Source organism: Thermodesulfobacteriota bacterium, assembly GCA_030583865.1.
GTDB lineage: Bacteria > Desulfobacterota > GWC2-55-46 > GWC2-55-46 > GWC2-55-46 > UBA5799.
The window spans coordinates 2648148-2705818 of the sequence record CP129479.1; the positions used below are offsets into that span (position 1 = coordinate 2648148).

Annotated in this window: 54 protein-coding genes and 1 tRNA gene (2 of these 55 cut by a window edge); 9 read left to right on the top strand and 46 right to left on the bottom strand. The window is 57.9% G+C overall.

Annotation, left to right across the window (positions count from 1 at the left end; all coding sequences use genetic code 11):
* The 11 genes from uvrA to QY316_12665 all read right to left on the bottom strand — a co-directional run.
* A protein-coding gene (gene uvrA, locus QY316_12615) for an excinuclease ABC subunit UvrA (protein ID WKZ32733.1) crosses the window boundary here: on the bottom strand, positions 1-42 show its 5' end (the start). The gene continues 2802 nt to the left of window position 1, outside the view; only the first 42 of its 2844 coding nucleotides appear in the window; it begins with the start codon at positions 40-42; the stop codon falls past the left edge of the window.
* 31 nt (positions 43-73) lie between these two features.
* The gene (gene pdxA, locus QY316_12620; protein ID WKZ32734.1) at positions 74-1039 is read right to left on the bottom strand and encodes a 4-hydroxythreonine-4-phosphate dehydrogenase PdxA; all 966 of its coding nucleotides are present in this window, start codon (positions 1037-1039) and stop codon (positions 74-76) included.
* Between the two features lie 281 nt (positions 1040-1320).
* On the bottom strand, positions 1321-2268 hold the full coding sequence (locus QY316_12625; GenBank protein WKZ32735.1) for a peptidyl-prolyl cis-trans isomerase: 948 nt from the start codon (positions 2266-2268) through the stop codon (positions 1321-1323).
* Positions 2265-3170 (bottom strand): peptidyl-prolyl cis-trans isomerase, encoded by a 906-nt coding sequence (locus tag QY316_12630; protein WKZ32736.1) that lies wholly within the window; start codon positions 3168-3170, stop codon positions 2265-2267. The genes QY316_12625 and QY316_12630 overlap by 4 nt, the downstream gene beginning before the upstream one ends.
* A gap of 60 nt (positions 3171-3230) precedes the next feature.
* Entirely contained in the window at positions 3231-6704 is a 3474-nt protein-coding gene (gene mfd / locus QY316_12635) for a transcription-repair coupling factor (protein WKZ32737.1), read from the bottom strand.
* 127 nt (positions 6705-6831) lie between these two features.
* A complete protein-coding gene (locus QY316_12640; GenBank protein WKZ32738.1) occupies positions 6832-7179 on the bottom strand; it encodes a hypothetical protein in 348 nt (115 codons plus the stop codon).
* 226 nt (positions 7180-7405) lie between these two features.
* On the bottom strand, positions 7406-8224 hold the full coding sequence (locus QY316_12645) for a radical SAM protein (protein WKZ32739.1): 819 nt from the start codon (positions 8222-8224) through the stop codon (positions 7406-7408).
* On the bottom strand, positions 8214-8966 hold the full coding sequence (gene rnc, locus QY316_12650; GenBank protein ID WKZ32740.1) for a ribonuclease III: 753 nt from the start codon (positions 8964-8966) through the stop codon (positions 8214-8216). Before rnc ends, QY316_12645 begins: the two co-directional genes overlap by 11 nt.
* Positions 8967-9283: 317 nt before the next feature.
* The gene (mtaB, locus tag QY316_12655; protein ID WKZ32741.1) at positions 9284-10621 is read right to left on the bottom strand and encodes a tRNA (N(6)-L-threonylcarbamoyladenosine(37)-C(2))-methylthiotransferase MtaB; all 1338 of its coding nucleotides are present in this window, start codon (positions 10619-10621) and stop codon (positions 9284-9286) included.
* Positions 10597-11703, bottom strand: a complete 1107-nt coding sequence (gene mnmA / locus QY316_12660) for a tRNA 2-thiouridine(34) synthase MnmA (protein WKZ32742.1) — start codon at positions 11701-11703, stop codon at positions 10597-10599. The genes mtaB and mnmA overlap by 25 nt, the downstream gene beginning before the upstream one ends.
* Before the next feature lie 187 nt (positions 11704-11890).
* Positions 11891-12106 (bottom strand): type II toxin-antitoxin system HicB family antitoxin, encoded by a 216-nt coding sequence (locus tag QY316_12665; protein ID WKZ32743.1) that lies wholly within the window; start codon positions 12104-12106, stop codon positions 11891-11893.
* A 243-nt stretch (positions 12107-12349) separates the two neighbouring features.
* Here QY316_12665 and QY316_12670 point away from each other — a divergent pair, with 243 nt between their 5' ends.
* The gene (locus QY316_12670; protein WKZ32744.1) at positions 12350-13105 is read left to right on the top strand and encodes a hypothetical protein; all 756 of its coding nucleotides are present in this window, start codon (positions 12350-12352) and stop codon (positions 13103-13105) included.
* A gap of 192 nt (positions 13106-13297) precedes the next feature.
* Here the strand turns inward: QY316_12670 and nifU are convergent, their stop codons facing one another.
* From nifU to QY316_12685, 3 genes are all read right to left on the bottom strand, one after another.
* Positions 13298-13678: a Fe-S cluster assembly scaffold protein NifU gene (gene nifU, locus QY316_12675; protein ID WKZ32745.1), complete on the bottom strand. Its 381-nt coding sequence runs from the start codon at positions 13676-13678 to the stop codon at positions 13298-13300.
* A gap of 377 nt (positions 13679-14055) precedes the next feature.
* Positions 14056-15228, bottom strand: coding sequence for a cysteine desulfurase NifS (nifS, locus tag QY316_12680; protein WKZ32746.1), 1173 nt, complete (start codon positions 15226-15228; stop codon positions 14056-14058).
* Between the two features lie 205 nt (positions 15229-15433).
* Positions 15434-15910, bottom strand: a complete 477-nt coding sequence (locus QY316_12685) for an Rrf2 family transcriptional regulator (protein ID WKZ32747.1) — start codon at positions 15908-15910, stop codon at positions 15434-15436.
* A gap of 178 nt (positions 15911-16088) precedes the next feature.
* Between QY316_12685 and QY316_12690 the strand changes: the two genes are divergently transcribed.
* Entirely contained in the window at positions 16089-17129 is a 1041-nt protein-coding gene (locus tag QY316_12690) for a 4Fe-4S dicluster domain-containing protein (GenBank protein ID WKZ32748.1), read from the top strand.
* A complete protein-coding gene (locus QY316_12695) occupies positions 17116-17964 on the top strand; it encodes an FAD/NAD(P)-binding protein (GenBank protein WKZ32749.1) in 849 nt (282 codons plus the stop codon). The genes QY316_12690 and QY316_12695 overlap by 14 nt, the downstream gene beginning before the upstream one ends.
* Before the next feature lie 488 nt (positions 17965-18452).
* Here the strand turns inward: QY316_12695 and QY316_12700 are convergent, their stop codons facing one another.
* From QY316_12700 to QY316_12810, 23 genes are all read right to left on the bottom strand, one after another.
* On the bottom strand, positions 18453-19490 hold the full coding sequence (locus QY316_12700) for a phosphatidylserine/phosphatidylglycerophosphate/cardiolipin synthase family protein (GenBank protein ID WKZ32750.1): 1038 nt from the start codon (positions 19488-19490) through the stop codon (positions 18453-18455).
* 69 nt (positions 19491-19559) lie between these two features.
* A complete protein-coding gene (locus tag QY316_12705; GenBank protein WKZ32751.1) occupies positions 19560-20084 on the bottom strand; it encodes a CDP-alcohol phosphatidyltransferase family protein in 525 nt (174 codons plus the stop codon).
* A gap of 36 nt (positions 20085-20120) precedes the next feature.
* A complete protein-coding gene (locus QY316_12710) occupies positions 20121-20726 on the bottom strand; it encodes a hypothetical protein (protein ID WKZ32752.1) in 606 nt (201 codons plus the stop codon).
* Positions 20723-21439, bottom strand: coding sequence for a hypothetical protein (locus tag QY316_12715; protein ID WKZ32753.1), 717 nt, complete (start codon positions 21437-21439; stop codon positions 20723-20725). The genes QY316_12710 and QY316_12715 overlap by 4 nt, the downstream gene beginning before the upstream one ends.
* Positions 21436-22356 (bottom strand): tRNA (adenosine(37)-N6)-dimethylallyltransferase MiaA, encoded by a 921-nt coding sequence (gene miaA / locus QY316_12720; protein ID WKZ34126.1) that lies wholly within the window; start codon positions 22354-22356, stop codon positions 21436-21438. Before miaA ends, QY316_12715 begins: the two co-directional genes overlap by 4 nt.
* An 18-nt stretch (positions 22357-22374) precedes the next feature.
* Positions 22375-23196, bottom strand: coding sequence for a metallophosphoesterase (locus QY316_12725; protein ID WKZ32754.1), 822 nt, complete (start codon positions 23194-23196; stop codon positions 22375-22377).
* A 4-nt stretch (positions 23197-23200) separates the two neighbouring features.
* Positions 23201-24958, bottom strand: a complete 1758-nt coding sequence (gene mutL / locus QY316_12730; GenBank protein WKZ32755.1) for a DNA mismatch repair endonuclease MutL — start codon at positions 24956-24958, stop codon at positions 23201-23203.
* Between the two features lie 54 nt (positions 24959-25012).
* Complete coding sequence (locus tag QY316_12735; protein WKZ34127.1) at positions 25013-25672, bottom strand: endonuclease III domain-containing protein; 660 nt, start codon at positions 25670-25672, stop codon at positions 25013-25015.
* A 156-nt stretch (positions 25673-25828) separates the two neighbouring features.
* Positions 25829-26476: a pseudouridine synthase gene (locus QY316_12740; protein ID WKZ32756.1), complete on the bottom strand. Its 648-nt coding sequence runs from the start codon at positions 26474-26476 to the stop codon at positions 25829-25831.
* On the bottom strand, positions 26430-27356 hold the full coding sequence (gene scpB / locus QY316_12745) for an SMC-Scp complex subunit ScpB (GenBank protein ID WKZ32757.1): 927 nt from the start codon (positions 27354-27356) through the stop codon (positions 26430-26432). The genes QY316_12740 and scpB overlap by 47 nt, the downstream gene beginning before the upstream one ends.
* Before the next feature lie 5 nt (positions 27357-27361).
* Positions 27362-28168, bottom strand: coding sequence for a segregation/condensation protein A (locus QY316_12750; protein WKZ32758.1), 807 nt, complete (start codon positions 28166-28168; stop codon positions 27362-27364).
* A 7-nt stretch (positions 28169-28175) separates the two neighbouring features.
* The gene (gene trpS / locus QY316_12755; GenBank protein WKZ32759.1) at positions 28176-29162 is read right to left on the bottom strand and encodes a tryptophan--tRNA ligase; all 987 of its coding nucleotides are present in this window, start codon (positions 29160-29162) and stop codon (positions 28176-28178) included.
* A gap of 1 nt (position 29163) precedes the next feature.
* A complete protein-coding gene (locus tag QY316_12760) occupies positions 29164-29769 on the bottom strand; it encodes a site-2 protease family protein (protein WKZ32760.1) in 606 nt (201 codons plus the stop codon).
* A 176-nt stretch (positions 29770-29945) separates the two neighbouring features.
* Positions 29946-32576, bottom strand: coding sequence for a CBS domain-containing protein (locus tag QY316_12765; GenBank protein WKZ32761.1), 2631 nt, complete (start codon positions 32574-32576; stop codon positions 29946-29948).
* Between the two features lie 89 nt (positions 32577-32665).
* On the bottom strand, positions 32666-33526 hold the full coding sequence (locus tag QY316_12770; GenBank protein ID WKZ32762.1) for a cytochrome c3 family protein: 861 nt from the start codon (positions 33524-33526) through the stop codon (positions 32666-32668).
* A gap of 28 nt (positions 33527-33554) precedes the next feature.
* Positions 33555-33977: a cytochrome c3 family protein gene (locus QY316_12775; GenBank protein ID WKZ32763.1), complete on the bottom strand. Its 423-nt coding sequence runs from the start codon at positions 33975-33977 to the stop codon at positions 33555-33557.
* Positions 33978-34013: 36 nt separating this feature from the next.
* Complete coding sequence (locus tag QY316_12780) at positions 34014-36218, bottom strand: cytochrome c3 family protein (protein ID WKZ32764.1); 2205 nt, start codon at positions 36216-36218, stop codon at positions 34014-34016.
* 28 nt (positions 36219-36246) lie between these two features.
* Positions 36247-37320, bottom strand: coding sequence for a 6-bladed beta-propeller (locus tag QY316_12785; GenBank protein ID WKZ32765.1), 1074 nt, complete (start codon positions 37318-37320; stop codon positions 36247-36249).
* Positions 37321-37332: 12 nt separating this feature from the next.
* Positions 37333-37929 (bottom strand): cytochrome c3 family protein, encoded by a 597-nt coding sequence (locus QY316_12790; GenBank protein WKZ32766.1) that lies wholly within the window; start codon positions 37927-37929, stop codon positions 37333-37335.
* 48 nt (positions 37930-37977) lie between these two features.
* The gene (locus QY316_12795; protein ID WKZ32767.1) at positions 37978-39114 is read right to left on the bottom strand and encodes a PQQ-binding-like beta-propeller repeat protein; all 1137 of its coding nucleotides are present in this window, start codon (positions 39112-39114) and stop codon (positions 37978-37980) included.
* Between the two features lie 8 nt (positions 39115-39122).
* Positions 39123-39710 carry a methyl-accepting chemotaxis protein gene (locus QY316_12800; GenBank protein WKZ32768.1) on the bottom strand — a complete coding sequence of 196 codons (588 nt, stop codon included), beginning with the start codon at positions 39708-39710 and terminating at the stop codon, positions 39123-39125.
* Positions 39711-39812: 102 nt separating this feature from the next.
* Positions 39813-40625, bottom strand: a complete 813-nt coding sequence (locus tag QY316_12805; GenBank protein WKZ32769.1) for a cytochrome c3 family protein — start codon at positions 40623-40625, stop codon at positions 39813-39815.
* Complete coding sequence (locus QY316_12810) at positions 40612-41238, bottom strand: HAMP domain-containing protein (GenBank protein WKZ32770.1); 627 nt, start codon at positions 41236-41238, stop codon at positions 40612-40614. The genes QY316_12805 and QY316_12810 overlap by 14 nt, the downstream gene beginning before the upstream one ends.
* A gap of 335 nt (positions 41239-41573) precedes the next feature.
* Here QY316_12810 and hemE point away from each other — a divergent pair, with 335 nt between their 5' ends.
* The 5 genes from hemE to QY316_12835 all read left to right on the top strand — a co-directional run bounded on the left by hemE (position 41574) and on the right by QY316_12835 (position 48395).
* Complete coding sequence (hemE, locus tag QY316_12815) at positions 41574-42617, top strand: uroporphyrinogen decarboxylase (GenBank protein ID WKZ32771.1); 1044 nt, start codon at positions 41574-41576, stop codon at positions 42615-42617.
* 24 nt (positions 42618-42641) lie between these two features.
* The gene (gene hemH, locus QY316_12820; protein ID WKZ32772.1) at positions 42642-43574 is read left to right on the top strand and encodes a ferrochelatase; all 933 of its coding nucleotides are present in this window, start codon (positions 42642-42644) and stop codon (positions 43572-43574) included.
* Positions 43574-45034, top strand: a complete 1461-nt coding sequence (hemG, locus tag QY316_12825; protein WKZ32773.1) for a protoporphyrinogen oxidase — start codon at positions 43574-43576, stop codon at positions 45032-45034. The genes hemH and hemG overlap by 1 nt, the downstream gene beginning before the upstream one ends.
* A 320-nt stretch (positions 45035-45354) precedes the next feature.
* Positions 45355-47517: a diguanylate cyclase gene (locus QY316_12830; GenBank protein ID WKZ32774.1), complete on the top strand. Its 2163-nt coding sequence runs from the start codon at positions 45355-45357 to the stop codon at positions 47515-47517.
* Between the two features lie 158 nt (positions 47518-47675).
* Positions 47676-48395, top strand: coding sequence for an SEC-C domain-containing protein (locus tag QY316_12835; GenBank protein ID WKZ32775.1), 720 nt, complete (start codon positions 47676-47678; stop codon positions 48393-48395).
* Positions 48396-48424: 29 nt separating this feature from the next.
* On the opposite strand, the gene QY316_12840 is transcribed toward QY316_12835, so the two are convergent.
* From QY316_12840 to QY316_12865, 6 genes are all read right to left on the bottom strand, one after another.
* Entirely contained in the window at positions 48425-49177 is a 753-nt protein-coding gene (locus QY316_12840; protein ID WKZ32776.1) for a hypothetical protein, read from the bottom strand.
* A gap of 180 nt (positions 49178-49357) precedes the next feature.
* Complete coding sequence (locus QY316_12845) at positions 49358-50701, bottom strand: sigma-54 dependent transcriptional regulator (protein WKZ34128.1); 1344 nt, start codon at positions 50699-50701, stop codon at positions 49358-49360.
* A gap of 133 nt (positions 50702-50834) precedes the next feature.
* Positions 50835-51473, bottom strand: coding sequence for a PAS domain-containing protein (locus QY316_12850; GenBank protein WKZ32777.1), 639 nt, complete (start codon positions 51471-51473; stop codon positions 50835-50837).
* Positions 51474-51570: 97 nt separating this feature from the next.
* Positions 51571-51861 (bottom strand): hypothetical protein, encoded by a 291-nt coding sequence (locus tag QY316_12855; GenBank protein ID WKZ32778.1) that lies wholly within the window; start codon positions 51859-51861, stop codon positions 51571-51573.
* 22 nt (positions 51862-51883) lie between these two features.
* Positions 51884-53242, bottom strand: a complete 1359-nt coding sequence (locus QY316_12860; GenBank protein WKZ32779.1) for a TrpB-like pyridoxal phosphate-dependent enzyme — start codon at positions 53240-53242, stop codon at positions 51884-51886.
* Between the two features lie 184 nt (positions 53243-53426).
* Entirely contained in the window at positions 53427-54086 is a 660-nt protein-coding gene (locus tag QY316_12865; protein WKZ32780.1) for a pseudouridine synthase, read from the bottom strand.
* A gap of 353 nt (positions 54087-54439) precedes the next feature.
* Between QY316_12865 and QY316_12870 the strand changes: the two genes are divergently transcribed.
* Positions 54440-54515: transfer RNA gene (locus tag QY316_12870), tRNA-Asn, on the top strand.
* 6 nt (positions 54516-54521) lie between these two features.
* On the opposite strand, the gene QY316_12875 is transcribed toward QY316_12870, so the two are convergent.
* The 3 genes from QY316_12875 to QY316_12885 form a co-directional block, all read right to left on the bottom strand.
* Complete coding sequence (locus QY316_12875; GenBank protein ID WKZ32781.1) at positions 54522-55634, bottom strand: tyrosine-type recombinase/integrase; 1113 nt, start codon at positions 55632-55634, stop codon at positions 54522-54524.
* Positions 55621-55950: a helix-turn-helix domain-containing protein gene (locus QY316_12880; GenBank protein WKZ32782.1), complete on the bottom strand. Its 330-nt coding sequence runs from the start codon at positions 55948-55950 to the stop codon at positions 55621-55623. The genes QY316_12875 and QY316_12880 overlap by 14 nt, the downstream gene beginning before the upstream one ends.
* A 68-nt stretch (positions 55951-56018) precedes the next feature.
* Positions 56019-57671 carry the 3' portion of a hypothetical protein gene (locus tag QY316_12885; protein WKZ32783.1) on the bottom strand. It continues 1218 nt past the right edge of the window, so only the last 1653 of its 2871 coding nucleotides appear in the window; its start codon lies beyond the right edge, outside the window; it ends in the stop codon at positions 56019-56021.

Sequence of the window (57671 nt, forward strand, 5' to 3'; positions counted from 1 at the left end):
GAGGTTGTGTACCCTCGCGCCCTTGATTACTATCCTGTCCATCTTTGTCTTTCAAACGGCCTGAATGATCAGATCAGGGCCTTCTCTTTCTGTTCACGGCCATCTCTACGGCCATCTCTATCGCCGCCCTGAGGCTAAAGTGGCTTGCTACACCCTTCCACGCGATGTCATAGGCGGTGCCGTGGTCTACCGAAGTCCTTATTATGGGCAGGCCCAGTGTCGCGTTCACGCCGTCCTCGAAATGCTGCAGCTTCAAGGGCCCGAGCCCCTGGTCGTGGTACATGGCAAGCACGCAGTCGAACTCCTTTTTCCTGACCGTCCTGTAAAAGACCGTGTCAGCCGGGAGCGGCCCCAGCGCGTTTATGCCCTCTTTCCTCGCCTTTTTGACGGCCGGCGCTATGGCCTTTTTCTCCTCGTCACCGAATATGCCGCCCTCGCCAGCGTGCGGGTTCAAGCCGCATACCGCGATCCTCGGCCTCTTCATCCCGAAATCACGCGTAAAGGCCCGGTGCGTTACGCGGAGGGCCTTCAAAACAGCCTTCTCCGTCACGAGGCGCGGCACATTCTTAAGGGCCTCGTGGATGGTGACGAGCGCGACCTTGAGGTCCTTCCCTCCGAGCATCATGACGAAATCTTCGGTATCCGTAAGCTCGGCTATGAACTCGGTATGGCCCGGGAACCGGAAACCGGCGAGCTTCGCGGCTTCCTTGCTTATGGGGCAAGTCACCATCGCGTCCGCGTCGCCTATGGCGGTCATGAATACCGCCTCTTCTATGTAGCTTATGAGCGCCTCTCCCGCGGCTTTCACGGGCTTGCCGGGCTTGAGCCTTTTGAGGTCCAGCCTGGAAACTCCGATGACCTCGCTCTCGCGCGGCGCCTTCAACCCGAGCTTTCCGGCAAGATGGCTGAGGAGCCCCGCGTCACCGACTACTATAGGGTTGCAGAGCGCCCTCACCCTTTTATCACCGAGGGCCTTTAGTGCGAGCTCGGGGCCGACGCCGGCGGGGTCGCCCATGGTTATGGCTATGTTGGGTTTCATAAATTTTCCAGTGGCCGGGCATGCAGGGGGAATCACATTAAAACTCTAAATCTACTCTAACCTGTCATTCCGAGGGAGCGTCAGCGACCGAAGAATCAGATACGAGATTCTTCGCTACGCTCAGATTGACATATGGCAACCTCTTAAAATTAGAGATTTTCCCGCTTTTCACGGAAGGCCGGGAATAAAAAGCGGCGCATAGATAATGTGTGGGCATTTTTATTCCCGTAACACTACCCAGAGTCCGGGGAAAAGATCAATTTTTTAGAGGTTGCAAAAACTCACTGCATCCTTATCTCAATATGCGCGAACTTCCTGGTCTCGTTAAGCCAGAAGCTGTACCTCTCGTCCATTATCTTTTTGAAGAGCCTGTCCTGTATCTCTCCCCTCACCTCCGCGAGCGGCCTCGGCGCCCGGGGCAGGTAATCCGAGAGACGGACGAAGTAGACGCCCTCTGGCCTCTCGATTGCCGGGCTCACCTCGCCGGGCTTGAGCTTAGAGGCGGCCTCCTCCAGCCAGGGCTCAAGCTCCCCGGATTTCAGGAGCCCCAGGTCGCCTCCGGCAGACGCCGCGGGCCCCTCTGAGTACTGGCTTGCCAGGTCCCTGAAGTCCTCGCCTGCCCGGAGGCCGCCCGCTATGAGGTTCAAGCGCCTCGCGAGGACGTCCTTGTCGTTGCCGGGCAGGAATATGATATGAAGCCTGAAAAGGGCGGGGGACTGGAAATTATCGATATTGCGGCGGTAGTAGTCCTCTATGTCCTCGGGCTGGATGGATATCCTTGACCTGAACTCCCTGTTCACGAACTTCACCTGGCGTATCTGCTCTTTGAGCTGCTCCCTGTATTCCTTCTGGGTCAGGCCGTTTTCGGCCAGAGCGAGAAGGAGCTGCTCCTGAGTCAGCCTGTTCTGCTTTTTAATATCGTCAACGGCGTTGTCTATCTCCCGCTCGCTCACCTCTATGCCAGCCTTGTCCGCCGCCTGTTTCACAAGCCGCTGCTCTATTAGCCCCTCAAGTATCCCGCCTTCCATCTCGCGGGCCTTTTCAGGGTCGATTGCGCCGCCTTCCACCCCGAGCCTCTCCATTGCCACGGCGGTCGCGGCCTTGAGCTCGGATAGCGTTATGATGCTGTCGTTAATGACCGCCACGACCTTGTCCACCACCTCGGCGCGGGCCTGGGCGGGGGAGAAGAGCATTGCGGCAAGCGCCAGGGCGGCGATGAACCCTCTCACAGGAGCCCCTCCCGTATCTCTATCCTGGAAGAGCGCTTCCTCTCGGCTATCCACTCGTCCAGGATGGCCGCGGTCTTCTCGTTTTTGAGGCGCTCTACTATCCTGGCCCTGACCTCCGGATACGGGACCGGCCCGCCCTTCCTCTTTTCCTCAAGGAGGAATATGTGGAAACCGTATTCCGTCTTGACCACCTGGCTTATCTCCCCCGGCTTGAGGCTGAAGACCACGGCCTCGAACTCGTTCGGCATATCACCGGCCCCGAAGTACCCGAGGCTTCCGCCCTCCTTGCCCTCTGGGCTCAGGGAGACCTCCTTCGCGATTTCTCCGAAGTTTTCAGGGGTGATCCTTTCCCTGACTTCCGTAGCGTCCTCCTCCGAGGCGACGACGATCATCCTGGCCCTGACCTGCTCGGGCCTCGAAAACCCTTCCTTGTTCTGCTCGTAATACTGCCTTGCCTCCTTTTCGGAGACCTTTGCCAGGCTTGTTATCGACTCGATGGCCTTTTTGACCAGGAGCTTCCTCTTGATCTTCTCCTCCCACTCGCCGAGGCTGCCGTAGCGCGACTCTATCGCCGCCCTGAAAGAGGCGTCGCCGTACTCCTTTTTTATAAGGTCAACCTCCGCCGCGAGCTCTGCCGCGCCCACGGTAATGCCGGCCCTCTCGGCCTCCTCGAGCAGGAGCTCCTCTTCTACCATCTCGGCTACGAGCTCTTTTTTCAGCTCAATGAACTCGCCCGCCTCTTCGCCCTTCTCCGAGGGCACCAGCCGCTTAAGCGCGTCCCTGTACTCCCCGGCTGTTATCGAGCGCCCGTTGACCTTGATTATGACCTCACCGGAGTCGTCCTTGAAGTAGCCGCACCCGGCTGCGAGCGCCAAAAAAAAGAGGAGTGCGAAGGCCTTCAACAGCCCGCTCCCTGGGCGCTTTTTAATAGGTAAACCCCTGCCGGCCATCATGAAATCATATCACCCCTTAAGAAGCTCTTTCAATACATATCTGGCCACGTCGAGCGGGGATTCGCCCTCCTTCATGAAGGTTATGAACCTGCCCTCGGGAGTGACCCTGTGCCTTTTGGGCTCTTTCCTCGCAAGCTCCGCCGCCTTTTTTACGGCCCCCTCGGGCGGGAGCTTCCCTTCCGCGCCCTCGAACGAGAGATAGAGCCGTGTGCCCTTCTGGGTCAGCTCGCGGGCATTGAGGGCCTTGAGCATCAATTTGAGCGACGCCGTGGAGAAGAGGTTCCGCGTAAGCGCAGGGACCTCGCCGTACCTGTCCTCGAGCTCCTCGGTAATCGCCGAGATGTCGTACTCGGATGATATTGAAGAGAACCGCTTGTAGAGGTTGAGCCTCTGCCTAGTGTCAGGGACATAGTCCTCGGGTATGTACTGTGATATCCGGAGGTTTATCTCCGGCTCGACCTCCTCTTCCACCCTTTCGCCCTTTATCTCGCGTACGGCCTCTTCGAGTAGCTGCGTGTACATGTCGAAGCCCACGGCGGCTATGTTGCCGGACTGGGCCGTGCCCAGGAGCTCCCCTGCCCCCCTTATCTCAAGGTCGTATGTGGCGACCCTGAAGCCCGAGCCAGGCTCCGAGAGCTCCTGTATGACCTCTATCCTCTTCCTTGCGTCGCCCGTAAGCTCGGCGATGGATGGGCATATGAAATAGGCATAGGCCCGGTGCTTGCTCCTTCCTACCCTTCCGCGGAGCTGATAGAGCTCCGCAAGCCCGAACCTGTCGGCCCTGTTTATGATTATCGTGTTGGCGGTCGGTATATCGAGGCCCGATTCTATTATGGAGGTCGAGAGGAGTATGTCGAACTCCTTTGAAACGAAGCCCAACATCTTCTTCTCAAGCTCCCCTTCCTTCATCTGGCCGTGCGCCACAGCAACCCGAGCATGGGGCACGACTCTCCGGAGCATTTCCTCTATCAATCCTATTGACTGTATCCTGTTGTGGACGAAAAATACCTGGCCGCCCCTTGAAAGCTCCCTCTCTATGGCCTCGCGGACGACCTCCTCGTCGTGCCGTACGACCTGGGTCCTTATGGCGAGCCTGTCCTCAGGGGGCGTGTTTATTATCGAGAGCTCCCTTATCGAGGCTAGCGACATGTGGAGCGTCCTCGGTATGGGCGTTGCCGTAAGCGTAAGGACGTCGACCCTGGCCCGGAGCTTCTTGAGTTTTTCCTTGTGCGCGACACCGAACCTGTGCTCCTCGTCTATAACTATCAAACCCAGGTCCTTGAACTCGATATCGGACTGAAGGAGCCTGTGTGTGCCGATTATTATGTCCACCTTGCCTTCGGCAAGCCTCTTTACTATTTCCTTCTGCTCGGCTTTCGACCTGAACCGCGAGAGGACTTCGACCGTCACCGGGTATGCGGCGAGCCGGTTCGAGAAGGTCCTGTGGTGCTGCTCGGCAAGGACGGTAGTGGGAACGAGCACCGCGACCTGCTTCTTATCGAGCACGGCCTTGAACGCGGCCCTTATGGCGACCTCGGTCTTCCCGTAGCCGACGTCTCCGCAGACGAGCCTGTCCATGGGCCGGGGCTCCTGCATGTCATTAAGCGTTTCCTCAATTGCCCTGGCCTGGTCGGGTGTTTCCTCGTACTCGAAGCCTGCCTCGAACTCGTGGAAGAGCCTGTCGGGAGGCGAGAATGCGAAGCCCTCCGCCGCCGCCCTCTCGGCGTAGAGTTTGAGGAGCTCTCCCGCGAGCTTCTCGACCGCCTGCTTTACCTTCTTCTTTGACCTCTCCCAGCCCGGGCCGCCGAGCTTATCGAGCTCAGGGGAGCTCCCCTCGACCCCGTGGTACTTGGTCACGAGGTCCATCCTCCAGACCGGGAGATAGAGCCTGTCGCCGCCCCTGTATTCCAGCAGAAGGAACTCGTTCTCAAGCCCGTCTATCGAGAGCTTGTTAAGGCCCCTGTAGAGGCCGATGCCGTGCTGCTTGTGGACTATGAAGTCTCCGGCGGAGAGGTCCTGGAGCTGCGTAAGGAACGCCTCGAGCCGTCTCGACGGCGGGCCCCGCTTCTTTACTCTTTCTCCGAAGACCTCCTCCTCGGATACTATTACAAGCCCCTCGGAGGGGAGCCTGAAGCCCGTGGAGAGGGCGCCTGTCGCCACATAAAGGCCAACGCCCTCGATGGCCGCCGCTTCAATGCCCTTCGTGAGCGCGTATTTTAGGCCGTAGCCTTCAAGGAGCTCCCCTGTCCTCTCGGCCTGCCCGCGGTTGTGCGCTGTTATGAAGACCCGGAGCCCGGCCTCGGTCCACGAGCCTATCCTTTCGACAAGGGGTTTAAGGAGCTCCTCGCCCTTTCTCGACGATATCTCCTGCCGTATGTCGATGTTGGATTCAGCGTATATCTCGAGGCCGCCGCTACGGAAGGACTCGATATGAAGGAGCGCGGTCTTATCGAGCATTCCGAGGGCCTCGTCTGCCTTCAGGTAGATCGAGTCAGGCTCGGTAAAAAACTCTTTACGGGCGAGCAGGCGTCGGGCCGCCTCGTCCACCTCATCCCCGAACGCCTTAAGGCCGCCCCTTACGAGCTCGGGCTCGATGAGCGCGGTCATGGTGTCCGGCTTGAGGTAGTCAAAAAGGGTATCGAGCCTCTCATGGAAGAGGGGCAGGAGGAAATCCAGGCCGGCGACCGAGCCTTCCCGGAGCCTGTCCGAGAGCGGTTCCCACCTCTCGCGCGGGATCTCCAGCTCTTCAGCCCTTTCTATGAGCCTTTCGCGGGCGTCCAGCCTCGAAGACCTCCGGGAGGCCGTCTCCCTGGCAGGCACTATGAGCGCCTCTTCGAGCTCCTTGAGCGACCTCTGGGTAGCGGGGTCGAACGTCCTTATGGATTCGACCTCGTCCCCGAAGAACTCTATCCGGACGGGGAAATCGTACATCGGCGGGAATATGTCGAGTATGCCGCCCCGTACCGATATCTCGCCCCGCTCCTCCACCATGCTCATACGCGAGTACCCGGCATCCAGTAGGCTCATGGTAAGCGCGTCCCTGTCCGTCTCCTCGCCTTTCCTTAACGCGAGGGACTTCCTGGAGAGGTCTTCCCTGGGCGTGACCTTCTGCATCAGGTTGGAGGCCGGAGTTACCAGGATAAGGGGTTTCCCGGAAACGAGCCTGAAGAGGGCCTCCATCCTCCGGGCCTGTATGTCCTGGTGAGCTGGCTGGGGCTCGAAGGGGAGCACCTCCGGCGCCGGGTAGAGGAGCACGTCATCCTCGCCCAGGAAGAACCGGAGGTCGCCTGCAAAGGATTCCGCGCTCTCCGTCCCGTCGGTCACGGCAAGGAGAGGCCTTCCAAGCCCGCGGAAAAGCGAGGAAAGCAGATACGCCCTTGATGAGCCGTAAAGGCCGGAAATCGAAATCCTCCTGCCTGGCCCAAGCTGGACGGCGTCCCTCAAGGCGTCTCTTATGGAATAGGTCTTTTCTCTGGTGGACATATGTGGTCCCCCGTTTCATCCTCGACCGGACGGGGGAACGAAAAATTATAACACACCGGGCGCTTCGGGGAAAAGCGGTGATTTACGGACAAAAATCTGGAAGGGGTAAAGGGTAGAACGCGTCAGTTCAGGGCTCCGCGAGCGCGGCTGTTTCTTTCGTATCGTCGCAGCAGGACCTTACGTATGTGTCGATGTCTCCGACAGGCCTTGCGAAGGTGTATTTGAACGGGTCTGCTATAAGCTTATCGGCGGTGACTCCCACGCTTCTGGCCGGGATGGTGAAGGGCAGGCCAACGATGAAGACCGCGGTGCCGAGGACGGTAGCCACTATGCCCAGCGGCCTCCCGACCAGCACGTCGAATATTATCTCGGTCGAAGAGGGCTCCCCTTTTTCCATTGTCGGGGAGGCCTGTGACGGAGTAACGGCGAGAAATAAGACAAGGGCTGCAAGGAGCGCGGAGACGGTCCTTTTCATGGGCATTCCCCCCTGCTTTTTTGCCGCCGGATTTCAGGTCCGGCGAGGCATATATAATAATAGCCCCGGTTTTCCGGTTTGCAAGCCCGCACGGAAATAAAAGGCAACCTCTAAAAAATTAGAGATTTTTCCCGTAATCAAGGAAGGCCGGGAATAAAAATGCTCACATATTATCATATATGCTCCGCTTTTTATTCCCGGCCTGACACAGAATCCGGGGAAAAGATCAATTTTTAGAGGTTGCCAGGGCTTCGACGAGCTGCCTGAAGGAGGGATGATACGGGCCCGCGGCAATGGATTCCTCAAGCTCTTTCCCGGGCTGGAGGCCCATGCGGATCACGGGCACGCCTGCCTCGTCAAGGAGCCGCTTGACCTGCACGCATGCCTCTGTCATTTCTTCGAGCCCCCACGGGCTGTAGAGCCCGCCTAAATACATCCTGTGCATGGCCGTGCCCTTGAGGACGAGCGAGGGATAGACCCTTACGAAATCAGGCTTGAGGGCGATTATTTTTTGGGTTGTGTCGAGTATGGTTTCAATCGAATCGCCCGGGAGGCCGGGCATGAACTGGAGGCCCACCTTGAGCCCGGCGTCTTTAAGCGCGGCCACGGCAGCTATTGTCGCATCCGGGCCGTGCCCCCTTCCGGAGAGCGCAAGCACCTTCGGGTCCATTGACTGCACACCGAGCTCTACTGTCCTTACCCCATTATGCAAAAGAAAAACAGCCCTTTGAACGTCGATGTAGTCGGGCCTGGTAGAGACCCTTATTGAATCGAGCCTGCCGTCCCTTATAAACGGGAGAGCCGCCTCGAGATAGTCTTTCTGGGTCTTTTCCGGGAGGCCGGTGAAGCTGCCGCCGTAAAAGGCGGCCTCGCGCGCGCCCTTGCCCTTCCATGTGGAAAGATAGAGCTCGATTTGCCTTGCCGCCTCCGTTGGCTCTGGCAGCTCCCTTACCGCGGATATGCCCTTCTGGTCGCAGAACACGCACTGGTGGGGGCAGCCGCCGAAAGGGATGAAGATGGGGATTATGAGCTGCTTATGCGCCATGCAGTTCCCCGCCGGGCATCCTTTCAGGGAAGAACTCGGTGAAGCGTTCGGTCATGTTCCCGAGCGCCTCCCCGGCTGCGGCCTGCTCCGCGTCTTTTTTCCTGGTTGCCGAGCCAGAGCCGAGCACCCTTCCGTTGACCATGACCTCCACCTCGAAGGTCTTTTTGTGCGGCGGGCCTTTTTCGCCCTTCAAAATATAGACCGGGGCTTCCTTGAATAGCCTCTGCGAGAGCTCCTGCAGCTTCGGCTTGAAATCGAAATGACCGGGCGATTCGAGCGCCTCCTGCAATAGAGGAGAAAAGAGGGTCTCGACATATTCGAAGGTCTTCTGGAACCCGTGGTGGAAGTAGACGGCGGCTATGAAGGCCTCGAAGACGCCGGCGAGTATGGAGGGGTTGTCGACCCCGCCGCCCCCGCGCTCGCCCTTGCCGAGAAGGAGGTATTTGTCGAGCGAGAGCTCCTTTGCTAGCAGGGCCAGTGCCTGCCCGTTCACGAGCTTGGCCCTCATCCTCGTAAGCTCGCCCTCGTGTATGTCCGGGAACTTCCTGAAGAGCATGTGGCTTATGATGTTCGAGAGGATGGCGTCGCCGAGGAACTCGAGCCGCTCGTTGGACTTGAGCCCCGCCCCCTCCTTTTCATTGAGGTAAGACCTGTGGACAAAGACCTTCCTCATGAGCTCGGGGTCAGTAAAGCTGAAAGGAAGGGTCGCAAGAAATGTTTCAAACGCATTACCGTCTTTCAAAATACACCTCCGGCTGGTCGTGTGGCTGAAAAGATTGACGGTGCGCGGAGCGCACCCTGCTACTGCGCTAACCCTCGCGTGCTATCACGGGGTACTTCAGCTTCCCCCTTTTCTAAAGGGGGACAGAGGGGGATTAGAATGGTGCGCACAGCGCGCCCTACGAGATAATCTCCCCTGCCCCTCTTCAGGGAAGGTCTGATTGATTCGCAAATTTTGTCATTCTGAGCGAAGCGAAGAATCTCGTATTCAGGAAAATCCGCGAGTTACGAGATTCTTCGGTCGCTTACGCTCCCTCAGAATGACAAAAATACTACTGGCTAAACCTTTTCTCCGGCAGCGACAGCCCCTTTCATGCCGCCGTTTGCGGGCTCCTGAAGCTCCGCCTCCACAAGCTTTCTCTTGAGCGCGTCGTCGCCTTCGAGAAATACACGTATGTAGTTCCGCGCCCTTCCTGTAAGGAGCCCTGAGCGCCTGTCGCGGCCCCCCTCAACGAGCACGCCGGCTTTTTTGCCGATAAAATTTTGATGGAAGGCGTCCCTCTTGGCCCGATCAAGCTCCTGCAGCCTCGAACACCGCTCTTTTACGGTGCGGGGCTCGACCTGGTCTTTAAAATCCGCGGCAGGCGTGCCACGGCGTTTCGAGAACGGGAATACGTGGAGATAGGCTATCGGCAGGCCGGAGAGGATCGAATAGGTATTTTCGAATTCGGCATCTCCCTCGCCCGGAAAGCCCGCTATGACGTCAACGCCCACGGATATCTCCGGCACGGACGCGACAAGCCTCTCGATCCTTTCGGCAAAGAGCTCCCTTGTGTAAGGCCTTCTCATGCGCTTTATGATGTTATCATCGCCGCTCTGAAGGCAGAGGTGCAAATGGTTGCAGACCCTTTTGGCGTCTTGCAAAATTTCAATGAGCCTGTCCGTCACCTCGTCCGGGTCGAGGGAACTGAGCCTGAACCTGCACGGGTAGTCCTTTTTCTCTATAAGCTCAAGCAGCGTTGTTATGTCGGTTGATGGCGATAAGTCCGCGCCCCATGCGCCGAGGTGTATGCCCGTGAGCACCACTTCCTTGTATCCGGCTTCAACGAGAGAGTCGAACTCGCGCTCGATTTCATTCAAGGGGAGGCTCTTCGATAGGCCCCTGGCCCTGGGGATGATGCAATAGGAGCAGGCTCTTCCGCACCCTTCCTGTATCTTCATGTTGGCCCTGGTGCGGCCCGATGAGGAGCGGGCGCGAAGCGTCCAGGGCGTGCCCTCCTGCCACTGACCCAGGTCTTCCGTAATCCCCTGCCGCCTGCCGCCAAGGAGATATTCGACGATCCTTTCCTTCTCCGGGTTCCCTACCACGAAATCAACTCCGAGCGATTTCACTTCATCGGGCGAGACCTGCGCGTAGCAGCCTGTTACCACCACTATCGCGCCGGGGTTTTCCTTCCGCGCCTTCCTTATTACCTGTCGCGACTGGGTATCTGTCCTGCCCGTGACCGTGCAGGTATTTATGATATAGGCGTCGGCAGGCCCGGAAAAGGGCGCGACCTCGAATGACGCGGCGCGGAGCGCGTCCTCGAGCGCGGAAGAGTCGTACTGGTTCGACTTGCAGCCGAGGGTTGTTATGGCGACTTTCCTCACGTTCACTTCCTCGCCTCCCGTATCCATCCGCCGCCGAGCACCTCGTCGCCGTCGTAGATTACGACACCCTGTCCGGGGGTGATGGCCTTCTGGGGCTTGCCGAAGGCGACCTCTATTGATCCGTCCGGCAGCGTCTTCACCATGCAAGGCGCTTCCTCATGTCGATAGCGTATCTTCGCGGCGGCAATCAGTTTGCCGCCGCGCGCCTTTTCCATTGCCTCAGGATTTATCCAGTTTACATCAACGGCGGTAAGGCCGTTGGAATAGAGCCTTTCAGCGCTTCCCACCACGACCCTGTTCGACGGGACTACGATGTCGAGAACATAAAAAGGGCCGCCCGAGAGGTTAAGCCCCTTCCGCTGGCCGATGGTGTAATTGAATAGGCCCTTGTGCCTTCCAAGCACATGGCCTTCAGTATCGACTATATCTCCGGGCGCGTTCGGAACGCGCGCCGATAGGAATTCCGCGTAGCTCGGCTCTTCGACAAAGCAAATCTCCTGGCTCTCTGCCTTCTCGGAAGTCCGGACGGAAAGCGAGCGCGCAAGCTCCCTTACTTCGGGCTTGGTGAGATTTCCAAGCGGAAAAAGGACGCGCCCGAGCTGTGCCTGCGTCATGGTAAAGAGGAAGTAGCTCTGGTCTTTGGAATGGTCAACGCCCTTAAGAAGGCGCATGCCCCAGGGCGCGCGCTCTATGCGGGCGTAGTGGCCTGTTGCGAGATAGTCTGCTTCAAGGCCGAGGGCCTTATTAAGCAGCACCTCGAACTTCAGGACCTGGTTGCATTTTATGCAGGGGTTTGGGGTGGAGCCGCTGGAATAGGACGAGACGAAGTAATCGACGACCTCGCGCGAGAAGGCCTCTTCCACGTTAACGACGTAGAAGGGCACACCGAGGCTGTCGGCCACGCGCCGCGCGTCGTGGATGTCGTCGAGGGAGCAGCAGCTTCCGGCGGTTGCGCCGCTCCCTTCCTCTCTTTCGAGTTCTTTTTTGGAGTAGTCCCAGAGCTGCATCGAGACGCCGATGCATTCATAGCCCTGCTCCTTGAGGAGAGCAAGGGCTGTGGATGAATCAACGCCGCCGCTCATGGCGACTACCGCCTTCTTTCGGGACATTCCGTAAGTCCTCGGCCCTTGAAAAACGGCTCTAAAAGGGGTAATCCCCTTAATTTTAATAAAGAATCAGACGTTTTGCCAGAGAAAAGTTGGGGGGAGGAAACGCAGGACGGATTTCAGGGAACATCTGATTGGTTCGCGAATGTTTGTCATTCTGAGCAAAGCGAAGAATCTGTATTTATGAATATTACTCGTTTACGGCTATGTACTCCGCAAAAGAGGATGATTCGGGAATGGGGAGATTGTCTTCCTTCATGCCGCGGATATGGAGCTCGACGGCCTCGTGCATGTTACGCTCGGCTTCCTCGCGCGTCGCGCCGGTTGCAACACAGCCGGGGAGGTCGGGCGAGTATGCGGAAAAATTATTGTCCGCCTTTTCAATCACGATAAGAAAACGATGCATTATTTTTTCTCCTTGTGGGTAACTATTCAGTTTATTCCTTTTGGGTGGATTTCGTCAAGACAGAATGGCAGGCACAGCAATTATGTAAATGGCTTGTATACTGGATTGAATATGCGGTATAAAAAGAACAAGAACTGGTGGGCGGAGCCCACCGGCGACTGGCGAGAAGCCATCTCGCCCTTCATGGGAAAGTGGTGTGCCTACCGGAACCTTGGAAGCAGATTCCGCTCCACGGGCTAATTAATGAAGAAAATAAGACCAAATTCTTTGACCAACGCGCCTCTCCAGTATGCACCACAAAATGAAATCGGTGTCGTCTATCTTTTTGCTCACATTGCACGCAAAAAACAATTTCGCATTGAAGAAATTCGCCCTCAATTCCCCGATTGTATTGCATATCGACGAAGTGGTGACCGTGAGAAGCTTGTCAGGATTGAATTTGAATTTCGATCAAGCAATTTCAAATCACATGGTCACGATCCCAAAAAATGTGATTGTATAGTATGTTGGCATCATGATTGGCCTGATTGTCCCTTAGAAGTAATTGAATTAAAAAAAGAATTTCATTCCGTACCAAAGATTTGGATTCAGCCGGCGAGGGAAGATCAGTGGCACTGGCTGGAAAATTCAAAAAGGGTTTCATGGGGCATTTCTAAACGCGCCACTATCGGCGACCTATTGCTCATATACCGATGTCGTCCAGAAAAGACTATCAAGGAAATTTACACACTAATTGGGGAAAAACATAGAGGAAAAGCTGATTGGAGAGAAGGTGACTGTTACATTGGAAACATACAGCGGTTGTGTTTATTAGAAGCGCCCATTTTTTTCGAGGACCTGAAGTCTCATCGTGTCCTTAAGACTGCTGGGTTTGTACGTCGTAATCTACAGGGCAATCTTCTTGTTTCAGAATATTGGCCATATATTCATGATATGATCGTTAAAAGAAATCCGAAGGTAGCAAAAATACTTAAAAACTATGACCCGATGAAATTATGAAAAAAAATGGGTCTTCACCATTTTCTGTGGGTAGATTTGTGAGCCTTGTAGTTTGGGTTAGCGGAGCGTAACCCAACAAATTATATTCCTAAACCAGATTGCCGCGCTACGCTCGCAATGACATCCAAAAAACCAAAGCCCCCCGGGTCTCCCCGGGGGGCTTTTCAATTCCAATCTTTTTCCCGCCTGAAACTACTTCGCCGTACCGGCGAGCTTCTTCTTGTAGTCCTCTATTGCCGCGTGGAGGGCGTCTGCCGCGAGGTTCGAACAGTGCATCTTTACGGGCGGGAGGCCGTCGAGGGCCTCGGCGACCGTGCTGTTCGATATCTGCTCGGCCTCATCGAGCCCCTTGCCCTTAACAAGCTCCGTAACCATCGAGCTCGTCGCGATGGCCGCGCCGCAGCCGAAGGTCTTGAACTTCACGTCGGTTATCACGTCGTTCTCGACCTTGATGCTGAGCTTCATTATGTCGCCGCACGCCGGGTTGCCCACCGTGCCCGTTCCGTCCGCGCCCTCTACCTCGCCCACGTTCCTGGGGTTTGAGAAGTGGTCCATCACCTTTTCGCTGTACATTTTCGTGGCTCCTGTCTATTTCGCCTGTTGGTTGTTTGAGAAGCTTCCTTCTATGTAGTTTCTGAATGGGCCTTTCGCCCGGTTGATTGCAGATTCGAATTCTGTCATTCTGAACGAAGTGAAGAATCTGGTTTGGTTGAAATACGAGATTCTTCGTCGCTTCGCTTCTCAGAATGACACTCTTAATCTCCCCCTGCCCCTCTTTAAGAAAGAGGGGTGAATTAAATAAAGATTTTTCCCCGCTTTTCCAGAAGGTCGGGAATAAAAAGCGGAGCATATATGACAATATGTGAGCATTTTTATTCCCGGCCTGACAAAGAGTCCGGGGAAAAGATCAATTTTTATAAGACAATTCTATTCCAACTCCGGTTTCCTTGTCAACCCTTGCCCCCTGCCGCGTAGAGCGGCGACATGGCCCGCATCCGCTCGACTATGGGCGGCATTGTCTCGAGGAGAAAGTCTATCTCCTCTGCGGTGTTTGATTTCCCCAGGCTGAACCTGACTGAGCCGTGCGAAAGCTCGTGGGTAAGGCCCATTGCGATGAGCACATGAGAGGGCTCAAGGCTCCCGGATGTGCAGGCAGAGCCGCTTGAGGCCGCAATGCCCTTCATGTCGAGGTTAAGGAGGAGCGATTCGCCCTCCACGAACTCGAAGCTGATGTTCGAGGTGTTGGGTAGCCTCTTATCCGCGTGCCCGTTCACCTTTATGTGCGGCACCCTCTCGGCCATGCCCTTCTCAAGCCTGTCCCTCAGGGATTTAAGGTGCTCTATCTCCTTGTCCATGTCGCGTAGCGCTATTTCCGCTGCCTTGCCCATGCCGACTATTCCGGCCACGTTCTCGGTTCCGCCGCGCCTGTTCCTCTCGTGGTGGCCGCCGTGGATAAGGGGCACGAGCCGCACGCCCCTTTTAACAAAGAGCGCGCCTATTCCCTTGGGGCCGTAGAGCTTGTGCCCGGATATGGTAAGGAGGTCGCAGTTGATGTCCTTTACGTCTATTTTGGCCTTCCCTGCGGCCTGGACAGCGTCCGTGTGGAAGGCTATTCCCTTTTCCTTCGCTATCGCGCCTATCTCCTTCATGGGGAAGAGGACGCCTGTCTCGTTATTGGCGAACATGACGGATATTAGGATAGTCTTGGGGGTGATGGCGGCCTTTAGCTCGTCGAGGCTTATGAGGCCGTCGTTATCCACGCCAAGATAAGTGACCTCGAAGCCCTCCTTCTGGAGGTGCTTGCAGGTATTCAAGACCGCCGGGTGCTCGACTGCGGTCGTTATGATGTGGTTGCCCTTGTCTTTCTTCGCGTAGGCGAGGCCCTTCAGGGCGTGGTTGTCGCCCTCGGTGCCGGAGCTTGTGAAGATGAGCTCGGTATTCGTGCAGTTAAGGAGGGCGCAGACCTTCTCCCTTGCGTCCTCGACCGCCTTCCTCGTGCCGCGGCCTGCCCAGTGTATGGATGAGGGGTTGCCCCACTGCTCTTTAAGAAACGGGACCAGGGCCTCGAATACCTCTTCGGGCACAGGGGTCGTCGCGTTGTGGTCAAAGTAGATCCGGTTCAATGTGCTCAAGCCTCCCTTTTCTCTTCATTTACTCTTAGGATCTGATACCCCGCCGCTTGCGGTCGTGTTTGCTTTTGACTCCTCCCCCTTGATGGGGGAGGCTGGGAGGAGGTGAAGAGGTTTCACCCTCCCCTCTTATCCCCTCCCATCAAGGGAGGGGAGGTCTAAAAGAAACCCTGCGGCTTGCCGCGGGTAGTTCATTTACTCAAGACCGCGTTTGCTCGGTTATGCCGCATACGTTTGTGTTCACGGGCGGGTGGCCGGATTTAAGGGCCAGGGCCTCCCGGCTCAAGTCTTCTATGGAAACCGAATTAAGGAACTCGGAGATCTTCTCTGCAAGGCACTTCCAGACGCGCTGGGTGGTGCAGGTTGTGGCCCTGTCGCACCCGGCTGAGTCGTCGTCGAGGCAGGCAACCGGGTTCATGGGCTCCTCGACCACTGAGATAATGTCGCCCACGCTTATGACCGCAGGCGGCTTGGCGAGCACATATCCGCCGCCGGGGCCCCTGACGCTCTTTACGATCTTCCCCTTCCTGAGCTTCACGAAAAGCTGCTCAAGGTAGGAGAGAGAGATGCCTTCCTCAGCCGAAATGTCCTTCAAGGTCACGGGCTTTTCGCCGGAATGGCAGGCGAGATTTACCATCGCCCGAACCGCATACTGACCTTTTGTGGATAACCTCACCTGGACTCCCTTCCGAGCATAAGAAAAAACCTGCTACTGTTACAATCTAATATACCTTATCAAAATTGTCAAGTATTAACACCCCTGAAATGGCTGCTCCCGATGAGAGCTGGAAAAATTCAGAAAACCTTCTTTCAGGTATAGACATGTTTTTTTGGCCCTGATATAATTCTCTTGTATGGAAAAGACTCCAAAATTCAAATACTTACCAGAGAAGGCGCTAAGTTCCCTGGTAAAGGGCCTCTTAAAGGAATACAAGGTCTACGGAACGATCGAGAAAGACGGCTTCCCGGCCTTTGGGGAGGTCTCGGACGCGGACGAGCTAAAGCTAACGCAGTCGCCGAGCCACCTTTCGGCAAAGGGGTTCCTCTTCCCGCAAAGGGAAGTTCTCTTAAAGTTCAACATGCAGACATCTACACATGTCCCGGTGATCGAGGCTGAAAGGCAGGTCCTCTTCGGCCTGCATCCCTGCGACATAAGGGCCCTCGCCCTAATGGACAGGGTCTTTGCCCACGGCGTCGCAGACCCGAACTATCTTTTCAGGCGCGAGCATACGATCGTAATCGGCGCGGACTGCATGCCCGACGAATATTGCTTCTGCGACAGCCTCGGCAACAATGACGTGGAAGACGGCTTCGACCTTTTCCTCCACAAGATTAGCGGCGGATACCTCGTAAGGGTCGGCAGCGACCGGGGTGCGGAGCTTCTGGAAAAACACTCCCGGACTCGAGAGCCCGGAAGAACGGCTCTTATCGAGCTTGAGGAAGCCAAGGGAAGGCGGCGCCTCGCATTCAGGGCAAAGCTCGACGCACCGCCAGAGGAGCTTCCGGCCATATACGCCAGAAGCGACGAAAGCCGCGTATGGGAGAGGATAGGCGCGATATGCACGGGCTGCGGCTCCTGCAATAACGTCTGCCCGACATGCTACTGCTTCGACGTTAAAGACGAGGTCGGCGCGAGCCTCGCCGAAGGCGAAAGGGTAAGGAGCTGGGACGGCTGCACTCTCGAAGACTTCGCGAAGGTGGCCGGAGGCCACAACTTCAGAAAGACCAGGGCCGAAAGGCTAAGGCACAGGTTCAACAGGAAGTTCAGGTATCTTACGGACACCTTTGATTCGCTCTTCTGCGTGGGGTGCGGCAGGTGTTCGAGATCGTGCCTCGTAAAAATCAACATAGTGGACGTAACAAATGAGCTCATACGCGAAAATGCCGGAATATAAGGAAGGGGCGCTCTCAAGGGGCATGGACTCTCCCTATCTCCCGTTCCTGGGGATGGTGGAGCGCTCCATACGGGTGAGCGAAAAGGAGAGGTTTTTCGTCGTCGCCCCCTCGAACGAGACGCTTCTCGACTACGGGCCGGGCCAGTTTTTCATGGTGGGGCTCCCGGGCTACGGGGAAGCGCCCATCTCAATCACCTCCGGGCCAGGCGAGAGGAAGATAGAGCTATGCATAAGGGCAGTCGGGAACCTGACGAACGCCTTCCATAAGCTACGGAAGGGCGACCGCATCTGGCTGCGAGGCCCATTCGGCAGGGGCTTTGACCTCCACGCGCTGGAAGGGAAGGACATCGTATTCGTGGCGGGCGGAATAGGCATCGTGCCCATGCGCTCGCTCTTGAAGGCCGTGCTCGATAATCCCGGGCGCTTCGGGAGGCTTACTTTGATTTACGGCGCGAAGACCCCGGAGGAGATGCTCTTTACCGAGGAGATGGACGGCTGGAGGCGGCGCGGCCTCGACGTCCAGGCTACCGTAGACAGGTCCGACGCGCTCTGGAAGGGGCATACGGGCCTTGTGACCGCCCTCATCCCGAAGATAGAGATGAACCACATGAATACCACGGGCGTGGTAATCGGCCCGCCGGTCATGTACAGGTTCGTTATCCTGAGCCTCAATGCCAGGGGGCTCGGCGCTGAGGATATATTCGTTTCGCTCGAGAGGCGGATGAAATGCGGGGTCGGCAAGTGCGGCCACTGCCAGATAAACAGCCTCTACGTATGCCAGTGCGGCCCGGTCTTCAGGCTATCGGAGCTTAAGGGCATGCCGGAGGCGTTCTGATATTTGAAGGCTGCTGAAAAAGTCCATCTGCTTCGAAGGCTACGTCGCTTGACACTCCGGCGTACGCGAAAAGTAACGCCTCATTCCTCGCTCCCCTGTTCCAACCGGGCCTCGCATCTGGAGCTTTTTGAGCAGCCTGAATAAAAACGGCTTTTCAGCTAGCTGCTGAGAAAAAAACCGTTTTTTTGCTTTTGCCTTTCAACACAACCCAGGGGCATAAGGCGGAGCGAACATAGGGTTGGGGGAGGGGCGGGCGAGGCGGGGCAGCAGGAGCGAGGCCGAAGGCCGAGCGACATACGGGCCGAGCCCGCGGGAAGGAGGCGGAAAGGGCGCGGAGCCTTATGCCCGAAAAGAGCGCGGCAGCGCGTTAAAAGGCCTTTTTGCAACAAGGATTGAATACGAGATTCTTCGGTCGCGGAGTTTACCCTGAGCGAAGCGAAGGGCCTCGTTCTGCAGAATGACAGAAAAAAGTAGCCCGCTGGCGCGCCTCACATTATCGTCTGGAAAAGCCTGATGACCGGCGCTATCAGGAAATCAAGCCACTTCTCCCTGTACATCGACGGGTCGAAGGGAACTGAGTCGGCCTTCCATTCCTCGATGATGCCCTTCAGGTCCTTTACCATTTCCTTTTCCCTGAAGCACACCCCGGCCTCTATCCCGTAGTCAAAGGAAAGTATGTCGAGGTTCTGCGAGCCGACGACGCCTTCCTTCCCGTCAACTAGCAGCACCTTCGCGTGGTTCATCTCGTCCTGTATGTAGAACCTTATCCCCGTGGAGGCGAGCGCGGATATGTAGAAGAAGTTCGTCTTCGTGAAAAGCCGGTGGTCGGTGCGGCGCGGGAGTATCATCTCTACCTTTACGCCCCTGAGCACCGCCTGATGCAGGAGCGCCACCATCCACCTCCGGGGAAAGAGGTAGGGCGTCACTATCACTATGCTTTTCCGGGCCCTGGCTATGGCGCTCCTGTAATGCTTCTTTATTAGCCTCTTTCCGCTCGGCGGCTGGTGCTCGAGGAACCAGATGCGCGCCCTCTCCCCGAGGCTCGGTCCCCTTTCGCAGAAGCGCGCAACCGACGGGTCTTCCCCGCCGCACGTCATGTAGGTGCGGGCAAAAGAGCAGATCACGTTATTCACTATCGGCCCTTCGAGGCGTATTTGCAGGTCCTTCCACTTGAGGAATAGCCGGTGGATGTTGACCCCGCCGATGAACGCGACCTTCTCGTCAACGATGAGTATCTTCTTATGCGTGTGGCGGAACCAGCGGCTGAAGAGCATGAGCTCCGCCCCGGCCCCCCGTATATCCTCTATGGTCTCCTTGCTTAGCTCCGAGCTCCCGAAGGAGTCGATAACTATCTTTACGCGCACGCCCTCGCGCGCCTTTCTCTTTATGGCCTCGAAGAAGGCGTGCCTGGGGGTGTTGTCCACGAAGATGTACATCTCGAGGTAGATGGACTCCCTCGCCTCTTTCATGGCCTCGAGCATCGCGTCCCAGGCCTTCTCGGTCGTGGAATAGAATTTATATCTCATGGGCCGGTTCCGCTTGCGAATCCTTGGGCGGCAGAATAGGGCGGGGGATAAGACGAGAGCCGAAAGACCTTACTTCCTGCCCGTCTGGATTAGATACTCCCTCCTTGAATAGTCTATCCATGTGTAGACCGTAATCATGGCCGTGGCCCCGGCCAGGAACGGGAAGAAGGCGTCCCTGCCTATGAGCATGGCATATACTACAGTCAGTATCTGCAGAACCGTCGTTGACTTGCCGAAGACGCTCGGGGAGGCCGCGACCTTCCTGCCCATGCCGCGGAGCGCCATGAACCCGGTCAAAAGAAAGGAGTCCTTTAGTACTACCGGTATCGTGAGCCAGAGCGGCAGGAGACCCTTGGCAGTGAGCGCTATGTACGCGCTCATGAGGAGGAACTTGTCCGCGAACGGGTCCATGTTGGCGCCGAACTCGGTCCTCAGGTCGTACCTGCGTGCGAGAAAGCCGTCAACCCCGTCGGTTACGCCCGCTATTATGAAAACAGCGGCCGCGGTGTAAAGCTCTTCGATTACGACGAAATAAAGGAAGACCGGGACGAGGGCTATCCGGAGGATTGTAAGGAGGTTCGGGATATGCTTCATCTTCCGGCGGAATTCCTCCCCTCAGAGGCGCCCCTGTCAGGGCAGCCATTTGAAATAGGTCTTGGTCCGCTCCTCCGCCTTCCCGGGCGGCAGGGTCGTGAATACGGCGTCCACGAACCTCTGCACCCTGGGCTCATATGCCTTGTACATGGCGAGGTGCATGGGCGCCCTGTCCAGATTAAGGTCCGATTCCCTGCTCCTGTAGTCGGCCGTCCAGAGGAGCTGGCCCGTGGCCGAGCGCAGCTCGAAGTAAGCCTTTATGCTCAGGGAAGCGTACGGAATGAAGCTGTCCCTGTCCCAGTCCGTTACGCGGATGTAGAGGAGCCCGTCGGCCCCCAGCAGGGCGGCCGCCTCATTCGGAGGCCTGGAGGCCCAGCCCTCCGCGTCCCTGCCGTGCTTTTCGAATTCCTCTAGCGGCACCGTAATGTACTTGAGGGCCGCAAGCTTCTCAACGGACATTGCCCTGAAAAGGCGGCTTATGTCCTCGGCCTCGCCTGGGGCCTTCTCTTCCCAGACGACCGGGAGAACCGCGACCTTTACGGGCGCGGCCTTTGCGTATCCGTCCGTGACGGAGTGCCTGACCGCGGTCCCGCAGCCTCCGAGCAGAAGGGCCAGCAGTATGGCGGGGAGGAGTCTTCTCATTCGAGCGAGAGCCCCTCCGAGGGCCTTATGATGATCTGCCCGGCCCCCTCCACCACGGCGAATTTCTCGGGCACCTCGTTGGCTATCCTGGCCGCGAGCATGCGCGCGCTTGCGCCGGTCTCCGCGAGGAGCGTGACCCTGCCCGGGGAAAAAGACCTGTACGAGAGGTGTTTTATGACGGCTATCTTCCTTATCGAGGAGAGGAGCCCGTTGAAGGTCCCGTAATCGACGACGTCTATTATGTTTATGACGAGCGGGCTCTGGTAGGCGCTTACGGCGAGGTATTTGGTTATGGCGTCCCGGAGCGCGTCCCTGTCGACAGAGGCGTCGATCCAGACATGGTAAAACTCGACGCCCGCGCCTGGCGAGGCATCGACCGGGAGCGGCCCGCCAGCCGGGAGCGCGTCCATGTGCATTACGAGCCCTTCGGAGCGAATCCTGTAATTGAGGACATATGCGCCGGGGCTCGAGGTCATGTCCTTTAAGACGGCCTCGGGCGCGACAAGCGATTCCTTTACGAGTATGGAATTGACGGCGTCCCTCACGGCGTTCACGAGCGCCCCGTCCAGGGCCGAGCGCTTCATCCGGGCCATGTCGTCGGATCTGGCGGCAGTGCCCTCCGAGGGTATGACGACGATATCGGCCGCTTCCGCGGCATTAAAGTGCGCGGTAGCGGAAACGGCCAGTAATATCAAAACAAGCAGGTATCTCAATTGAGGAACCCCCTTACAAGCCCTATTATACAGTTTTTGTCCCCCGGATTGAACCATCTTATTTCAGGGTCTTTCCTGAACCAGGTCATCTGCCTTTTCGCGTAATGCCTCGTGTTCCTTTTTATGAGGCGGACGGCCTCATCGAGCCCGTACCCGCCCTCGATGAAAGCGGTCATCTCCTTATAACCCAAACCGCGCATCGGCTTCAAGCCGGAATGGTACCCCATTGAAAGGAGCCTTCTCGTCTCTTCCAGAAGACCTGCACCGACCATCATATCGACTCGCCTGTCTATTGCCGCGTATAGCTCCTCCCTTTCCATCGAGAGCCCTATCTTCAGGGTCTCGAAGGGGGCCGGGGCAAAGGAGTGCTCCTTATGGAAGTCTGATATGGGCTTCCTGGAGAGGCTGTATACCTCCAGGGCCCTTATGACCCTGTGGAGGTTATTGGGGTGTATGCGCGAGGCGCTCACGGGGTCGACTTCACGGAGCTTCTCATGGAGGGCTGCCCTGCCTTTTTTTTCCGCCTCTTCGAGGAGGCCCCTACGGAGTTCCCTGTCGGCTTCAGGCCCGTCGAAGAGCCCCTGGGTAAGGGCCTTGATATAGAGGCCGGTGCCGCCTGCGATCACGGCCCTTTTTCCCTTATCGTTTATCTCCCGGATCTTTCGGAAGGCGTCCTCCCTGAATTTGGCGGCCGTGTACTCTTCAGAAGGGTCGACAATGCTTATCAGGTGGTGGGGTACGCCTGCCTTTTCGTCTTCAGCGGGCTTGGCCGTGCCTATGTCCATGTGCCTGTAGACCTGCATGGAATCAGCGCTTATGACCTCGCAGTCAAATAAGAGCGCAAGCTCGACTGCCAGGGCCGATTTGCCGGAGGCTGTGGGCCCGGCTATGACAAGGAGCTTCTGCATCCGGGAAATTATACTATTTTCAGATGGTTATGTCACGAGCCGGATGAGGGTTATCTCAGGAGGGCAGTTGAACCGGACGGGTATCATGACGACACCGACGCCCCTTGATACGTAGACCTGGGTAGAGCCGTTCCGGACGAGGCCGCCGGAATATTTCTGGCCGAAGCCGGAGGGCAGCACAGGGGCGAACGAGAACGGGAGCCTCACCTGGCCGCCGTGGGTGTGCCCGGACAGGACAAGGTCCACCCTCTCGCCCTCAGGAAGGAACTCTGCGTAATCCGGGTGATGGGAGAGTAAAATCCTCGGCGCCTCCTTTGGTGCGCCATCCAAAGCTTTTTTCGCGTCGGGCGCGTCTTCGAGATAGTCCCTTACGCCTCCTATGCAGAGCGCGTCCCTGCCGGACTCGATGAAAGCGTGGCTATTCTGAAGGAGGGGGATACGGTAGGAGTCCATGACCTCCTCGGTATAGCCAGTTCCTATGAAGTGGTCGTGGTTCCCGAGGACGGAGAGCGTCCCGTAGCGGGCCTTGAGACCGGAAAGGGCCTTTACAACAGGGGCCATGTACTTCCTGCCGTCGTCGATATAGTCGCCGGTGAGGACAAAGAGGTCGGGCCTCAAGCTATTCGCCTCTTCTATCACCTTTTCTATGTAGCCGAGGCCGACGACAGGGCTGTGGTGGATATCGGTAAGGTGGCATATGGTGAAGCCGTTGAAGGCGGGAGGCAGGCCGTTTATCCTGACCGCGGCCTCCTGGACCCTTACGCCCCTCGGAGCGAGAAGAGTGCTCTCGAAGAGGAGAGCGCCGCCGAGCAGGACCCCGCCCCTCAGGAAATCGCGGCGGGATATCATCTTCTTACCTCCCGAAGAAAGACTCTATCTCCCTCCTTGAGAGCCTTTTCACGACCGGCCTGCCGTGGGGGCAGTGCCCGGCAAAGTCTATTGCGGCCATCTCCTTCAAAAGCGCCCGGGCCTCTTCTTTCCTTAGCGGCCTCGGCCCCCTTATGACGCTGTGGCATGCTATCCTCATTAACACGGACTCGACCCTCTCCTCGGCCATCCGGCTCCCTCCGTGAAAGGAGAGCTCTTCCGCCATGTCCTTTATAAGGGATGCGGAGCTCCTGCCGGCAAGGAGGTCGGGAACGGACTTGAGGAGGAATGTCTCGCCCCCGGCCTTTGCGGACGGGCCGAAGGGCATGACCTCGAAACCCATTTCAGAAAGATACTCCAGGGACTTGAGTATCATCTCCTTTTCCCCGGGTGTCGTCTCTATCCTCTCAGGAAGAAGGAGGGCCTGGCTCCTTATGGAGCCTGAGTCGAGCCTTTTCTTTAAAGCCTCGAAGGCGCACCTCTCGGCAGCGCCGTGCTGGTCAATGAGATACGCTTCCCCGCTCTCCGGGCCCTGGGCCACTATGAACTCGCCCCAGAGCTGGCCTATGACTTCGAGATTAAGGAACTCGGGGTTTTTAACGTCCCCGGTATTTTCCGTTACTTCCGAAAGGCCGAGCTGGACGGGCCTTTCGCTTGGCTCATAGCTCGCGGCAGGCTCGTTAAGCGCTGTAGCCTGTCCCTGCCATCCCCTGCCCGCAGGGGTGAAGGCCTTCCTGTATCCAGCCCTTTCGATTGGAGAATTGCCGGAGGCAGGCCTGGCCGAAAGCGCGTCGCGTATCCCGAACCTCACCAGGTCGTAGACATAGCCCAGGTTACGGAACCTGACCTCGCTCTTTGACGGGTGGATGTTTACGTCCACGTCCTCCGGTGGGATTTTGAGGTCCAGGACCGCGAAGGGGTATCTGCCGCCAAGCAACCCCCCGTATCCTTCAAGTATAGCACGGTTGATCGACCTGTCGCGGACCCACCTGCCGTTTACGAAGGTATGGATGTGCCTCGCCGTCGGATAGCTCAAGCCAACGGCCCCGACAAAGCCCGTAAGGTCGGGCGTCTCTACCTCGACGAGCCTTTCCCCGATCTCCGGGCCGAAAAGGTCTGCTATCCTCTGTCTCAATGAGCCCGGCAGGGCCTCGAGGGGCCTGCCGGAGCCGTGCACTATCCGCATGCGCTTATCAGGGTTTATGAGGGCTATCTTCTTGAACGTATCGAGGATGCGGCCGTATTCGGATTCCGCCCCGCGCATGAACTTTAGCCTCGCGGGTGTGTTGTAGAAGAGGTCTTTTACCTCGATGGAAGTGCCCTCGGGGCAGCCGTCGGATGTGATTGCCGGCTCTCCCCCTCCCTCGACGACGACCCTCGTTCCCTCGACCTCTCCTGGCCGCCTGGTCCGTAACGTTACAATCGAAACGGCAGAGATGCTCGCAAGGGCTTCGCCCCTGAAGCCCATTGTCATTATCCTTTCGAGGTCCTCCTCGCTCTCTATCTTGGATGTGGCGTGGCGTGCAAAGGCAAGTGAGGCGTCCTCCCTCGAAATCCCGCAGCCGTTATCAACGATGCGGATGAGCCTTTTCCCGCCCTCGGCGACGTTAACGGATATTACCGACGCCCCGGCGTCTATGGAGTTTTCGAGGAGCTCCTTCAAGACGCTCTCGGGCCTTTCAACCACCTCGCCCGCGGCTATCTTCGAGGCAAGGGACTTATCGAGGAGCCTTATCCTTCTCATGCGATGGATTTTACTATTTGGGAAGGGAAAAGCCAAGCAGAGCGGTGAAAAAAATCAGGGGAGGTGTTTAGAGAGCGGGCAGGAAGCGCATTTGGGCTCCCTGGGCCTGCAGAAGTCCTTGCCAGTACGGACAATGAGGGCGTGGTATTCGTTAAAGAGGCGGGCATCCAACGGTAGGTTTTGCATAAAGAGGGACTTTACATCATCGTAGTCTGCGCCGCCCGCAAGAAGCCCATGCCTCTCGAATATCCTTTTGGTATAGGCGTCGACCACGAACTCCGGAAGTACGGCGGCATAGAGGATGATGGAGTCGGCTGTCTCAGGGCCTATGCCGTTTATGGAAAGGAGCTCTCTCCTGAGCTTTTGGGATTCCTGCTTGAGGAGCTTATCGAGGCTACCCTTGTGCTCAAAGTGGAGGTGGTCGAGGAAGTTTCGGAGCCTCTTTGCCTTGATATTGAAGTACCCTGCGGGCCTTAAGAGGCTTGCAAGCTCGTCATGGGAAAGTGCCCGCATGCGCTCAGGGTTCAGCACCCTCTTTTCCCGGAGGTTTCTTATGGCCTTCTCGACATTGGTCCAGGCGGTATTCTGAGTGAGTATGGCCCCGGTGATTACCTCGAAGCGTGTCCTCCCCGGCCACCAGCCCTGCGGACCGAATGCCGAGAAAAGGGAGGAATAATAGGCGGTAAGTATTGAAGAAAGGTTGCCGCGCTTCATCGAATGCACTTGAGGGTTCCTCTAAAAATCAGATATTTTTTCCGAGGTCGAGGCAGGGCGGAAATAAAAAGCGGAGCATATATGTCAATATGTGAGCATTTTTATTTTCGCCCTAACGAAGAGGTCGGGAAAAAGAGCGATTTTAGGGGGACCCTTCTAAAGCCCTTTAAGCTCGGCTATCTCCCTCTCAGTCAAGTGCCTCCATTCGCCCGGCTTAAGAGCACCTAATTTAAGCCCCGCGAACTCTATCCTCTTAAGTTTCTGCACCGGGTGGCCTATGGCCTGGCACATCCTCTTGACCAGATGGTTCCTGCCCTCGAATACCGTAAGCTCTATCCACGAGTTCTGGCGCGTGGCCCTCACGAACCTCACCTTTGCCGGAAGGGTCTTCCCGTCCTCCAAATGGACCCCGTCTTCGAGCTTCTTAAGCCTCTCCTTCGTGGGCACGTCGCTTACCTTCACGAGGTACTTCTTCGGGACCTGGAAGGTCGGGTGTATGAGCTTATTCGAGAAGTCTCCGTCGTTCGTAAGGAGGAGCACCCCCTCGGCGTCGTAGTCGAGCCTCCCGACGGGATATACCCTGGCCTTTACGGCAGAGACGAGCTGCGTGACGACCGGCCTTCCGGCCTCGTCGGATACGGAGCTTATGAAGCCCTTGGGCTTATTGAGTAGGACGTATACCCTGGGCCCGCCGTGCCTGACCCTTTTTCCGTCTACCTCTATCCTGTCGTTAACCGGGTCTGCCTTTGCGCCGAGCTCAGTTACTGCCCTCCCGTTCACCCTCACCCGGCCCTCGGTTATCATCTCCTCGGCCTTCCTCCGTGAGGTTATCCCCGCGTTCGCTATTATCTTCTGGAGCCTCTCCTGTTGCGGCGCCTCCGGAGGCGCTTCCCTCTTCGGACTCCTCCCAGCCGCCCCCTTCGCCGTCCGGGAAGCCGTCGGCCTCCGGCCCCTCTTCAGGCCCGGAGATGTCGGCCTCTCCTTCCTCCCCGGCTTCGAGGGCCTCTCCTCTTTCCTCGCTTCTTCCGTCCCCCTCCGGCGCGCTGTCCCGGGCCCTTTCCTCGGCGCTTTCTCCGCCCTCGGGGCTTCCTTCCGCCCTGACCGCCCCCCCGGCTCCGTCTTCCTCGGCTCCCTGCCCTTCTTCCCGGGCATACTCTTCCTCCATTTTAGTTAGGTCTTTAAGGCTCGGCAGGCAGGAGAGGTCCTTGAGCTCAAATGTCTCAAGGAACTCCTTCGTGGTCCCGTAGACCACGGGCCTGCCCGGAGCTTCTTTCCTTCCGACTATCTTTATGAACCTCTTCTCCATGAGCGTTGCGAGGACGCCGCCTGAATCCACCCCGCGGACGGCCTCTATATCGCCCCTCGCCACAGGCTGCCTGTACGCCACGACCGCCAGGGTCTCCATTGCCGCCTTGCTGATCTTCTGGAGGCCGATCTTGAAGAACCTCCGGAGAAAGGGGGCGAACTCAGGGTTTGTCCTGAACTGGTACCCGTTCGCCACCTCTTCGATGAAGAACCCCCCTCCCTTTGTCCTGTAGTCCTCTATGAGTTCGTTCAGGGCTGCCCTTACAGCTGCCTTGTCCTCGCCTTCGAGCACCCCTGCGATCCTCTCGAAGCTTATGGCGTTCTCGGCGGCGAATATGAGCGATTCGATTACGGGCTTCAGGCTATCTTTGTCCAGCATAGGCTCTATTCTTCCTTGTTTTCGTTCTGGTCTTCGTTTTCTCCGGGGCCGGGCCCGGAGGCATCGGCGCCTTCTCCGCCTTCCTCTTTCCTCTCCTCGGGCATGTAGACCCTTATGACGCCGTCCTCTGTCTGGTGCACCCGTATCATGAGCAGCTTCGCGAGCTCAAGGACGGCGAGGAATGTGACCACGATCTCGCCCCTGGTCGCGCCCTCGGGGAAGAGCGAGACGAAGGTCGCGCTCTTCTCTCTACCGAGGAACTCAACGATGTCGTTTATCTTGTCGGCTATCCTGAAGCGCTCGGATGTTAGCTCGACCGTCCTTTCTTTCGGGGCGCGCAGAAGCACGCCCTTTATGGCTTCCATTAGGTCGAAGACCGAGACGTTCACGAACCCGGCCCCTTCCTCGAGCTCCTCAAGCTCCACCTCGGCGCCGCGGGTGAACACGTCCCTGCCGAGGAGGTTCTTCTCGGATAGCTCCCTTGCCGCTTCCTTGTATCTCTGGTACTCGAGGAGCCTTCTTACCAGCTCTTCCCTCGGGTCGCAGCCTTCCTCCTCCTCGGGCTGGGCCTCCTCGTCCACAGGCAGGAGCATCCTGCTCTTTATGTGGACCAACGTCGCGGCCATGACCAGGAACTCGCCCGCGAAGTCGAGGTTCATCTCCTTCATCATCTCGATGTATTCAAGATACTGCTCGGTTATGGAGGCTACCGGGATGTCGTAGACGTCCACCTCGTTCTTCTTTATGAGGTGGAGGAGGAGGTCGAGCGGCCCCTCGAATATATCGAGCTTTATGTTATAGGTCTGGGACATGGGGCGGCTACGAGAGGCCCATAGCGGACCTGACCTCCTTCATGGTCTCTGCGGCTACGGGGGCCGCCCTTTCGGCGCCCTTGTCGAGTATGCCCTTTACCCTTTCAGGGTCCGCGGCCAGGTCTTTCCGCCTCTTCTGGATGGGCTCGAGCATGGCGAGCACCCTGGGTATCACCGACCTCTTGCATTCTATGCAGCCTATGAGGGCCTTTGTGCAGCCTTCCCTCACCCAGCTTATGGTCTTTTCGTCGGAGTAGAGGTTATGGAATGTTATGAAGAACGGGCAGAGGTCCGGGGTGCCGACGTCCGTCCTCTTTTTCCGGGCCGTGTCGGTCATCATGGTGAGGATCTTCTTTTCCACCTCGCCGGGCTCGTCCGAAAGGAATATGGCGTTGTTGTAGGACTTGCTCATCTTCCGGCCGTCGGTCCCGAGGACCTTTGGTATGGCGGTAAGGAGCGTTTCCGGCTCGGGGAAGACGTTTCCGTAGAAGTGGTTGAAGCGCCTGGTTATCTCCCTCGAAAGCTCCACGTGCGGGGCCTGGTCTATGCCCACCGGCACCTTGTTAGCCTTGTAGACGATTATGTCCGCTGTCTGGAGGACCGGATAGCCCAGGAAACCGTAGGTATGGAGGTCCTTGTCCTTTATCTCCTGGAGCTGCTCCTTGTAGGTCGGGTTACGCTCAAGCCAGGGTAGCGGCGTTATCATGGAAAGGAGCACCAGGAGCTCGGCGTGCTCCTTTACGGACGACTGCCTGAATATGACCGCCTTGGACGGGTCTATGCCCACGGAGAGCCAGTCGAGGACCATCTCCCTCACGTTCTCCCTTATGCCGAAGGGGTTCGCGTAGTCGGTCGTGAGCGCGTGCCAGTCCGCCACGAAGAAGAAGCACTCGTACTCCTCCTGGAGCCGGAGCCAGTTGGCCAGCACCCCGTGGTAATGGCCGAAATGAAGCTTTCCCGTAGGCCTCATCCCGCTCAGCACCCGATGCGCCATCTTAGTATATACCTCCCATGAGTAAGCCCACCATGACGAAGATGACAGGCGAGATGAACTTGTGGAGCGCCCCCGTGACAATAAGGAGGAGAAGCACGAAAAACCCGTACTGCTCGAATTTGGCCCAGGCAAAGGCCTGGCTCGGAGGGAGGAGGTTCCCGAGGACCTTGCTCCCGTCGAGCGGCGGAACGGGTATCATGTTGAAGACGGCCAGGGCCACGTTTATGCGGATGCTGAGCTCGACCATCGTGAAGAGCGGCCACATGACATTGGGCATGGACCCCAGAAGGGAAGGCCCGGCGATTATGAGCGCCTTGTAGGCCAGGGCCGAGAGTGCCGCAAGGAAAAGGTTGGATAAGGGCCCCGCGACTGAAACCATTATTATATCGCGCGAGATATTGCTGAAATTCCGAGGATTTATGGGGACCGGCTTGGCCCAGCCGAAAAGACCGGAGAAAAACAGCATGATGGTGCCGATTGGGTCCAGGTGCTTTATAGGGTTGAAAGTGACCCTGCCTAGCATCTTGGCGGTCGGGTCGCCCAGGCGGTTCGCAACCCATGCGTGGGCGCACTCGTGCACAGTAAGCGCCAGCAAGATCGGCGGCACCAGGAGAAGCGTCCTTTGCAAAAATTCCTGAACCATGAGAAACCCTTAAACAAGAAACACTTGGGGGATTTTGCCAGTAATCTAAAATTTTAACAGATGAATGAGAGACGGGTCAATGCAAATATTGGAACGAAAAAGACCGAATTAGATGAAACCTGGCCTGGACGAGTGGCCCGCTAAGCGCGCTTCTTGGCGCGGGCGTGTCCTTTTTCTATGGCGGATTTGACGAATTGCTCCTCGTCCTCCCTCGTGGACGTCTCGCCGTCGATGCGCTTCTTAAGGAGGGTCCTCAAAATCTCGCCCATGAGGGGCCCCTCGGCCACCCCGAGCCTCTTCAAATCTCCGCCCCTTAGCTCCGGCCTTATGTGCCTGAGCGTCGTTATGTAGGTTGAGAGGGCTTTGCGGGCCGGGTCTTTTCCAGCCTTTGCCATGAGGTATAGGACGAGCTCCAGCGGAAGCTTTGAGAGGAGCTCGAATACATCGCTCGCCTTTTTCGCGGCCCCCGCCTGTATCTTCCCGAGGGCCTTGCGGGCCTCTTCCCTTCTGCCGAGGACATCGAGCCTCTTTTTCCCGGATATGCCGAGCCTCGCCATAAGGGCCGAGAGCTCCCCTTCCTTGAGCCTGTCAGTAAGGGCGAGAAAGAGGACCAGCCAGGCCTCGACCCTTTCCTTCTCGTAAAGGAGCTCGTACCAGGCAAGGGCCTCCTTTCCGCGCCTGAAGAGCCGCTCGGATTCCCTGTCCCAGACGATGGAAGGATGGATGAGCTTAAGGAGACCCAGGTCCGAAAGCCTCTTAAGCGCCTTACCGGAGGTTTCCTCCTCGAGTATGCTCTTAAGCTCCTCTGCTATCCTCGGGCCGGAGACGGTCATGAAGCCGTCGAGCCTTACCGAGTTCTTTATGAGGTTCAGCGTGTGTTTTCCGATCGTGAAATCGAACTTCTCGGCGAACCTCACGGCGCGGAGCATCCTGGTCGAGTCCTCCACAAAGCTTAAGTTGTGGAGCACCCTGATGGTCCTCTCCTTAAGGTCCTTCTGCGCCCCGAAAAAATCTATGAGCTCGCCGAACCTGCCTGGATTGAGGGCCACTGAAAGGGTGTTCATTATGAAGTCCCTCCTGTAAAGGTCGAGCTTCAGGGAAGACTGCTCGACGGTCGGAAGCGCTCCGGGCCTCTCGTAATACTCAAGCCTCGCGGTAGCGACGTCGAGCTTGTAGCCGTCCGGGAAGACCAGCACCGCGGTCTTGAACCTGTGGTGCGCCCTCACAGATGCGCCGCGCCTCCGGGCCAGGTCTTCCGCGAATACTATGCCGTTCCCGCCCTCTACGACTATGTCTATGTCCAGGTTCTCCCTCCTCATTATGAGGTCGCGGACGAACCCCCCGACGACATAGGCCTTGAAGCCCCTCGCCTCCGCTACCTCGCCGGCCTCCTTCAATAAATCCAGCGCCCAGGCCGGGAGCCGCTCCTTCATAAGGCCGGAGACGACGCGCACCTTCTTCGTCTCGTCGCGGGCCCCGGCGCGAAGCTCCTCCTGCAGGAGCTTAAGGAGGTCTGTCCGGGTGATTACGCCCACCACTTTTCTGTCCTTCAACACCGGCAGAAGCCTTTGCCCGTGGCCCACGACCTTCTCCCTGATGCTCTCTATCGATGCGTCGTGGCCGACCCAATCGACCTCGGTCGTCATGTAGTCCTTTACCGGCGCGGCCCCGAGGCCGTGATAAACGGCCTTGTCCACGACCTGCCTGGTTATGACCCCCTGCACGGCCCCGTTCCTCACCACGGGCGCGGCGTTTATGCCGTATCTCCGCATGACCTCGATCGCGTCTTTAAGCGCGGACCTCGGTGAGAGGGTTATGGGCGGGAATGACATGATGTCGCCGGCGGTCCTCGCGGGCACGATATTTGCCCGGATGGCTTCAAGGAGCATCTCCCTGGCCTGCACGAGTGTCGCCCCCTTCAAGGTGGCTGAGGCCGCGTTCGGGTGGCCGCCGCCGCCAAGAGTCTTCAAAATCCTGCCCGCGTCGGCGCGCGCATTTCTCGACCGGGCTATCACGTGGACCCTGTCTTCCGAATCGACGAGGAGGAAAAGGCATTCCATGTTCTCTATGTCACGGATCCTGTGCGCGAGCACCGCGATGTCGCCCTTGTACTTTTCGAGATAGGCCTCTGCCACTACGACCTCCACCCCGCTGAAGGAATACCTGGCCTGGGACTGCAGAAGCTCGTTAAGGAGCGACACCTCCTCGGGGGTAAGCTCTTGCCGGAGGAGGTCCGAGACGGTCTTGAGGTCGGCCCCTGACGAGAGGAGGAAGGAGGCGGCCTCGTAATCCTCTTTAGTGGTGGATGGATAGGAAAGGAACCCCGTGTCCTCGTATATTCCGGTCATCATTATGGTGGCCTCCTCGGGGGTAGGCGTCAAGCCCCGCTCCCTGAGGACGAGCGTTAGGAGGGTGGTGTTCGACCCGAAGGGCCTCCTTACCTCGAAGCTCCCCTTGAGGTCACCCGGAGAGGCCGGGTGGTGGTCGTATATGTGCACGTCCGTTCCAGGCCTTTCCGCAGCCTGGGCAAACGGCCCTATCCTCGACGGGGAGCTCACATCCACGAGTATAAGGCGGCGGATCCCGCCTATGTCGATGTCCTTTATGCGGCTTACCTCCGCTGTGAGCGGGAGCGTATTTAGAGCGCCCCGTAGAGGCTTCTCGACCGAGCCGGGGAAAACGAGGAGCGCGTCCGGGTATAGCCTCTTTGCCGCGACCATCGAGGCGAAGGCGTCGAAGTCGGCGTTTACGTGGGACGTTATGACTTCCATAAGGGCGATATTAGCATATTTGCAGGGCGCGGGCCAAAAAAAGAGGGCAGGCCCCGTGGCCTGCCCTCTCGATGCGATCCGGACTTATATTATTTCTTCTCCGTCCCCGCGTCCGCCTTTTCGCCTGCCTTCTCGCCCTCCTTACCGTCCTTTCCGGCGTCCGTCTCCTCTATGACCGGAGCCGGCTGGGAATGGCACCTGAAGCAGTCGTCTATGGGGAAGGCCACCTTGGTATGGCATACGCCGCAGTACTGCCCTGAGATTATCTTCATCATGTTCATCTCCGGGTTCCCGCCCTGCTGCTGCTTGAATATGGACTCGTGGCACGAGGTGCAGTCCAGGACCTTTGTATGCGCCTTATGCGGGTACTTGACGTCCGGCGGGCTCGGCTTGAACTTGGTCGTCGGGATTATTATGTCCATGTCGAACTCGAAGAGCTCGTCGGTTCCGTCCGGGTTTGCCGCGGCTTTTGAGGCGCCGGTCTCCAGCGCCTTTACCCAGTCTACCTTGTTCCCGAAGTAGTCCTTGGGGTGGTCCTTCAGCCTCTCGGCCATGTTCCGATCTTGCAGAAGGCCCTGTGAATGGCACCTGTCGCATTCAAACGGCGCGAAGGCTATGTTGCCGTTATGGCAGGTCCCGCACTGCTTGCCCTCGAATATCTCGGCCATGGTTATCTCGGCCGTGCCGGCCTTGAAGCTGAAACCGAGGTCCGTATGGCAGACCTTGCACGAGAATTTGTCCCGGTGCACCCAGTGCGGGAACACAACTGGCCGCATGTCGTTCTTGCTCGCGTTCTTGTCAAGGACCACGTTCCCGTACGTCTCAGGGTTCTTGGGCTTCCTCAGGTCGGTCTCCCATGTCACGCCGGCCTGGGCCCATTGATAGACGAAAAACCCCCCGGCGGCCAGGGCCGCCGCGGTCAAAAATCCCACTAACCTGATGCTACGCACTTTGGACCTCCTTTGCTCCCTTACAATATCAATGACCTGTATGGCATAAGGCGCATAATTTCATGTACTCTACTCTTAAAGAGCCGGGGTGGATCGCTTTCCCGTGAGGCTCGTGGCAGGTATGGCAGACCATCTCGCCGTCGTCCGTCAGGGGAAGCCTTGCCGGAACGTGTATATTCACTATTAGCCCCATGGGATGGCGGGTGACCGGGTGGTTGCCTATGTTCCCGTGGTGGCACTTGACGCACGTGGTAACCGGGTCCCTGGTAAGGAGCGGCGGCTGCTCGCTGTGGCACGTCGAGCAGAGGTCTTCCCTCCTGAAATCATGCGGGTTGACGATGACGGAGCGCCCCTCGCCGCCTTCCTCGGCTGCCCTGCATTCCCTTGCAGCCAGTCCGGCGGCCGCGGCCATAAGACCCAGCGCCGCTATGGTGGTCAATATTATTTTCATCGATCTCGAAGAGCGCCAGGCGCCTCCGCCCTGTCCTCAATACGAGCAATCGCTCATATTAGTGCAGTCATAATTGACTTCGGTCCCGGGTATCGCGATTTCCTCGAAAGAATCGTTACATACCTTCTCGGTAGACGGGGTTATGGTCCTGAAGGTTATCTGCCCGTCCATGGCCCCGGTGGTCCTCGGGCTCTTGTACGATTCAACGCACGCCCCGTTCATGAGCCTGTACCCGAGCGGGTCCGAGTCCTCGAGCGTGCCCGCCGGGGCGTTGCTGCCGTGAATGCCCTTTATCTGGTCCACCGTCTCGGTCGGGTCATACCACCCGCCGTGGCACGAAAGGCACAGTATCCCGAACTTGTTCGAGTTGTTGCCGGTACCGGTCCCCTGCTTGTAGAAGGGGGAATCGGTCCCGAGCCCGTCGGGCGGGTGCGAGACCCTCGAATAATTCGCATTCGGGCCGATGTAGCCCTCGTCCCCGTAGACGTCCCTCTTGTGGCAGTTATAGCAGAAATTCCTGGTGGTGCCGAAACCAGTGGTGTTCGCCTTGAGTATCCATTTCTCGTTTGAGCCGTGCACGCCCGAGGGGTCGGAGGAGACGCTCGAGCCGTGGCAGGCGGAGCATGTAATTGTGCTGTCGTGCGTTACGTTGTAATAGCCGGTGCGCTCCCAGGTCTCCGGGAGGTCGACATACCTGAACGTGTTCGTAAGCCCGAGGCCGTTGTCCGGCCAGTTGAGGTTTGCGCGCGGCGAGCCGGGAGGCACGTTCCTGCCCTGGGCGAAGACCGGGTGAAAGCCCATGTTGTTGATGTTGAAGTCCGCCGTGGGGTCGGACTGCTCGACCTGAGACCCGTCCGCGTTGCCCGAAGGCGCATAAGGCGGCATGCTGCCGTAGGCGTAATACGAATGGCATTTTATGCAGAGATACCCTTCCAGGTTATTGCCGCCTGGGTTGGTGGAGGTAAAATCGACCACTTCGTAGGCCGTGACCGGCTCCCCGGCAACGGGCCAGGACGACGGCTTGACTCCCCAGCTCCCCAATATGTTCGCGCCGATAATGTTCCCGTTCACGCCGCCCATGGCCTGGTTCCCTTCCATGGCGCCGTGCGGGTTGTGGCAATCGGCGCACTCCGCATGCCTGTTGTCCCTCAGGTTTTCAGCCGATTCCCTGGCCGGGTCGCCGGCGAACTCCCTCGAAGGGACATGCAGCCCCCATGTGGCCTTGACATCGTGCTTGTAGGGGTATTCGAATTGCGCGGTAAGGTCCTTGGAGGCCACGTTCCCGTTGTGGCAGTTGAGGCATAGCCATTCCTCGTTCTCGATATTCGAGGTGGACGGGTTCGTGCCCTTCAAAAGCGCCTTCCCGGCCGCGCCGCCGTGCGAGCGGTGGCAGGCAAGGCAGCTCTGCATCTCGGGCGTGTCGTCGCTGTAACCGGTTTCGCCCAGGTCCTCGTGCCAGGGGTTCACCCCCTCGCCGTTCCACGTGGCCGTGGACGTGCCGTGCACCGAAGGGTTTGTCTCCCAGTATCTCTTGTCATGGCATATCTGGCAGAGGCCGCCGTTTGAGAGGCTCCCGAGGAGGAACTTGGGGAACTCGGTTCCGTGCGGGTCGTGGCAGCTCGTGCACTGCATCATCCCCGCGCCGTCGAGCTTGACTCTCTGCTGGGACTCGCTCAGCGGGTCTCTTATCTCCTCGTTCGACGGATATGAGCGGGAGTACTCGAAGGATATGGGGTGGTCATCCATCAGGTCCGTGCCTATATGGGACGTCGATATGGAACTCAGCTTCCCTTCCTCTATGCCGGCGCCGGTCACGCTCAGCTCCCCCCCGAGCCCCTTTCCCGGAAGGTTGAGGAGCGAGCCTATTGCTATGGTGCCGTCATGGCATGCCAGGCAGAGCTTCGATGAGCCGGTCGGCTGCCCGAGCGTAGGGGAGTTGGGGTCCAGCGTGGCGGCAAGGGTCTGGCTCATGTAGACGTCGTAGGTGGCCCCGGGGTCCTGCTTGTTCCACGCCGGCCCGGAAGGGTTTGCGTTATGAGGCGTGTGGCAGAAGACGCAGACCTCGGTCGTCTCGCCGGACTTTATCTCCCCCGGGGAAAGCGAGCCGAAGTTGTGCTTCGTGCCTGTGACCGACGCAAGCGAATATCCGGCGGCAGCGGCCAGCAGCCCGGTTACCAACGCCGCGGCTATCACGTTACGTCCCTTTTTCCCGGCCTTTCCCTTCATCGGATTTAACGACATTTCCTTCCTGCGGTCGAGCCCGCTGGGTTCAGCCTTCCCCGAGGTAGTCGAAGACCTGCACCCTGCTATTATACGAATCCGAGACGTAGATCCTGTTGCCGTTGTCTATGAATATGCCGCTCGGAAGCCAGAAGGTCCCGGCTGATTTGCCGAGGGTGCCGAAATTCAGGAGGAACCTTCCTTGCCTGTTGAATATCTGTATGGTATCAAAGAGGGCGTCGGCCACGTAAATGTTCCCGTCCTTGTCGAGGGCGATGCCCTTGGGCCTGCCGAAATCGCCTGTTCCGTCTCCCTGCCTGCCGAAGGAGCTCAAAAACTTCCCGTTGCCGTCGAATATCTGGACCCTGAAGTTCAACGAATCAACGACGTACACGTCGCCGCCCCGGTCCAGGGCCAAATCAACGGGGTAGTTGAACTCCCCTGTTTCTTTCCCTCTCCTTCCGAAGGAGCCGACCTCCGCGCCCTTCAGGTCAAAAATACGGATGCTATGAGACGCGGTGTCGGATATGTATACCCTTGATTCAGTCTTGCTTATCGCGATGCCCGTGGGCCTTTCGCCCGCGGCGAACGAGAAGAGGAACTTGCCCTTGGGATTGAAGACAAAGGCCTTGCGGGCCACTGAATCGGTGACATAGATATTGTTCTGGCCGTCGGTGGCCGCCGCTATCGGGGATTCGAACCGCTCTTCCCCGGGCTCTTCTATGAGTGTGTAGTTCTTCCTGGCCAGGTCGAAGACATGCACCTTCTTGAAGGCCGTGTCCGCCACTATGAGCCTTCCGGCGGAATCGACGGTTACGCCGTACGGCTTTATGAGCCGGTCCCTTTTTTCACCGAGTATGAAATCGGCAATACGCCTGAAAAACCCCGTGTTCGCGCCGATGTCCTCGGGCCTGCTGATAGTCCGTAAATAACTTACCCTTGCCGGTTCGGGAGGAGACGGCCAGATAAGGGGCGTCTGCGGCGTAAGCATGCCGCTTTTCTGCTCCGGACCGAAAGCGCAGCCCGCGAGCGTAAGCGCGGCGAACGCCAACGCCGCGGCTAGCCTGAGGGCGCCTGATGACCGGGCCCTTTCGGCCCTTCTGTCTTTCGGGGCTGCATGCATCAGGAAATGACCCTACTTCCTGTGACAGTACTGGCAGATATCAAGCCCGGCGGACCTGAACCGCCGGGTAGTGTCGGCGCCCCAGTCGGCCCTGCCCGGAAGAAGCCCTCTCTCGTGCGGGTTGTGGCAGGTTGAGCATATTATCTGGCCTGTTTTCGGGTCGAGCGGCAGGATAGTGGGTATGTCCTTCAAGGTCATCCTGATGTTGTCGTGAATGGTCTTGGGGGGCACCCTCAAATGGTTCGGCGCTTTCTTCAAAACGCTAAGCATGGCCGTCGGCTGGACCGTGGGGTGGACAGGGACCGTATGGCAGCTCCTGCAGAGCTGGACCGGGTCCTCGAAATAGAGCTTCACGTCCTTTATGGTCAGGTTCTTGTCGATTGCCGGGACTTCCTTATGGCATACAACGCACGTGCCCCAGAGCACCTCTCCGGTCTCGCCTATCTGGTTATGCGGGTTGATTACCGTCAAGAGCGCCTCGGCCCTCGGGTAGGGGGGCGGCTCGGGCGGGGCAGGAACGGCCGGGGCCTCTGCCGACCAGGCTTCGCCGGAGAAAAACAGGGCGCCTGCTAAAAAGATGACCTTGAGGATGCCGGATTTCCTTGACATGTTGGGCTACCTTCTTTGGATGCCGGCCCTGAGGCCGTTTCGTTTAGCTTACTCTTGCGTAAAGGCGTAAATGGAGCCGTCCTCGGAGCCTACGTAAACGGCATTGTCCGTGACCGCCGGAGAGGACTGGATGCTCCCCTCGGTCATGTACTTCCAGACCGTCTCGCCGGTATAGAGGTCCACGGCGTAAAAGCCGCCGTCGTCACAGCCGACGTAAAGGAGCCCGGAAGCCGAGACCGCCGGGGTCGAGTTCACCTCGTCCGGGAACTTGTAGACCGCGAGCTCCCTGCCGTCCTTCCTGTTGAAGACGGTCACGTCGCCCTTTTTGGAAGCCATGTATATCCTGTCGGCGGTGACCACAGGAGAGGCGTAGGCGAGCTTGCCGAGGTTCTTCCGCCATACGTATTTGCCGTCTTTTACATTCAGAGCGTAAAGGGTCCTGTTATACGAGGATACGTAGACTATGCCGTCCCGCACTGCCGGGGTGGAGTATATGGCGGATTCGGTCCTCAACTGCCAGTTCCTTCCGCCGCTCTTCGCGGAGGCGGAGTATATCACCCCGTTCTTGCCCGCGTAATATATCGCGCCGTCGGCATAGGCCGGGGAGGCGTATATGCCGCTGTATTTTTCGTAATCCGGGACGTTCATCCTCCAAACCCTCTGGCCGTCCTTTGTCCGGAGGGCGTAGAGGTAGAGGTCCTTGGAGCCGATATAGACATTGTCCTCGGCTACAACAGGCGAAGTGAGGACCGGGCCGCCGGTCTCGTGCTTCCAGACGAGCTTGCCGGTCTCGGCCTCGAGAGCGTAGACGGAGCCGTCCCTGGAGCCGAAATAGACCCTGCCCTTGTCGACCGCCGGGGACGAGAATATCTCGCCGTTGGTCTCGAACTTCCAGACAACGGCCCCGGTCTTCTCGTCAAGGGCGTAAAGGTGCTTGTCATACGAGCCCACGAAGACCTTGCCCTTGTAGACCGCCGGAGATGAATAGACCCTCCCGCCGGTCTTGAACTTCCACTTGAGCGCCAGGGGCGGCCTCGGCGCCCTCTCGACAAAGGGGACGTTATCGGGGCTCTTCATGAACTTCGGCCAGTCCGCGGCGGCCTGTCCGAAAAAAAGCGGCAGCGCCGCCAATGAGAGGGCCAGCGCTGCTGTTATCTTCCCTGCTGTTGACCTCGATTGCTGCATAGTTCCTCTCAGACCTTCATCTTTGAGATTTTGTGGGATATGCTCTTCCGCTCCCGGGTTATCCCCTCGAGGGCCGCGGCAAGCTCCTTTGCGTCCCGGGCGGAGGCCTCAAGCCCCCTCGAAGCCTTCTCAAGGGCTTGACCGGATTTTTTCAGGGGACCGAAAAAGGACGCGAGCGAGATGGTCATCGCATTGAACGCGTCCGCCAGGGCGCCCGGCATTTCGCTCGAGACCCGCCGCGTAAGGTCGCCACTGGAGACCCCCTTCACGGCCTCCCTGAGCTCGATGAGCGGGAGCTCTATCCGGCGGAGGACAAAGTAGCCGACTACCGCGGAGACGGACAGGACCGCTGAAACGGTTACGGCTCCGAGTTTCAGCAAGACAGGGACCGCGATTTCAGAGGTGGTCCGTATCTTTATATGGATTTTATATAACCCCTGTCCAAGTTCCCTGTCAATTAAAAAATAGGCGGCGAGGAGGTTCAGAAGGAGCCCCAGGAGGACCGTTCCGGCAAAGGCAGCCGCGAACCTCGACTGCAGCTTCCGGTCTATGAAATAGTTCCTGCGCCTCCAACTGGCATCGCGCGCGTCCCGCATCGCTCCTCCGGGCCCGGGCTCGATTCCGGGCTATATGATAGTACCCTGGAATTAAAACCCCATTAATCCAGGGTTAATTCGTCCATGCTCTCCTAAAGAGGTTCATTTATTGTGGCACGCAAGGCAGAGCCTGCTGTATTCGTTGCTCATGACGAGCTCGTTATGGAGCTTCGAGAACGGGTTATGGCAGCTCCCGCACCCGACGTTGCCGGCAAAGAGCTTTATCTCGGGCGGGAGCTTGTCCACCGGCTTATACGCGCCCCGGTACTTGCGCCTGGCGTCTATGTAGGATACGCCAATGGGGTGGCTGAGGCCGGAAAGCCCCGACCTGTGGAATAGCGGCCCCGCGATTTCCCTTCCTCCGACGACCGCGTCCGGCCCTGTCAGGGCGTCGTGGCAAGCCATGCACCTGAGTGATAGCTCGTCGAGCACGCCCCCGACCTCGGTTGCGACGAACTTCAACGAGGCGGAGCCCGTGACGTGGGCCGAGCCGAGCGAGAGCTTATGGAGCTCGCTCTCAAGGTCGCCGTGGCAAAGCATGCAGAAGCCGGGGCCCTCGGCCCTGGAGCGGAGGCGGAACGGCCCGAAGCCCTCCATGTGCACCGGGTGGCAAGTAATGCAGGTCACGTCCCCCTTCCAATCGAGCGGCAGGTTCGCGGGCACCTGCATCGAGGGCCTCACGTCCACCGGATGCGACAGCTCGAACTCGGCCTCGTGGCAGTCCACGCACATCCTCGATATGTCCAGCAGGAAGGCGCGGGGAGTGTCCCCGGGGGACGGCTCGGCAATATGGCATTCTAGGCACCGGCCCTTGAAGTCGTGATAGCTCGTCCACTGCCGGGAGTAGAGGAGAGCCGCGGCGCCCACCGCGGCTATTGCCATTGATATGGCCAGCGCCCTCTTAATCGCCTTCATGGGCCTTTACGCTCGAGAGGGCCAGCTGGAGCCTCTTTACGTTCTCGAATAGTTCGCGGACCGCGGACCCGGCCTCGGGCGGGAGCGGCCCTCCCTTTTCGAGGATTTTCAGAAGCTCCTGCTCGGATTTCTCAAGGGCTTCGATTGCTTCGGCTGCGGCCCTTGCCGTGTGGTTTACCGACCGGACCATCGAGTTCAAGTCTTCCGCGAGCGCGACGAGCTGGTCGTTACCCCGAAGCCGCGTAACAACAGTAAGGTCGCCCGAGCCTATCTCTTCCATATTCCGGGCGAGCCTGAAGACCGGCCCCGCTATCCTGTGGGAATAGAGTATTGAGACCGCGGCAACGGCCGCGGTCGCGACCCCGAGGAGCGCTACAGTGTAAGAGGAGGCGAAGACAAGCGGCAGGGCCTTTACCTTGAGCTCGTAAAGCGTGAAGACGGCCTGGCCGTATGAGTCTCCCACGCCCCTCGAAAGGGAGAGTACTAGGAGGGCAAGGAGCCCGGCGGCCCCGGCAAGCGTCGCAAGGCACAGCTTGAGCCCGAACCTGAGCTTGAAGCCCAGCCCGAGGAGGCGCGAGGCGTCCGTTTTTTTACGGGTATCCGGAGCGGCCATCTTTACCGGCTATAAAAGAGGATTTCAAATCGGTCCGGGAGAAAATAAACGAGGTGAGTGCTGAAAACGCGGGGCAGGATTCACAGCCATTATATCCGAATACGGCGCGCTTGTGAAGCCCGGGAGCGCCTCCCTGCCGCCCCTTCATTGAAAATTATTGAAAAAACCAGCCGTTATGAATATAATAAAAAGCTCTTTTCCGTCTTGCCCGCCGGAAGCTCGACTGAACGGCGGGGCAGAAGCCGCGGGCCCCCTTTCCGCGGCCCAAGTCAGGGGTGCGGCGGGAAAAGGCGGGAAGGATTTTTCCCGAACACAATCTGGGAGGATACCTAAAGATGGCAAAGGTCATGGCAAAGGACGCGTTTCTCAAGGCATGCCGCAGGGAAAAGGCCGGCTACACCCCGGTGTGGCTCATGCGCCAGGCTGGCCGCTACATGAAGGAGTACATGGCCATACGGGAGAAGCATTCGTTCCTCGAGATGTGCAGGAACCCCGAGATAGCCGCCGAGGTGACGCTCCAGCCCATAAAGGCTTTCGACCTTGACGCGGCCATAATCTTCGCGGACATACTCCTTCCGCTCGACGGCATGGGCATAAACCTCGAGTTCGCGAAAAACGAGGGGCCCGTGATATCCAATCCCGTCCGCACGAGGAAGGACATAGACGCCGTAAGGGTCATAAACCCCGAGGAGCACGTGCCCTATCTCCTGAAGGCCATAAAACTCGTAAAAGCGGAGCTTGCCGGCAAGGTCCCGCTCATAGGTTTTTCCGGCGCGCCTTTCACGCTCGCGAGCTACATCATCGAGGGCGAGGGCTCCAAGAACTACATAAACACGAAAAAGCTCATGTACTCGGACCCCGAGGGCTGGAAGGCCCTCATGGAGAAAATATCCGACGTCATTATAGTCTACCTCGAGGCGCAGATAGAGGCCGGCGTGGACGCGGTCCAGCTATTCGACAGCTGGGTCGGGTGTCTCGGGCCGGACGACTACAAAAACTACGCCATGCCTTACAGTAAGAGAATTATCGAGACCGTGAGAAAGAAGGGCGTACCTTTCATAAACTTCAGCACCAATACCGGGACATACCTCGACACCATCGCCAAGACCGGCGGGGACGTGGTGGGCGTAGACTGGAAGGTGAGGCTCGACGAGGCCTGGAAGACCATAGGCTATGACAAGGCCATCCAGGGGAACCTCGACCCCGTGGTCCTCTTCGGCCCTGTAAGCGAGATACGGAAGAGGGTCAAAGATATACTCGACATGGCGGGCGGAAGGCCCGGCCACATATTCAACCTCGGCCACGGCATAATACTCGGCACGCCTGTAGATAACGTCCGGGCCGTAATAGACAGCGTTCACGAGCTGAGCGCAAAGTAAAAAGGTGAGAAGGGGCGTCCTGAGATGAGTGAACTTCCGTTAAAGGGAATACTCCTCCTCGCGTTCGGCGGGGCGGACTCCATAGAGAGCGTAGAGCCTTTCGTAAAGAACGTCCTGAAGGGCAGGACCGTTACGCCGGAGCTCGTGGCGAGGACCGTCGAGCGCTATAAGCTCATAGGCGGAAGGTCCCCTCTCCTGGAAATAACCCTTCAGCAGGCCAAGGCCCTCGAAGAGGAGCTCAACTCGGGCCCGGACGTCGCCTTCCGCTACAAGGCCTACGTGGGCATGAGGTACTGGCACCCCTTCATAGCCGAGACCGTGAAGCGGATGAAGGAAGACGGGGTCGAGGAGGCGGTAGCCATAATCATGTCGCCCTTCACCTCGATCGTGGCCACCGGCGCCTACGAGACTGACGTTGAGAACGCGCTCAACAGCCTCGGCAGCGGCCCGGCCATATCTTTCATGCCATGCTGGCACATAGAGCGGGCCTACCTCGACCTCGTGGCCGGGAATATCCTGAAGGAGCTCTCGGAATTTACGGACCCGGGGGACGCGCTCGTCATATTCAGCTCGCACAGCCTTCCGAAGGTCGCCCTGCAGGGCGACCCTTACGAGATGATGGTGAACCAGTCCGCCTCCCTCATAATGGAAAGGGTCGGGAAGGCCGATTACAGGATAGCGTACCAGAGCAAGGGCTCCGGGCCCAGGGAATGGCTCGGGCCGGAGACCGAGGAGGTCATAGCGGAGGCCGCGAAGCGCGGGAAAAAGGGCGTAGTAGTAGTGCCGCTCGGGTTTGCCGCCGACCACGTTGAGACTCTCTATGATATAGACATCCTCTTCAAAGACACAGCGCGCTCGAACGGGCTGGAGTGGAGGCGCACTCCGTCCCTCAACACGGACCCGGCCTTCATCCGCATGCTCGCCGGCATAATGAAAAAGCCCGCTGAAAAAAAATAATGAAAAGAGTCGTGATAATCGGCGGCGGCATCGCCGGGCTCGCAACCGCGTGGAGCCTCCGCGAGCAGGCGCCCCAGGGCGCGGATTTCGAGATAGTCCTCCTTGAGCGGAACGAGAGGTTCGGAGGCAACATACGCACCGAGAAAGAGGGCGGCTTCCTGATCGAGGGCGGCCCCGACTGCTTCCTCTCGGAGAAGCCCTGGGCAATGGCGCTCTGCAAGCGCATAGGCCTTTCAGGGAAGTTCCTCCCCACTAACGACAGGCACAGGAAGACCTTTGTGCTCTCGGGCGGCCGCCTCCACGTGCTCCCCGAGGGGGTCATCCTCATGATCCCCACCAAGATACTCCCGCTCGCGACCTCAAGCCTCATATCCTGGCCCGGAAAGGTCCGGATGGCAATGGACCTCTTCGTACCGAAGAGGAAGGGCGGCGGGGACGAGAGCCTCGGCGATTTCGTAAGAAGGCGCCTCGGGAAAGAGGCGCTCGAAAAGATAGCCGAGCCGCTCGTGGCGGGCGTGCACGCGGGCGACCCCGAGACCATGTCAGTGAGGGCGAGCTTCCCGAAGTTCGTCCAGCTCGAAGAAGAGAGCGGAAGCCTCATCCGGGGCATGATAAAGAGGATGGCGCAGGCCGCAGCGCACAGAAAAACCGGAAAGCCGGGCGGCCAGTCCGCTCCGGGCAATAAAGTCACGATGTTCATGACATTGAAGGACGGCCTCTCGGAGCTCGTAGAGACGCTCACCTCAAGGCTCGAGGGCATGGAGAAGACGGTACTAAGGAAGGGCGTCCAGGCCGTATCGATCGAGAAGGCCGGCGAGAAGGCCGGGGCAGGCTACCGGGTGGACCTCGAAGGCGGCGGCTCGATAGAAGCTGACGCGGTCATCGTCGCAGCCCCGGCGTGGGCGGCGGCCTCGATATTGAAGGGCGAGGACGCGGCGCTCTCGGAGAAGCTCCTGACCATCCCCTACGTTTCCACGGCCACCGTCTCCATAGCGTTCAAAAAGAAGGACATAAAGCACCCGATGAACGGCTTCGGGTTCGTGGTGCCGAAGGTCGAAGGGCGGAAGATCATGGCCGCGACCTGGACTTCCGTCAAGTTCGCGGGCAGGGCCCCGGAGGACTCGGTCCTCATAAGGTGCTTTGTCGGCGGGTCTAAAAACGCCGAGCTCGTCTCGCTCGGAGACGCCGATATGATAAAGATGGTAAGGGAAGAGCTCCGGGACATAATGGGCATAGGGGCAGAGCCGGTGCTCGCCAGGGTCTTCAGGTGGAGGAACTCGATGCCCCAGTACACAATCGGCCACGAGGAGCGCGTCGCATGGATTGACGAGCGCCTCAAGAGCCATCCGGGGCTCCATCTCGCGGGGAGCGCCTATTACGGCATAGGCATAAGCGACAGTATCCGCTACGGCGAGGTCGTGGCCAAGCGGGTGATAGACCAGATCCAGGGCAAAAACTGACCATCCTTTCCGGTCCGTTTCAACCGGAATAAGCCCCTGCAAGCCGGTAAACCAAAAAACTTTGCGGCAGGCCATTCAATAGCCCATCACCTCCGGTCCTGATCCAATACCTTCTCTACAAATCAAATCCAGTCTGCTGAAAAGCTCAAGGTGCAGGATGTCGAATAATGAGGCATGCTTTCCTGCCTGATTTTGAAGGCGGCGCGTTCAATGGATTTTTCAGCAGCTGGTTAAAGAAAACCCTGCTTTCTTCCGATAAGTAATCGGGGCGGGGGATGCGTTTGGTTTCCCTCCCCGTTTATTTTTGGAAGGAAGGCTTGATGAAAAAGATTTTCCGGGTCATCTGGTCCGATTGCAGGCCCACCCTCTCCATAGGGACAAAGACGCTCCTCGCGTTCCTACTCATCATATCGGCGCTCACCGGCGGCTTCTATTTCTTCATCTCCGTTAAATTCTCATCCCAGGCCCACCAGGAGGCCGTTAACGAGATAGACTCGAAGCTCCGCGGGGCGTGGAGCCTTTTCCAGTCGCGACCCGAGCAGATGAAGTTCGGCATGCTCCAGGCCGCGAGCGAGCGGGCGGTGAAAGCGGCGGTAAAGGCGCGCGATTCCGAATTCCTCGGCAGTAACCTCGAAGGCTACTCCGAGATGAGGCCTTATGTCGACCTCTGGGCCGTCGTTGACGGCAACGGGCGTGTCATCGCAAGGAGGGACAGGAGGGCCGGGGGCGTCCTGGAAATAAACGGCGCGATACGGAAGGCGCTGGAAAGCGGCGGGCCGGTCATCTCCACCGAGCTCGTCCCGAGAGAGCTGCTTGAAAGGGAGGGCCTTAAGATCCCCGAGACGGACGAGGATGGGCTTATGCAGCTCGTTACGGTGCCGGTCATGGAAAACGGCGGGGTCACGGGGGCTTTCGTCACCGGCACGCTCCTTAACGGCAACAGCTGGCTGCCTGATACCGTATACAGGTACTTCAGCGTGAACGCCTCCGTCTTCACGATAACGGAAAAGGGGGCCAAGGTCGTTTCGGCATCCGGGGTCCAAGCCGGTGTCTTCAGCCCGCTCACCCGCCTGGACCTGGACAACGGCATCGGGGGCCGGCTGCCCGGGAGCGAGGGGTTCATCGGGAAGACCGAGCTCGACGGAAAGGGCGTCTTCCTTGGGATAGAGCCGATATTCGGGCTCGACGGCCGGCCCATTGGCGCGCTGGCCGTGGCCGAGCCGAGCTCGAAGGTCGAGGCGAACATCGCCCGCATGAAATCGCAGATACTGGGGGTGGCCGCGGCCGGTGTCCTCTTCTCACTCCTCCTCGCGGCGCTCACTTACAGGGACACATTGAAGCCCGTCAGGGCCATAAGGAGCGCTATGGACGAGACGGCCTCGGGCAACCTCGACGTGGCCCTTGACATCAGGACCAAGGACGAGTTCGAGAACATCGGGCAGGGCTTCAACCTGATGGTCGCGTCCATAAAGACCAGGGAAGACCGGCTTGAAAGCTTCAACCAGCTTTCAAAGGTGCTACTCCAGTACAACGACCCGGGGATGCTCCTGGAGAGGGCCCTTTCCAAGATAGCCGAGCTTACCGGCTCCGAGGTCGGTGTCATATACATATACGACGACGAGACAGGGATATTGAAACCAGAGGTGCTCTGCGGGATAAACAAATCAGGCCTCTCCGGCACGGAAAAAGGAGAGGGGCTCGCGGACAGGTGCTTCTCGGAGCAGAGGACGCTCGCGCTCCTTGACCTCAGGAACGCAAGCGGCCCGGTAATCGACGCAGGCATACTCAAGTTCAATCCCGCGGGACTCGTCTGGCTCTGCCTCACCTATAACGAAAAGCCCATGGGAGTGCTCCTCCTCGGGTCGATATCGCCGTATGAGAAAGAGATGCTCAAGCACATGGAGCACCTCGTAAACCAGATAGCCATAGCCCTCGATAACGCGATGGTCCACAAGGAAATCGAAAAACTCTCCATGACCGACCCGCTCACGGGAGTTTTCAACAGGAGGCGCTTCGGCGAGCTCCTGAAGGAGCACTTCAAGGCCGCCTCGCGGTATAAATACGAGACAGGGCTTCTGATGATGGACGTGGACAACTTCAAATATATAAACGACACTTTCGGCCACCAGCAGGGCGATATTATCCTCTCGGAAATAGGCAGGCTCCTCAGGGAAAGCACCAGGTCAACGGACGTGCTGGCAAGGTACGGCGGGGAGGAATTCGTGTGCCTCGTGGCCCATACCGGCAAGGATGGGCTGCTGGCGCTCGCCGAAAAGCTCAGGAAGACGGTCGAGACGCACCGTTTCCCGGGCTTGAGGGACTGGCAGGTCACCGTGAGCGTGGGCGCAGGGCTATTCCCCTCCGAGGGGGTAAGGTGCGAGGAAGACCTCGTCAAGGCGGCGGACGAGAACCTTTATTTCGCGAAGAGGAACGGCAAGAACCAGGTCGCCTTTGAAAAGCGCCCTGAAGCCAGGCTAGTATGATATGTTGTCTTTTTAACCATTGCCAGGAAACCCTCCGGCTCGTAAAGGCCCGACAATCACGCGCTCTATCCTTAGCAGGCTTAAACCGCTTAACCCTTTTTTAAACACTAATCAAGACCGTCTGGACTAACCCGGCCCAAAGAAGTTATAATCGTCGCATGGCTACCGGCTTGAAGGAAAGGTCCTTTTTCTCCGCCATATGCGTCGAGCGCTGCGGCGGCGTATGCTGCGACCCCTGGTGGGGCATCATCTCGTATCCGGTCGTAAGGGATGGCGGCCTTAAAAACGCTTCCGCCTTCAGGGCAGAGGTGCTTAAGGGCATAAAGGCGCGGGTCGAGAGGATAACGGCCGCCTATAAAACAGGCGGGGAGGAGCCCCGGAAACTATTCGGGCAGCCCGAAAGGTATAATGTAGTAGTAAAGGATATTCGGCGGTCCGGGCAGGCGCTCACGATAAACCTCATTGCCATGTTCGCCTTCAGGTGCTCTCTTTTGGCGGAGGACAAGTCCTGCTCCATGCACCCGTCCATCATCGGGCGCGAGATAAGGCCCCCGCATTGCGGCGAGCTCGGCTCTCCTGAGGCAGGGCCCGGGGAAAAGGGCTTTTGCAGGATAATACACGAGGCGGGCGCGGCTAAAGGCGATGAAACTGCGATCCATGCGGCCATAGAAAGGGAAAAGGGCATCTCGGGGAGGAGTTTCAACGAAGGCGCGGCCACCGCCGAGGAAGCGGCGGAACGTGTGGCCGGGGCCGTCCGGTCGTGGTGCGAGGCAAACGCGCCGGACCTTCTGCCCGATGAAAGGCCCGCAGAACCCGGACGGAACGACCCCTGCTGGTGCGGGAGCGGCGCGAAGTTCAAGAAGTGCCACGGCAGGTAATGCCTCTCTTTCAATATTTAGGGCCTCCCTCACCTTGTGATGAGCGCGACCGGCCCCCTCGGCCCTGCCGGGAACCCTTCCCTTATAAGAGCCACATCCTGGCCGCAGACCCTGTAATCGAAAAACTTCTCTCCTGATGGGCCTTGTGCCTCGTATTTTACGGTCACGCGGCTGCATGCCCCGGCTTTTTCCACGCTATTGTACTTTGCCTCATATCTCGCGCCGTTTACGGCCCTCACAAAATCCATCCGCAACGACGAGGCCTGGAGGGCAACTTCTTCAAGGAGCCTTGTATTTTCCCGGGCCTCTGTTTTTTCCGCCTTGACGGACCTGGCCTCAAGCCTTGCTATTTTTTCCGGTTCTTCTGCCTTGATATAGTCCAGCCACTCAAGGCCGCGGCCCCGGCTCAGATGAAACTTTTCCGGCTCGCCGGGGCTGTACCGGTAGTCCTTTTCGACAATGAACCTCGAATCCCCCTCGCAAGCTAAATACCAGGGGTACTTGCCCTCTCCTCCCGACGCGATATGCTCCGCTGCATCGTCAGGAGTGACCTCCACGAGGCGCACGAACCCGCCGAACCTTTTAGAGACGACCGCCAGGGGCCGTCCGCCTTCCTCGTTGCAGAACGCGCGCATCTTATTATAGACGTCGATACCAGCGAGGTTTCCGTCAATAGGTCCCCCGGACAGGTTCGGAAGCTCGCCTTTACCTGCCGCGCTAGCGCCCCCTGATGCAAGCAGTGCCGCCAGAAGCGCTGCCAGGATTATCCTGTATATCAGCATAATGACCTCCTCTTTCTTGAAAAGACGGAACCGGAAATCGCCCTTTTCTTCTACCCGGAGGTAATAGCAAAAGGAGTGCCAGCTGAATTCAAGGGAATTTCCTGAAATTCGGGGGGTCTGATACGAAGCGAGGGGCGGCCCCTATGGAATCAATTCCATAGGGATGGAACGAATTCCATATTATTCGAGGCCATAGGCCCTGATTTTGGTAAGTAGCGTCTTGTAGTCTATCTTGAGGATGGAGGCTGTCCTGGCCTTGTTGCCGGAAGATAGCTTGAGCGCCTCCCTTATCGCGGCCCTTTCCGCCTCCCGCGCCGCGTGGGACGAGACCTCCTTCAAGGGCATGACAGCCCCGGCCGTGCGGCCGTATCTTTCCTCGGCCCCGAGGTCGAGGTGCGTTGGGAGGACCTCGGCCCCGCCCGCCAGGAGGGCGGCGCGGCGCATCACGTTCTTAAGCTCCCTTATATTGCCCGACCAGGAATGTTTGAGGAGCGTCTCCATTGCCGGGCCGGAGATGGAGAGCGGCGGCCTTTTAAGCTCCCCGCACGCGTCCGCAAGGAACCTGCCGGCCAAAAACGAAGTGTCGTCCGCCCGCTCGCGTAGCGGCGGGAGCGTTACCGTAAACTCGTTCAGCCTGAAGTAGAGGTCTTCCCGGAAGCCGCCTTCCTTTACAAGGGCCCTCAGGTCCTTGTTCGAGGCCGCGAGTATCCGCACATCGACCGGGACGGGCTTGCTTGAGCCCACGCGGCAGACCTGTCTTGCTTCTACGGCTCCGAGGAGCTTCGCCTGGAGCGCGGCAGAGGTGTTCTCGAGCTCGTCTATGAAGAGCGTGCCGCCAGAGGCGGCCTCGAAGTATCCGCCCCGGGCCCTGTCCGCGCCGGTGAAGGCGCCCTTCTCGGAACCGAAGAGCTCGCTTTCTATGAGGGGCTCGGGGATGGCGCCCATATCGACCCTGACGAACGGCCCTTCTTTCCTGCGGCTCATGCGGTGGATGAGGCCCGCGATCATGGATTTCCCCGTGCCTGTCTCGCCCTGTATTATTATCGAAAAGTCGCTTGCCGCTACCCTTACGAGCTGGCCGATTACGCGCCTTATGGCCTCGCCCCTGCCGAGCGCCGATTCGAGAGAGGCGTCGACCGCGGACTTAAGCCTTGCCACATCGCGCTCAAGCTCGAGCTTCTCGACCGCCTTCCGGATGAGAAGCGTAAGGGATTCCATGTCCGCGGGCTTGGTCACGAAATCATGGGCCCCGTTCTTTATGGCCTCCACCGCCGATTGTATGTCGGCGTATGCGGTAAGGAAAATGACCGGGACAGCAGGGTCGATCTCCTTCAGGGCCCTTAGCGTCTCGAAGCCGTCCATGCCGGGCATCCTGTGGTCGAGTAGCACGGCGTGCGGCCTGAACCTGCTGAATTCCTTTACGCCGGATGGGCCGTCCGGGGCCTGGGAAGTGGAGAACCCCCTCATGGAGAGGAGCTCCGAGAGGACGAGCCTTATGTTCTCCTCGTCGTCTATTACGAGCACCTTGTGCAATAGAGCGCCTTTCAGCCTGCGAAATAGCGGCCCTGTGCCATATCGGAGACGGACTTGACGAGGGTGCCTGATGGGATTAGATCAAAGGTGAGAGGGGCCGTACAGGATGAGCATACTAAAGTTCTTACTGCAAATCAAGGCCGCGCCGGGGAGGGGTTGACAGCCTGCGGGCGAGCTCGTCAAGGAGGAGATTGAGCCTCTCACGTTCGCCTTCAGCCCCCTTTGAGGACTCCCTGAAAACTCCCAGTATGAGGGCCTTGCCGCCCATGACGAAGGTAAAGGTGCTTACCTCGGCAGTGATTGATCTGCCGCTTGAATGGAGCAAAACCACGTTGTGGGTCTGCCCTGCCGCGCCCTCGACGGCCTTCCGGAAAGTGGAGCTGTAGTGTTCAGATTCCTCCGGCGGGTGGAGCCTGGTCTGGTGCATGCCGGCTATCTCGTCCACGGGCCTTCCGATGAGCGAGCCTGCGGCCCTGTTTGCGTGAATTATGATCCCGCTCCCGGCATCGGCGACGAATACGGCTTCACTTATGAGATCCAGCAGCTTGCGGTAGGCATATTGATATTCGCCGAGGGCCTTCTCGGAATTTTCGCGCGCGGCCATTTCCGCAAGGAGCATCTCATTGGCCTTTATGAGCTCGGTTGTGCGCGAGCAGAGGAGCGCTTCGAGTTCGAGCCTCTCTCTCTCGGCCCTGAAAAGCTCTTTCAGCTCCGCCCTGAGCTTCCGGATCTCCTTTATAAGGCCATTTTCACCTGTGCCCATATGCCACCTTAAGCGGCAACAGGTCCGCGCTCAAGTAATTGCTCTCTCGTTTTAATATGTGAAAAGAGCCATAGGACATGATTCCGATTCAAACCGGCTAACCCGGCCTGACAAGGGCGATTGCCAGCGCCGCGAGGGCCAGGGCCGACAAGCCGTAAACAGCGGCGGTGAGCCTCTTTATGGTCTTCCTCGTGGATTCGAGCTCTCTTTCGGCTGATTTAAGCCTGAGTTCAAGGGTGATGAGGTATTCACGGAGCCTCTCGTCCTCAATATCCCTGTACTCCCTTTTCAGGGAGCCGAGCACCGTGCGGGACGCGTCTATGACGGTCCTCGATGAAAGGATGAGGCCTGCGGCCCTGGCTATGAGGGCCCAAAACTTTAAAGACATTCTCTTGCCCGCGAATTGGGGTTCAGCGGCTTATTACGGGAAGCCTGGATAGGGCTTCCCGTATCTTCTCCTCGGGATACTCGTAGTCCGTGAGCTTTCCGGCAAGGTAGTCGGCATAGGCCTGCATGTCAAAGTTCCCGTGGCCTGAGAGGCCGAAGAGTATAACCTTCTCCTTGCCTTCCTCCCTGGCATTTATCGCCTCTTCTATCGCGGATTTTATCGCGTGCGCGCTCTCGGGCGCAGGGATTATGGCCTCTGTCCGCGCAAACAGAAGGGCCGCCTCAAATACCTCGGATTGGGGCCAGGCCGCGGCCTCGATGAGCCCGTCGTTGAAGAGCCTGCTTACGAGCGGGGCCTCGCCGTGATAGCGGAGCCCGCCCGCGTGGATGCCCGGGGGCACGAAGTCGTGGCCGAGGGTGTACATCATGAGGTACGGGGTAAGCCCGGCAAGGTCGCCGAAGTCGTAGCGGTACTCGCCTCTTGTAAGGGTGGGGCAGGATGACGGCTCAACGGCTATGACTCGGAGGTCCCTGCCGTTTATCTTGTCGAGTAGGAACGGGAAGGAGAGGCCCGCTATGTTGCTTCCGCCTCCGCTGCAGCCGATGATTACGTCGGGGAAGTCGCCGGCGATCTCAAGCTGTTTTCCGGCCTCCTGCCCTATTATGGTCTGGTGGAGGCAGACGTGGTTCAGGACCGAACCCAGGGCGTAGTTGGTGTCCGCCCTTCCGGCAGCGTCCTCGACCGCCTCGGATATGGCTATGCCCAAGCTTCCGGGGCTTTCCGGGTCGGCCTCAAGTACCTTTCGGCCCGATCGGGTCTTCTCTGTGGGGCTTGCCAGGACCTCGGCGCCCCAGGTCTCCATGGCGACCCTCCTGTAGGGCTTCTGGTGATAGCTTACCTTTACCATGTAGACGGTTATTTCGAGTCCGAACATGCGGCCGGCAAGCGCGAGCGCAGATCCCCACTGGCCGGCTCCGGTCTCTGTCGCTATCCTCTTTATCCCTGCTTTCTTATTGTAATAGGCCTGCGGGACCGAGGTGTTTGGCTTGTGGCTCCCGGCCGGGCTTACGCCCTCGTATTTGTAATAGATGCGCGCCGGCGTCTTGAGCGCGGCTTCCAGTCGGTGCGCCCTGTATAGAGGGCTCGGCCTCCAGAGGCGATAGATGTTCCTCACCTCTTCGGGTATCTCGACCCAGCGTTCTGTAGCGACCTCCTGCTCGATAAGCGACATGGGGAATATGGCCTTGAGGTCGTCAGGGCCGCAGGGCTCAAGGGTGGCTGGATGGAGGGGCGGGGCCGGGAGGTTCGGCATGTCCGCCATTATGTTATACCACTTCTGAGGTATATCCTTTTCAGGGAGAACTATCTTCGCCTCCGCCATGGGACGCCTCCGGCATGTCTGTGTACGGCTATTTTAGCATATGGCAGGGCCGATGCAAGGATAAGCGCTGCGGCTTCGGGGTCAGTGATGCAGAAAGCGTAGTCCGCGCGCCCAAACGATTTTTTGCCAGAGCACGCGGATAATCGTTCCCTACTGATGAAACATCCTGCTTCTTATAATAAGACTATCGGATCCGTCGAGGAGGCTTTCGAGAGGTCTTTCGGGCACCCTTATTTCCCGTATGCTTTTTCGTATTGCCCCGGAATTCCGGCAGATGCGCTTCCTTCCACTCGCCTGGCTTCAGTTTTCCGAGCTCCCATTGCCCGATGCCGGTCCGAATGAGTCGGAGCACTGGATGGCCAACGTGCGCGGCCATGCGGCGGACCTGCCGGTTCCTTCCCTCGGTTATCGTAATCCTCAGCCATGTATCGGGGACTGTCTTTCTGAACCGGACGGGCGGGACCCTTTCCCAGAAGGCCGGGGGCTCTTCAAGAATCTCTACCACTGCCGGGAGGGTCATGCCGTCATTCAGGAGCACGCCGGTCCGGAGCTTATGAAGGGCCTCTTCCGAGGGTATGCCCTCCACCTGGACGAAATAGGTCTTTGGCGTCTTGTTTTCCGGCCCGGCTATAAGGGCCTGGATATGGCCTTGGTCCGTGAGCGCAACGAGGCCTTCGCTGTCGTAATCGAGCCTTCCGGCGACATACACCCCGGGAACGGGGATGAAATCCGCAAGGGTCCTCCGCCCTTCGGTATCCGTAAACTGGCAGAGGACGCGGAAGGGCTTGTTAAAAAGGAGCACCCGGGGATTGGTGTTTGCTTTTTTAGTCTGTCTTTTTTTCACGGAGTATAAGTTTTATTTTTGTTATAGCACTTCCTTATATCAAGGGCAATTCAAAGAGGAGAGGGGTCATGCAATTCATTTTCAAATTAAAATGCGGGAGCAAAGGAGAGCGTAGATAGGGCTTTAGAAAGAGAATGGTATTTTTTCTGGCGTATGTTGCTTTCCCCATCTTCGAACAGGATACCAACCCAGGAATTCCGAGGAACACCGTATAGGGCGTTGCTTGGATTCTGCTTTCTTCCCAGATTAGAAGGGCGGCTTAAAAACACGCTTGACGGACAGGAAGAGACATATTAATATTAGTAGCTTATATCCCCCGGGGTACTAACGGGGGTCTTTTTCTGAAAACCTATTCCCAGGTAGCTCAGCCGGCAGAGCAGGTGGCTGTTAACCACCGGGTCGGGGGTTCGAATCCCTCCCTGGGAGCCAGTAAAATCAAGGGGTTAGCCGATTTTGGGCTGCCCCTTTTTCATTGGACTGTGACCAAATTGTGACGGCGCGGTCCAAAACCTCCACTCCATCCCTCAAACTTTCAGGATAGTGATGCGAATATCTCTGGGTCATGGCGATTGTTTTATGACCTAAGAGCTTCGCGATCTTGTAGAGGTCGATACCCGCCTGAGCGAGCCTCGTAGCGAAGGTATGCCGGAGGTCATGGAACCTGAAGTCCTTGATCTTGGCCCGGTCCAGGGCGTCGTAGAAACCCCGCCTCAGGTTCCGGTCTATGATCTTGGTCCCGGCTTCGCTCGCGAACACATAGTTGCTCTTTATGTGCCGCACCTTTGCCTTCTCCTTTAAGAGCTCAAAGGCTCTCCGGTTCAAGGGTATGGTCCGCTTCTCGCCGTTCTTAGACCGGACGACGGTCGCCGTCTTTCTGAAGAGGTCCACATGCGGCCACTCCAGGGAAAGCAGCTCGTCCATCCTCATCCCTGTGTTCAGGTCGAAGATCACGATCTCCTGAAGCCAGTAATGGGGAATCTGGATGTTTTTCTCGCCGGTTGCGTAGATCACGCAAGCGTCAATGAGCTTCTTTTCCTCTTCCAGAGTCAGCCACCTGTCACGTTCATTCCTGACCTTCTCCCTTGATACCTTCTCGACAGGGTTTTCCTTGACCCATTCCCATTCGCGGATAGCCTTCTTGAAGGCATGGCACAGGACGCCGCGCTGCGAGTTTATCGTGGCTGCGGCCAGGCCCTTTGCCCTCAAATGGGCTTTGTAGGCCGATATGCGTCCAGGGGTGATCTGCGTCAAAGGGACATCCCCAAAAAATTCGATCATGTCCTTTTTGTACCCCTTGTCCTGACGTATCGACCTGTCCGACTTATTGGGTGTCGAGTGCTCGGCTATGTACTTGTCCAGCAGCTCGCTCAAGGTCCTGTCCTCACCCAATTGCCTGTCAAACCACTTGCCTTCGACCAGCTGGGTCAGCACCTTGGCATGGATCTTCTCGGCAAGCTTCCTGTCCTTGACATCGGTTGATTGCCTGACCCGTTTGCCATTGTATTTCAGATTTATCCACCAGACCTGGCCTCGTCTAAAAAGACTCATCAGAAACCTCCTTCCTGAGGCCTTGATTCAGGCTGGTTTCCCGTTTGGAAGGATTATACCCCTTGCCTTTTACCCCCTCAATAGTCTTTTTTATGAGGCTGTTTATATCTTCTTTTTCAGGCCTTTTTATGAAAAGGCGCTCCTGTACCTGTATTGCCTTGGAGCTATTTACCCAGTCTAAAATCTCGTCCATATTGAAGCGGAGAAGTCCGTTGAGTTTGTAGAAGGGAATAGTCCCTTCATGAACCCAGGAGTATAAAGTAGACTCCTTTACCTTAAGGAATGCGGACAGGTCTTTTATGGTAACAAGGTGCATGGCTTTTACTTTCTGGCTTCTAATACGGACATTTATTTACGGCAGAATTCACAGAACATATTGATAAATCACAAGAATCGGCAGAAATCATAGGCAAGCCCTGAAAGGACTTTCTGCCTGCTTTCCTCTGAAAGGACCTTTCCGATATGGCTCCGGAATTCTTCCAGTTTGGCTTCTTCAAGAAAGAGGGCGACTACCTTGCCATATCCGGCATTAAGGCACTTGGCCGCGTTTCCGGCTTCATGTTCAATGCCCGTGGTTATCGAGACCTCAACTGCTATCCGTGTTCCGTCCCGCTCAAGGCCGATGTCTACCGTCTCCTTGCCGTCCAGGGTCGGCTCCTCGATTGCAGCCCGGTAGCCCTTGCCTTCGGCATAGGACTTTATGACCGACTGCCAGTATCGATGCTGAACCCCTCCCTTGCCTTCCTTGCCGGGCTCTATTCCAAAGGCATTGAACCCTGAGGGCGTAAGGAGAAGGAACTTGGCAATACGGGAGCCCTGGCCCAGGTGCGTTGTAATTTCATGGACGAAGCCTTTTCCCTTGAGAGCGCTCTTGATCTTGTCGCCCATGTAAGCGCTCAATTCCTGCTTCTTGTAAATTGAAGTAACCGAAAGCAGGGGATTATTGTAGGCGCACTCCAAAAAGGCCTTCTCCTGGACCGTTATCGATGGAATCCTTTCTTTGGGCGTTACCGACTTCTGCATCGGCTTATTCTGTCTCACTGGTGGACTCTTTTCCGATGCCGTATATCTTGCCCGTGAACGGGCTATGATCTCGTCCTCATAGTTTATGCTGGGCGGCTCCGGAACCTTTTCCGTCACCATGTTGAAGGCGCTGCCTACCATCTTGACCAGGGTCTCGCCACGCTTGAGCTGGCCGATCTCCTCGGCCTTGAACTTCCTGGAAAGGTTTTTCTCCATCAGGAGCTGATCGTTGGGCGAATCGCTTGCAAAAAAGATCATGGTCGAGGCATTGAATACATGTCGAAGGATATAATCGGGAATATCCCCGATCATCTGGTTTGCAAGACAAAGATGCAGCCCGAACTTTCTTGCCCCGGATAGGATATCCGCCATACTCGGGCAGGCCATGTGCTGGAACTCGTCTATGAATAGATAGGAGTCCGGGCAAGCGCCCTCCCTCCTCATGGCCGCTATCTGAATTTTCGAGACAAGGAGCTTTCCAAGGAGCTGGCTATTTCTCTTACCTATGTCTCCATGCGAGAGATTGCAGAGAAAGACTTTGCTCCTATCCATGATCTCCAGAAAATCTATCTTGTTCTCCCGGTTTGAAAGCATGGGGCCTATGGTCGAGTCCGGAAGGATTAAGGGACTCAGTTTATTGGTTATGGCCGTGGCTATCCCGCGCCGCTCAAGCGAGGGGAACTCCAGCTCCCAGAAGGCCAGAACCCGTTCGTCCTCGATTCCGTCAAGAAATTCCTTCCTGAAGCCCTTGTCTATCATGAGCCTTTCCATATCGAGCAAGGTCGAGTCCTGGCGCGAAAGGAGCGTGACCAGGAGAAAATTGAGCGTATGCTGGACATTTACGCCCAGAGGTGCCTCAAAAAGATCTTCGAAGAAGTTCAGGAGGTCGGTCCTGATGTGCTCCTTTTCAAGCTTGCTTCCGCTGTGGGCCAAAGGGTTAATTGCCATTGGGAACCCAAAGTCTCCGGCGCTGAAGTAAATCGTATCGTCCTTTCTTTTTGCCGGAATCCTCGG

Coding starts and splice junctions, on each gene's coding strand:
- QY316_12875 (WKZ32781.1), bottom strand. CDS start 55,634: ATGAGTCTTTTTAGACGAGGCCAGGTCTGGTGGATAAATCTGAAATAC.
- QY316_12830 (WKZ32774.1), top strand. CDS start 45,355: ATGAAAAAGATTTTCCGGGTCATCTGGTCCGATTGCAGGCCCACCCTC.
- QY316_12700 (WKZ32750.1), bottom strand. CDS start 19,490: ATGAGATATAAATTCTATTCCACGACCGAGAAGGCCTGGGACGCGATG.
- QY316_12670 (WKZ32744.1), top strand. CDS start 12,350: ATGAAGAAAATAAGACCAAATTCTTTGACCAACGCGCCTCTCCAGTAT.
- QY316_12790 (WKZ32766.1), bottom strand. CDS start 37,929: ATGTCAAGGAAATCCGGCATCCTCAAGGTCATCTTTTTAGCAGGCGCC.
- mtaB (WKZ32741.1), bottom strand. CDS start 10,621: ATGGATACGGGAGGCGAGGAAGTGAACGTGAGGAAAGTCGCCATAACA.
- QY316_12795 (WKZ32767.1), bottom strand. CDS start 39,114: ATGCAGCAATCGAGGTCAACAGCAGGGAAGATAACAGCAGCGCTGGCC.
- QY316_12690 (WKZ32748.1), top strand. CDS start 16,089: ATGGAAAAGACTCCAAAATTCAAATACTTACCAGAGAAGGCGCTAAGT.
- QY316_12810 (WKZ32770.1), bottom strand. CDS start 41,238: ATGGCCGCTCCGGATACCCGTAAAAAAACGGACGCCTCGCGCCTCCTC.
- QY316_12880 (WKZ32782.1), bottom strand. CDS start 55,950: ATGCACCTTGTTACCATAAAAGACCTGTCCGCATTCCTTAAGGTAAAG.
- QY316_12750 (WKZ32758.1), bottom strand. CDS start 28,168: ATGTCCCAGACCTATAACATAAAGCTCGATATATTCGAGGGGCCGCTC.
- mfd (WKZ32737.1), bottom strand. CDS start 6,704: ATGTCCACCAGAGAAAAGACCTATTCCATAAGAGACGCCTTGAGGGAC.
- mutL (WKZ32755.1), bottom strand. CDS start 24,958: ATGAGAAGGATAAGGCTCCTCGATAAGTCCCTTGCCTCGAAGATAGCC.
- nifU (WKZ32745.1), bottom strand. CDS start 13,678: ATGTACAGCGAAAAGGTGATGGACCACTTCTCAAACCCCAGGAACGTG.
- QY316_12800 (WKZ32768.1), bottom strand. CDS start 39,710: ATGCGGGACGCGCGCGATGCCAGTTGGAGGCGCAGGAACTATTTCATA.
- QY316_12775 (WKZ32763.1), bottom strand. CDS start 33,977: ATGAAAATAATATTGACCACCATAGCGGCGCTGGGTCTTATGGCCGCG.
- QY316_12785 (WKZ32765.1), bottom strand. CDS start 37,320: ATGCATGCAGCCCCGAAAGACAGAAGGGCCGAAAGGGCCCGGTCATCA.
- QY316_12840 (WKZ32776.1), bottom strand. CDS start 49,177: ATGCTGATATACAGGATAATCCTGGCAGCGCTTCTGGCGGCACTGCTT.
- QY316_12860 (WKZ32779.1), bottom strand. CDS start 53,242: ATGGCGGAGGCGAAGATAGTTCTCCCTGAAAAGGATATACCTCAGAAG.
- QY316_12710 (WKZ32752.1), bottom strand. CDS start 20,726: ATGAGAAGACTCCTCCCCGCCATACTGCTGGCCCTTCTGCTCGGAGGC.
- QY316_12855 (WKZ32778.1), bottom strand. CDS start 51,861: ATGTCTTTAAAGTTTTGGGCCCTCATAGCCAGGGCCGCAGGCCTCATC.
- mnmA (WKZ32742.1), bottom strand. CDS start 11,703: ATGTCCCGAAAGAAGGCGGTAGTCGCCATGAGCGGCGGCGTTGATTCA.
- hemE (WKZ32771.1), top strand. CDS start 41,574: ATGGCAAAGGTCATGGCAAAGGACGCGTTTCTCAAGGCATGCCGCAGG.
- QY316_12835 (WKZ32775.1), top strand. CDS start 47,676: ATGGCTACCGGCTTGAAGGAAAGGTCCTTTTTCTCCGCCATATGCGTC.
- QY316_12850 (WKZ32777.1), bottom strand. CDS start 51,473: ATGGGCACAGGTGAAAATGGCCTTATAAAGGAGATCCGGAAGCTCAGG.
- pdxA (WKZ32734.1), bottom strand. CDS start 1,039: ATGAAACCCAACATAGCCATAACCATGGGCGACCCCGCCGGCGTCGGC.
- scpB (WKZ32757.1), bottom strand. CDS start 27,356: ATGCTGGACAAAGATAGCCTGAAGCCCGTAATCGAATCGCTCATATTC.
- QY316_12780 (WKZ32764.1), bottom strand. CDS start 36,218: ATGTCGTTAAATCCGATGAAGGGAAAGGCCGGGAAAAAGGGACGTAAC.
- QY316_12645 (WKZ32739.1), bottom strand. CDS start 8,224: ATGGCGCATAAGCAGCTCATAATCCCCATCTTCATCCCTTTCGGCGGC.
- QY316_12640 (WKZ32738.1), bottom strand. CDS start 7,179: ATGAAAAGGACCGTCTCCGCGCTCCTTGCAGCCCTTGTCTTATTTCTC.
- QY316_12695 (WKZ32749.1), top strand. CDS start 17,116: ATGCCGGAATATAAGGAAGGGGCGCTCTCAAGGGGCATGGACTCTCCC.
- QY316_12725 (WKZ32754.1), bottom strand. CDS start 23,196: ATGATATCCCGCCGCGATTTCCTGAGGGGCGGGGTCCTGCTCGGCGGC.
- QY316_12765 (WKZ32761.1), bottom strand. CDS start 32,576: ATGGAAGTCATAACGTCCCACGTAAACGCCGACTTCGACGCCTTCGCC.
- QY316_12735 (WKZ34127.1), bottom strand. CDS start 25,672: ATGAAGCGCGGCAACCTTTCTTCAATACTTACCGCCTATTATTCCTCC.
- hemH (WKZ32772.1), top strand. CDS start 42,642: ATGAGTGAACTTCCGTTAAAGGGAATACTCCTCCTCGCGTTCGGCGGG.
- QY316_12740 (WKZ32756.1), bottom strand. CDS start 26,476: ATGATAACCGAGGGCCGGGTGAGGGTGAACGGGAGGGCAGTAACTGAG.
- QY316_12705 (WKZ32751.1), bottom strand. CDS start 20,084: ATGAAGCATATCCCGAACCTCCTTACAATCCTCCGGATAGCCCTCGTC.
- trpS (WKZ32759.1), bottom strand. CDS start 29,162: ATGGCGCATCGGGTGCTGAGCGGGATGAGGCCTACGGGAAAGCTTCAT.
- QY316_12665 (WKZ32743.1), bottom strand. CDS start 12,106: ATGCATCGTTTTCTTATCGTGATTGAAAAGGCGGACAATAATTTTTCC.
- QY316_12805 (WKZ32769.1), bottom strand. CDS start 40,625: ATGAAGGCGATTAAGAGGGCGCTGGCCATATCAATGGCAATAGCCGCG.
- hemG (WKZ32773.1), top strand. CDS start 43,574: ATGAAAAGAGTCGTGATAATCGGCGGCGGCATCGCCGGGCTCGCAACC.